Annotated in this window: 54 protein-coding genes, 1 tRNA gene, 1 pseudogene and 2 riboswitches (1 of these 58 cut by a window edge); of the genes and pseudogenes, 33 read left to right on the top strand and 23 right to left on the bottom strand. The window is 68.2% G+C overall.

Translation table 11 applies throughout. The features are described from left to right. From WG922_RS19890 to WG922_RS19920, 7 genes are all read left to right on the top strand, one after another. Window positions 1-260 (top strand): ComEC/Rec2 family competence protein (locus tag WG922_RS19890; protein ID WP_445322862.1); only part of this gene is annotated, 260 nt, incomplete at its 5' end. A 51-nt stretch (window positions 261-311) separates the two neighbouring features. After that, complete coding sequence (locus WG922_RS19895; protein ID WP_340284688.1) at window positions 312-1781, top strand: circularly permuted type 2 ATP-grasp protein; 1470 nt, start codon at window positions 312-314, stop codon at window positions 1779-1781. 17 nt (window positions 1782-1798) lie between these two features. After that, entirely contained in the window at window positions 1799-2758 is a 960-nt protein-coding gene (locus WG922_RS19900) for an alpha-E domain-containing protein (RefSeq protein ID WP_340284689.1), read from the top strand. Window positions 2759-2921: 163 nt separating this feature from the next. Further along, a complete protein-coding gene (locus WG922_RS19905; RefSeq protein ID WP_340284690.1) occupies window positions 2922-4979 on the top strand; it encodes a hybrid sensor histidine kinase/response regulator in 2058 nt (685 codons plus the stop codon). 12 nt (window positions 4980-4991) lie between these two features. Continuing rightward, complete coding sequence (locus tag WG922_RS19910) at window positions 4992-5447, top strand: tellurite resistance TerB family protein (RefSeq protein WP_340284693.1); 456 nt, start codon at window positions 4992-4994, stop codon at window positions 5445-5447. 90 nt (window positions 5448-5537) lie between these two features. After that, window positions 5538-6593: an SDR family oxidoreductase gene (locus WG922_RS19915; protein WP_340284695.1), complete on the top strand. Its 1056-nt coding sequence runs from the start codon at window positions 5538-5540 to the stop codon at window positions 6591-6593. A gap of 89 nt (window positions 6594-6682) precedes the next feature. Next, window positions 6683-7348, top strand: a complete 666-nt coding sequence (locus tag WG922_RS19920) for a DsbA family oxidoreductase (RefSeq protein ID WP_340284698.1) — start codon at window positions 6683-6685, stop codon at window positions 7346-7348. A gap of 97 nt (window positions 7349-7445) precedes the next feature. Here WG922_RS19920 and WG922_RS19925 read toward each other — a convergent pair whose 3' ends face one another. The 5 genes from WG922_RS19925 to WG922_RS19945 all read right to left on the bottom strand — a co-directional run bounded on the left by WG922_RS19925 (window position 7446) and on the right by WG922_RS19945 (window position 14666). Beyond that, window positions 7446-7868: a response regulator gene (locus WG922_RS19925; protein WP_340284699.1), complete on the bottom strand. Its 423-nt coding sequence runs from the start codon at window positions 7866-7868 to the stop codon at window positions 7446-7448. A gap of 218 nt (window positions 7869-8086) precedes the next feature. Then, a complete protein-coding gene (gene gcvP, locus WG922_RS19930) occupies window positions 8087-11014 on the bottom strand; it encodes an aminomethyl-transferring glycine dehydrogenase (RefSeq protein ID WP_340284700.1) in 2928 nt (975 codons plus the stop codon). A gap of 29 nt (window positions 11015-11043) precedes the next feature. Then, entirely contained in the window at window positions 11044-11421 is a 378-nt protein-coding gene (gcvH, locus tag WG922_RS19935; RefSeq protein WP_340284701.1) for a glycine cleavage system protein GcvH, read from the bottom strand. 46 nt (window positions 11422-11467) lie between these two features. Further along, entirely contained in the window at window positions 11468-12643 is a 1176-nt protein-coding gene (gene gcvT, locus WG922_RS19940; RefSeq protein ID WP_340284702.1) for a glycine cleavage system aminomethyltransferase GcvT, read from the bottom strand. A 45-nt stretch (window positions 12644-12688) separates the two neighbouring features. After that, window positions 12689-12803: riboswitch (glycine riboswitch) on the bottom strand. Between the two features lie 12 nt (window positions 12804-12815). Continuing rightward, window positions 12816-12906: riboswitch (glycine riboswitch) on the bottom strand. A gap of 68 nt (window positions 12907-12974) precedes the next feature. Further along, window positions 12975-14666: an electron transfer flavoprotein-ubiquinone oxidoreductase gene (locus tag WG922_RS19945; RefSeq protein WP_340284704.1), complete on the bottom strand. Its 1692-nt coding sequence runs from the start codon at window positions 14664-14666 to the stop codon at window positions 12975-12977. Window positions 14667-14797: 131 nt separating this feature from the next. On the opposite strand from WG922_RS19945, the gene WG922_RS19950 reads away from it, so the two are divergent. The 4 genes from WG922_RS19950 to WG922_RS19965 all read left to right on the top strand — a co-directional run bounded on the left by WG922_RS19950 (window position 14798) and on the right by WG922_RS19965 (window position 17392). After that, a complete protein-coding gene (locus tag WG922_RS19950) occupies window positions 14798-15580 on the top strand; it encodes an SDR family oxidoreductase (RefSeq protein WP_340284706.1) in 783 nt (260 codons plus the stop codon). Window positions 15581-15586: 6 nt separating this feature from the next. After that, window positions 15587-16504 (top strand): DMT family transporter, encoded by a 918-nt coding sequence (locus tag WG922_RS19955; RefSeq protein WP_340284708.1) that lies wholly within the window; start codon window positions 15587-15589, stop codon window positions 16502-16504. Beyond that, entirely contained in the window at window positions 16501-16920 is a 420-nt protein-coding gene (locus tag WG922_RS19960) for an acyl-CoA thioesterase (RefSeq protein ID WP_340284710.1), read from the top strand. The genes WG922_RS19955 and WG922_RS19960 overlap by 4 nt, the downstream gene beginning before the upstream one ends. A gap of 103 nt (window positions 16921-17023) precedes the next feature. Then, window positions 17024-17392 carry a hypothetical protein gene (locus WG922_RS19965; RefSeq protein ID WP_340284712.1) on the top strand — a complete coding sequence of 123 codons (369 nt, stop codon included), beginning with the start codon at window positions 17024-17026 and terminating at the stop codon, window positions 17390-17392. A 33-nt stretch (window positions 17393-17425) separates the two neighbouring features. Here the strand turns inward: WG922_RS19965 and WG922_RS19970 are convergent, their stop codons facing one another. The 3 genes from WG922_RS19970 to WG922_RS19980 form a co-directional block, all read right to left on the bottom strand. After that, the gene (locus tag WG922_RS19970) at window positions 17426-18013 is read right to left on the bottom strand and encodes a peroxidase-related enzyme (protein ID WP_340284714.1); all 588 of its coding nucleotides are present in this window, start codon (window positions 18011-18013) and stop codon (window positions 17426-17428) included. An 84-nt stretch (window positions 18014-18097) separates the two neighbouring features. Continuing rightward, window positions 18098-20338 (bottom strand): alpha,alpha-trehalose-phosphate synthase (UDP-forming), encoded by a 2241-nt coding sequence (locus WG922_RS19975; RefSeq protein WP_340284716.1) that lies wholly within the window; start codon window positions 20336-20338, stop codon window positions 18098-18100. 88 nt (window positions 20339-20426) lie between these two features. Further along, complete coding sequence (locus WG922_RS19980; protein ID WP_340284718.1) at window positions 20427-20972, bottom strand: PAS and helix-turn-helix domain-containing protein; 546 nt, start codon at window positions 20970-20972, stop codon at window positions 20427-20429. Window positions 20973-21077: 105 nt separating this feature from the next. On the opposite strand from WG922_RS19980, the gene WG922_RS19985 reads away from it, so the two are divergent. From WG922_RS19985 to WG922_RS19995, 3 genes are all read left to right on the top strand, one after another. Continuing rightward, window positions 21078-21779 (top strand): CoA transferase subunit A, encoded by a 702-nt coding sequence (locus WG922_RS19985; RefSeq protein ID WP_340284719.1) that lies wholly within the window; start codon window positions 21078-21080, stop codon window positions 21777-21779. 12 nt (window positions 21780-21791) lie between these two features. Further along, the gene (locus tag WG922_RS19990) at window positions 21792-22433 is read left to right on the top strand and encodes a CoA transferase subunit B (protein ID WP_340284721.1); all 642 of its coding nucleotides are present in this window, start codon (window positions 21792-21794) and stop codon (window positions 22431-22433) included. A gap of 90 nt (window positions 22434-22523) precedes the next feature. Then, window positions 22524-22901: a hypothetical protein gene (locus WG922_RS19995; RefSeq protein WP_340284723.1), complete on the top strand. Its 378-nt coding sequence runs from the start codon at window positions 22524-22526 to the stop codon at window positions 22899-22901. 82 nt (window positions 22902-22983) lie between these two features. On the opposite strand, the gene aroQ is transcribed toward WG922_RS19995, so the two are convergent. From aroQ to WG922_RS20030, 7 genes are all read right to left on the bottom strand, one after another. Next, window positions 22984-23427, bottom strand: coding sequence for a type II 3-dehydroquinate dehydratase (aroQ, locus tag WG922_RS20000; RefSeq protein WP_340284724.1), 444 nt, complete (start codon window positions 23425-23427; stop codon window positions 22984-22986). Between the two features lie 182 nt (window positions 23428-23609). Continuing rightward, window positions 23610-24212, bottom strand: coding sequence for a biliverdin-producing heme oxygenase (locus WG922_RS20005; protein WP_340284726.1), 603 nt, complete (start codon window positions 24210-24212; stop codon window positions 23610-23612). Between the two features lie 71 nt (window positions 24213-24283). Next, on the bottom strand, window positions 24284-24856 hold the full coding sequence (locus WG922_RS20010) for a hemerythrin domain-containing protein (protein WP_340284728.1): 573 nt from the start codon (window positions 24854-24856) through the stop codon (window positions 24284-24286). Between the two features lie 117 nt (window positions 24857-24973). Further along, on the bottom strand, window positions 24974-25516 hold the full coding sequence (gene gloA, locus WG922_RS20015; RefSeq protein WP_340284729.1) for a lactoylglutathione lyase: 543 nt from the start codon (window positions 25514-25516) through the stop codon (window positions 24974-24976). Between the two features lie 207 nt (window positions 25517-25723). Next, window positions 25724-26254: an Mpo1 family 2-hydroxy fatty acid dioxygenase gene (locus tag WG922_RS20020; RefSeq protein WP_340284731.1), complete on the bottom strand. Its 531-nt coding sequence runs from the start codon at window positions 26252-26254 to the stop codon at window positions 25724-25726. Between the two features lie 31 nt (window positions 26255-26285). Continuing rightward, window positions 26286-27152, bottom strand: a complete 867-nt coding sequence (locus WG922_RS20025; protein WP_340284734.1) for a ferritin-like domain-containing protein — start codon at window positions 27150-27152, stop codon at window positions 26286-26288. After that, a complete protein-coding gene (locus tag WG922_RS20030) occupies window positions 27152-28411 on the bottom strand; it encodes an EAL and HDOD domain-containing protein (RefSeq protein ID WP_340284735.1) in 1260 nt (419 codons plus the stop codon). The genes WG922_RS20025 and WG922_RS20030 overlap by 1 nt, the downstream gene beginning before the upstream one ends. Window positions 28412-28512: 101 nt before the next feature. Between WG922_RS20030 and WG922_RS20035 the strand changes: the two genes are divergently transcribed. Together WG922_RS20035 and hslO are read left to right on the top strand one after the other, a co-directional pair. Next, the gene (locus tag WG922_RS20035; protein WP_340284736.1) at window positions 28513-29037 is read left to right on the top strand and encodes a gamma carbonic anhydrase family protein; all 525 of its coding nucleotides are present in this window, start codon (window positions 28513-28515) and stop codon (window positions 29035-29037) included. A 9-nt stretch (window positions 29038-29046) separates the two neighbouring features. Then, complete coding sequence (gene hslO / locus WG922_RS20040) at window positions 29047-30024, top strand: Hsp33 family molecular chaperone HslO (protein WP_340284737.1); 978 nt, start codon at window positions 29047-29049, stop codon at window positions 30022-30024. Between the two features lie 81 nt (window positions 30025-30105). Here the strand turns inward: hslO and WG922_RS20045 are convergent, their stop codons facing one another. Continuing rightward, window positions 30106-30741: a GntR family transcriptional regulator gene (locus WG922_RS20045; protein ID WP_340284739.1), complete on the bottom strand. Its 636-nt coding sequence runs from the start codon at window positions 30739-30741 to the stop codon at window positions 30106-30108. Window positions 30742-30865: 124 nt separating this feature from the next. On the opposite strand from WG922_RS20045, the gene scpA reads away from it, so the two are divergent. The 7 genes and pseudogenes from scpA (at window position 30866) to WG922_RS20080 (ending at window position 39271) form a co-directional block, all read left to right on the top strand. Next, window positions 30866-33025 carry a methylmalonyl-CoA mutase gene (scpA, locus tag WG922_RS20050; RefSeq protein WP_340284741.1) on the top strand — a complete coding sequence of 720 codons (2160 nt, stop codon included), beginning with the start codon at window positions 30866-30868 and terminating at the stop codon, window positions 33023-33025. Window positions 33026-33119: 94 nt separating this feature from the next. Beyond that, window positions 33120-34085, top strand: coding sequence for a methylmalonyl Co-A mutase-associated GTPase MeaB (meaB, locus tag WG922_RS20055; protein ID WP_445322864.1), 966 nt, complete (start codon window positions 33120-33122; stop codon window positions 34083-34085). Window positions 34086-34103: 18 nt separating this feature from the next. Beyond that, on the top strand, window positions 34104-35636 hold the full coding sequence (locus WG922_RS20060; RefSeq protein ID WP_340284743.1) for an acyl-CoA carboxylase subunit beta: 1533 nt from the start codon (window positions 34104-34106) through the stop codon (window positions 35634-35636). A 17-nt stretch (window positions 35637-35653) separates the two neighbouring features. After that, window positions 35654-37702: an acetyl/propionyl/methylcrotonyl-CoA carboxylase subunit alpha gene (locus WG922_RS20065; RefSeq protein WP_340284746.1), complete on the top strand. Its 2049-nt coding sequence runs from the start codon at window positions 35654-35656 to the stop codon at window positions 37700-37702. An 11-nt stretch (window positions 37703-37713) separates the two neighbouring features. Next, a complete protein-coding gene (locus WG922_RS20070; RefSeq protein ID WP_340284748.1) occupies window positions 37714-37992 on the top strand; it encodes a cupin domain-containing protein in 279 nt (92 codons plus the stop codon). After that, window positions 37989-38453: pseudogene (locus WG922_RS20075) on the top strand (VOC family protein); the annotation flags it as partial. The gene WG922_RS20070 and the pseudogene WG922_RS20075, both read left to right, overlap by 4 nt. Before the next feature lie 518 nt (window positions 38454-38971). Further along, complete coding sequence (locus WG922_RS20080) at window positions 38972-39271, top strand: hypothetical protein (protein WP_340284751.1); 300 nt, start codon at window positions 38972-38974, stop codon at window positions 39269-39271. 162 nt (window positions 39272-39433) lie between these two features. Here the strand turns inward: WG922_RS20080 and rsxB are convergent, their stop codons facing one another. The 3 genes from rsxB to WG922_RS20095 form a co-directional block, all read right to left on the bottom strand. Continuing rightward, window positions 39434-40093 carry an electron transport complex subunit RsxB gene (gene rsxB, locus WG922_RS20085; RefSeq protein ID WP_340284753.1) on the bottom strand — a complete coding sequence of 220 codons (660 nt, stop codon included), beginning with the start codon at window positions 40091-40093 and terminating at the stop codon, window positions 39434-39436. Beyond that, complete coding sequence (locus tag WG922_RS20090) at window positions 40090-41406, bottom strand: polyhydroxyalkanoate depolymerase (protein ID WP_340284756.1); 1317 nt, start codon at window positions 41404-41406, stop codon at window positions 40090-40092. The genes rsxB and WG922_RS20090 overlap by 4 nt, the downstream gene beginning before the upstream one ends. Before the next feature lie 341 nt (window positions 41407-41747). Then, the gene (locus WG922_RS20095; RefSeq protein ID WP_340284757.1) at window positions 41748-42944 is read right to left on the bottom strand and encodes an amino acid aminotransferase; all 1197 of its coding nucleotides are present in this window, start codon (window positions 42942-42944) and stop codon (window positions 41748-41750) included. Between the two features lie 130 nt (window positions 42945-43074). Here WG922_RS20095 and uvrB point away from each other — a divergent pair, with 130 nt between their 5' ends. From uvrB to WG922_RS20145, 10 genes are all read left to right on the top strand, one after another. Beyond that, complete coding sequence (gene uvrB, locus WG922_RS20100) at window positions 43075-45180, top strand: excinuclease ABC subunit UvrB (protein WP_340284759.1); 2106 nt, start codon at window positions 43075-43077, stop codon at window positions 45178-45180. 404 nt (window positions 45181-45584) lie between these two features. After that, window positions 45585-46121, top strand: a complete 537-nt coding sequence (gene iscR, locus WG922_RS20105) for a Fe-S cluster assembly transcriptional regulator IscR (RefSeq protein ID WP_340284761.1) — start codon at window positions 45585-45587, stop codon at window positions 46119-46121. 65 nt (window positions 46122-46186) lie between these two features. Next, on the top strand, window positions 46187-47407 hold the full coding sequence (locus tag WG922_RS20110; protein ID WP_340284763.1) for an IscS subfamily cysteine desulfurase: 1221 nt from the start codon (window positions 46187-46189) through the stop codon (window positions 47405-47407). Between the two features lie 37 nt (window positions 47408-47444). Continuing rightward, window positions 47445-47840 (top strand): Fe-S cluster assembly scaffold IscU, encoded by a 396-nt coding sequence (gene iscU, locus WG922_RS20115; RefSeq protein WP_340284764.1) that lies wholly within the window; start codon window positions 47445-47447, stop codon window positions 47838-47840. Window positions 47841-47848: 8 nt separating this feature from the next. Beyond that, window positions 47849-48172 carry an iron-sulfur cluster assembly protein IscA gene (iscA, locus tag WG922_RS20120; protein WP_340284766.1) on the top strand — a complete coding sequence of 108 codons (324 nt, stop codon included), beginning with the start codon at window positions 47849-47851 and terminating at the stop codon, window positions 48170-48172. A 10-nt stretch (window positions 48173-48182) separates the two neighbouring features. Then, a complete protein-coding gene (hscB, locus tag WG922_RS20125) occupies window positions 48183-48701 on the top strand; it encodes a Fe-S protein assembly co-chaperone HscB (protein ID WP_340284768.1) in 519 nt (172 codons plus the stop codon). 4 nt (window positions 48702-48705) lie between these two features. Continuing rightward, on the top strand, window positions 48706-50565 hold the full coding sequence (gene hscA, locus WG922_RS20130; protein WP_340284770.1) for a Fe-S protein assembly chaperone HscA: 1860 nt from the start codon (window positions 48706-48708) through the stop codon (window positions 50563-50565). After that, entirely contained in the window at window positions 50565-50903 is a 339-nt protein-coding gene (gene fdx / locus WG922_RS20135; RefSeq protein ID WP_340284772.1) for an ISC system 2Fe-2S type ferredoxin, read from the top strand. Before hscA ends, fdx begins: the two co-directional genes overlap by 1 nt. Window positions 50904-50992: 89 nt before the next feature. Next, a complete protein-coding gene (gene dnaQ, locus WG922_RS20140) occupies window positions 50993-51724 on the top strand; it encodes a DNA polymerase III subunit epsilon (protein ID WP_340284775.1) in 732 nt (243 codons plus the stop codon). Window positions 51725-51750: 26 nt separating this feature from the next. Further along, a tRNA-Val gene (locus WG922_RS20145) sits at window positions 51751-51825 on the top strand. A gap of 210 nt (window positions 51826-52035) precedes the next feature. On the opposite strand, the gene WG922_RS20150 is transcribed toward WG922_RS20145, so the two are convergent. From WG922_RS20150 to WG922_RS20165, 4 genes are all read right to left on the bottom strand, one after another. Further along, window positions 52036-52404, bottom strand: coding sequence for a hypothetical protein (locus WG922_RS20150; protein WP_340284777.1), 369 nt, complete (start codon window positions 52402-52404; stop codon window positions 52036-52038). Next, on the bottom strand, window positions 52401-52613 hold the full coding sequence (locus tag WG922_RS20155; protein WP_340284778.1) for a hypothetical protein: 213 nt from the start codon (window positions 52611-52613) through the stop codon (window positions 52401-52403). Before WG922_RS20155 ends, WG922_RS20150 begins: the two co-directional genes overlap by 4 nt. 501 nt (window positions 52614-53114) lie before the next feature. After that, the gene (locus WG922_RS20160; RefSeq protein WP_340284780.1) at window positions 53115-54245 is read right to left on the bottom strand and encodes a low temperature requirement protein A; all 1131 of its coding nucleotides are present in this window, start codon (window positions 54243-54245) and stop codon (window positions 53115-53117) included. Window positions 54246-54665: 420 nt separating this feature from the next. Continuing rightward, window positions 54666-56545, bottom strand: partial view of an excinuclease ABC subunit UvrA gene (locus WG922_RS20165; RefSeq protein ID WP_340284782.1) — the 3' portion only. It continues 784 nt past the right edge of the window; 1880 of the gene's 2664 nt are visible here — the last part of the coding sequence; its start codon lies beyond the right edge, outside the window; its stop codon occupies window positions 54666-54668.

A 56545-nucleotide genomic window follows, 5' to 3' on the forward strand; every position in this document is an offset into this window, starting at 1 on the left:
TGCCGCACCACGGAAGCCGCACGTCCTCGAGCGCGGCGTTCCTCGACGCCGTCGGGCCGCGCACTGCACTGGTGCAGGCCGGCTGGCGCAACCGATTCGGTCATCCGGCGCCCGACGTGGTGGCGCGCTACGAGGAGCGGGGCATCCGGCTGCTGCTCACCGCGTCGTGCGGGGCCATGCACTGGAGTTCCGCGGCGCCGGACCAGGTCGCGTGCGAGCGCGAGCGCCGGCGTCGCTACTGGCATCACCTGCCCGACTGAGCTATCGGTTTGCGGCCTGCTTATTGCTATCCTGCCGCAGGAGATTTCCGCATGCAGACATACGACGAGATGCTCGTTCGCTGGCCGGAGTCGGGCGCGATGCCCTCGCAGCCCGGCCCGCAGGACCTGCGCTCCCACTACGAGACCTATGCGCGCTGGCTCGCGCGCCAGCCGGAAGACGTGATGCACTCGCGCCGGGCCGAGGCGGAAATGATCTTTCGCCGCGTGGGCATCACCTTCGCCGTCTACGGGGCCCAGGACGCGGACGGCCACGGCACCGAGCGGCTGATTCCCTTCGACCTGATTCCCCGGGTGATCCCGGCCCAGGAGTGGCGGGCCCTGGAGCAGGGCCTGATCCAGCGGGTGACCGCGCTCAATCGCTTCCTGCACGACGTCTACCACGAGCAGGAGATCCTGAAGGCGGGCGTGATCCCGGCCGAGCAGGTGCTGCGCAACGCGCAGTTCCGCAAGGAGATGATGGGCATCTACACGCCTCACCACGTCTACTCGCACATCGCCGGCATCGACATCGTCCGCGCCGCCGATGCGCAGGGCCAGGGCGAGTACTACGTGCTGGAGGACAACCTGCGGGTGCCCAGCGGCGTGAGCTACATGCTGGAGGACCGCCGCATGATGATGCGTCTGTTCCCGGACCTCTTCAGCCTGCATCGGGTCGCGCCGGTCATGCACTACCCCGATCTGCTGCTCGAGACGCTGCGCGCGTCGGCGCAGCCCGGCGCCCCCGACCCGACGGTGGTGGTGCTCACGCCCGGCATGTACAACAGCGCCTACTTCGAGCACGCCTTCCTCGCGCAGCAGATGGGCGTGGAGCTGGTCGAGGGGCAGGACCTGTTCGTCAAGGACCGCTTCGTCTACATGCGCACCACGCGCGGCCCGCGCCGGGTGGACGTGATCTACCGCCGCGTCGATGACGACTTCCTCGATCCGGACGTGTTCCGACCCGACTCCACCATCGGCTGCCGCGGCCTGCTGGATGCCTTCGCGGCGGGCAGCGTCACCATCTGCAATGCGGTCGGCACCGGCGTGGCCGACGACAAGTCGATCTACCCCTACGTGCCCCGCATGATCGAGTTCTACCTGGGCGAGCAGCCGATCCTGAAGAACGTCCCCACCTACCTCGGGCGCGACCCCGACGACCTCGCGTACATGCTGTCGCGGCTGCACGAGCTGGTGGTCAAGGAGGTGCACGGCGCCGGCGGCTACGGCATGCTGATCGGCCCGGCGGCCACGCGCGCCGAGATCGACGCGTTCCGCCGCGCAGTCGAGGCCAACCCCGCCGGCTACATCGCACAGCCGACGCTGAGCCTGTCGACCTGTCCGACCTATGTGGAGTCCGGCATCGCGCCGCGCCACATCGACCTGCGTCCCTTCGTCCTCTCGGGCAGCCAGGTGCAGTTGGTGCCTGGCGGCCTCACGCGCGTCGCACTCAAGGAGGGATCGCTGGTCGTCAACTCCTCGCAGGGTGGCGGGACCAAGGACACCTGGATCCTGGAAGCCTGAGAGGGAAACACCGCACCATGCTGTCCCGTACCGCCGACCACCTGTTCTGGATGGCCCGCTACACCGAGCGTGCGGAGAACACCGCGCGCATGCTCGACGTGAACTACCAGACTGCGCTGCTGCCGCAGTCCACCGCAGTGGCGCAGCTGGGCTGGCAGGGGCTGCTGTCCATCAGCGAACTGCTGCCGGCCTACACCGCGCGCCACGGCGCCGTGCAGGCGCAGTCGGTGATGGAGTTCATGGTCAAGGACCAGTCCAATCCATCGTCCATCGTCGCGTGCCTGCGGGCGGCCCGCGAGAACGCGCGGGCCGTGCGCGGCTCGCTCACGACCGAAGCCTGGGAAACACAGAACCAGACCTGGCTGGAGGTCAATCGCATGCTGGCCAGCGGCGCCTTCGAGCGCGACCCCGGCGTGTTCTTCGAGTGGGTCAAGTTCCGCTCGCACCTGTCGCGGGGGGTGACGGTAGGCACCATGCTGATGGACGAGGCGCTGCACTTCCTGCGTCTGGGCACCTTTCTGGAGCGCGCCGACAACACCGCGCGGCTGCTCGACGTGAAGTTCCACGCCGTGCAGAGCGACTTCTTCGGCGCCGCCACCGAGCAGGACCAGGAATACGACTTCTATCACTGGAGCGCCATCCTGCGCAGCGTCTCGGGTTTCGAGATCTACCGCAAGGTCTATCGGGACGTGATCAAGCCCGAGCGGGTCGCCGAGCTGCTCATCCTGCGCGCCGACATGCCGCGCTCGCTGCATGCCAGTCTGAACGAGGTGGTGGCCAACCTGGCCGCGGTGGCGAACGACCAGTCGGCCGAGACGCAGCGACGCGCCGGGCGGCTTCGTTCCGAATTGCAGTACGGTGCCATCGAGGAGATCCTCGCCACCGGACTGCACGCATTCCTCACGCAGTTCCTCGACCGGGTCAACGAGATCGGAGGACGCATCAGCCGCGACTTCCTCGTTCCGAGCGGAGGTTGAGCGGACGCACACGCCCGCATGAGTCGCGCCGGAGACGCGCCGTCAGTATTGTTTTTAGACCAAAGTAAACACGCGGTACCGGTCGGGCTCGTGCGGCGCGTGAAAGCGGCCCTCGCAGGGGCGAATTCCCGTTAGTCTGCGTTTCTCGGCATTAAGAGGCGCCATGCATCCGCCCTCGCACAGCTCCGCAACAGTCGATCCGGACGAGCCCTACCGTCGCATCGTCGATAGTGCGCTGGACTACGCCATCGTGAGCTGCGACGAAGCGGGGCGCGTCCTGATCTGGAGTGCGGGCGCGCAGCGCCTGTTCGGCTGGCACGAGGACGAGATGCTCGGCCAGTCCTTGCAGCGCCTCTTCACGCCCGAGGATGTCAGCGCCGGCGTGGTCGAGCAGGAGCGCGAGATTGCCCGGGAGCAAGGCCACGCCAACGACGAGCGTTGGCATGTGCGCAAGAACGGCGAGCGCTTCTGGGCCTCGGGCGAACTGATGCGGCTCGCGCCGGCGGACGGCCAGCCGCCCGGGTTCGTGAAGGTCGTGCGGGACCGCACGCGCCAGCGTCGCGAAGATGCCGCGCGCAGGCAGATGGCGGCCGACATGCAGTTCCTCGCCCGCGCCAGCGAGGAACTCGCGAATGTCTCGGACCTGCAGGGCACGCTGGACAAGATCGCCCGGCTGGCCGTGCCCGGCTTCGCGGACTGGTGCGCTGTGGACCTCGCCGGCCCCGGCAACGTGCTGCGCCGCGTCGCCATCGCCCACCACGACCCGCAGCGCCTCGCCCGCGCCCTCGAACTGCAGCAGCAGTTCCCGCAGGACCCGCAGGCGGCGGGCGGGGCCTGGGAGGTGTTGCGCACCGCGCGGCCGGTGCTGATCGAGGAGGTCACGCAGGAGGCGCTGGCCCGCTACACCGCGGATCGCGGGCGGCAGGCGGCGCTGCGGGAACTCGAGGTGCACTCGTACATCGCCGCCCCGCTGGTGGCGCAGGGCGAGCCCCATGGCGTGCTCACCTTCGCCACCGCCCAGTCGGGACGCGTCTACAACGAGGACGATCTCAATCTCGCGGTCGATCTGGCGCGCCGGGCGGCGGTTGCCGTCGAAAACGCCAAGCTGCTGCGGGCACTGCGCGAGGCCGACCGGGCCAAAGACGTGTTCATGGCCACGCTCGCGCACGAGTTGCGCAACCCGCTCGCGCCGATCTGGAACGGCCTGTCCATCATCAAGCGCGTCCCCGCGGACCGGGCGCGGGTCGAGCAGGTGGCCGCCATGATCGAGCGGCAGGTCGGGCAGATGACGCGGCTGGTGGACGACCTGCTGGACGTCTCGCGTGTGAGCGCCGGCAAGCTCGACCTGAAGAAGGAGCCGATCAGCCTGGTGCGCGTCGTGAACTCCGCGGTGGAGATCAGCCGGCCGCACATCGAGGCGGCGCACCACAAGCTGTCCTTGACCTTTCCGGACATGCCGGTCGAGCTGCACGGAGACGCCGGGCGGCTCGCGCAGGTGTTCTCCAATCTGCTCATCAACGCTGCCAAGTACACGCGGCGGGGCGGTCGCATCGATGTGGCGGTGGAGGCGGAGCCCAAGGAGCTGCTGGTGCGGGTGCGCGACAACGGCATCGGCATCGCGCCCGAGATGCTGTCCCGCGTCTTCAGCCTGTTCACCCAGGTCGAGCAGCCCGAAGAGCGTCGCCAGGGCGGGCTCGGCATCGGGCTGTCGCTGGTGGAGGGGCTGGTGCGGCTGCATGGCGGCAGCGTCGAGGCGCGTAGCGAGGGCATCGACAAGGGCAGCGAATTCATCGTGCGCCTGCCGCGGCTGCAGGAGCCGCAGCCCGCACGCGCGGCGGACGACCGCGCCGACAAGGCCGCGGCGAGCGCCCGGCGTATTCTCGTGGTGGACGACAACGTCGATGCGGCGAGCACGGTGGCCGACCTGCTGGCCCTGGCCGGCAACGAGGTGGAGGTGGCGCACGACGGGCGCGCCGCCGTCGAGCGCACGAGTACCTTCCGGCCCGACATCGTGCTGCTGGACATCGGGCTGCCCGACATCAGCGGCTACGAGGCGGCGCGCCAGATCCGCAAGCTCGAGGGCGTACGCCAGCCGACGCTGATCGCCCTGACCGGTTGGGGACAGCAGCAGGACATCGACGAGGCGGCGGACGCGGGATTCGACCAGCACTGGACCAAGCCGGTCGATCCGGCGCGCCTGCTGGCGCTGGGTTCACGCTAGCATGCGTCCATCATGCTGCGCACCTTGAAGGATCTGTTCGACGCGGTGGTGACACCGCAATCCGCCGCGCCCGAGCGCGAGCACTCGTTGCAACTCGCCACGGCCGTACTCCTGGTCGAGGTGATGCGCGCCGACGACGGCTTCGGCGAGGGCGAGCGCGACGCCGTGGTGCAGGCGCTGTGCCGCACCTTTCCCATGGCCGACGACGAGGTGGCGCGCCTCATCGAGCTGGCCCACGAGCACGCGCGCAACGCGTCCGATTTCCACCAGTTCACCTCGGTGCTCAATGACCGGCTGTCCACCGAAGAGAAGGTGCGTGTGGTCGAGTACATGTGGCAGGTCGCGTATGCCGACGGCCACCTCGGCGACCACGAGAACCACCTGATGGCGCGCATCGCGGGTCTGTTGAACGTCACGCACGGCCAGTACATCGCGGCCAAGATGCGGGCCAAGCCGCAGCCGGTGTAGGTCCCCTCCGACGTCCGCCCACGGGGCAATCGCACCGGGCGCGCGGTCGGCCGTTCGCAATAGTGATGGCTTCCCAGATCAGGAGGTTCCATGAGCGACAAGGCCGACAAGGGCGACAAAAGCGAAAAGAGCGGCAAGCCGTCCGCACGGGGCGCCGCGCGAAAGCCGGGCACCGAGCAGGCCGCCGAGCACCAGCGCGAGATCCAGCGCGAACAGGACCGCAAGGACGAGGTTGCGGAGGCTCGCCAGGGCAGCGGCCAGAAGCAGCAGGGCGCCGTGCAGGCCGGCACCCGTGCCCAGCCCGAGGAGATGCCGGCGCAGCACCTGCCCAAGCCCGGGCTGGAGGCCGACATGGAGCTCAAGCCGCGCTTCGAGGCACCCGACTACAAGGGCAGCGGCAAGCTGCAGGACATGGTGGCGATCGTCACCGGCGGGGATTCCGGGATCGGACGCGCTGTCGCGGTGCTGTTTGCGCGCGAGGGCGCGGACGTGGCCATCGTCTACCTCTCGGCCCATGAAGACGCGCAGGAAACGCAGCGCTGGGTGGAAAAGGAAGGCCGCAGGTGCCTTCTGATCCCCGGCGACGTCAAGGACTCGGCCTTCTGCCGCGACGCCGTGGAGCGCACCGTCAAGGAGTTCAGGCGCCTGGACATCCTGGTGAACAACGCGGCGTTCCAGGAGCACGCGCAGAGCCTGGAGGACATCACCGACGAGCGGCTGGAGGAAACCATGAAGACCAACGTCTTCGGGTATTTCCACATGGCGCGTGCGGCCCTGCCGCACCTGAAGTCGGGCGCGTCCATCATCAACACGGGTTCGGTCACCGGCCTGCGCGGCAGCAAGCACCTGCTCGACTACTCGGCGACCAAGGGAGCCATCCAGGCGTTCACCATGTCGCTGGCGAGCAACCTCGTCGAAAAGGGCATCCGGGTGAACTGCATCGCACCCGGGCCGGTGTGGACGCCGCTGAACCCGGCCGACCAGACCGCCGACAAGGTGGCGCAGTTCGGCAAGGGCACCGAGATGAAGCGGCCCGCCCAGCCCGAGGAGCTGTCGCCCGCCTATGTGTTCCTGGCGGCTCCAACGTGCGCGAGCTACATCACCGGCATCATCCTGCCGGTGACCGGCTCGGCCGGCGCCATCTGACCGCGCGGCGCACGCTTGCCGCCCATTGCCCGCGCGTGGCCAAGGCGACGGGCGCACGCCCCGGCGGCGCGAGCGCACTACGATGCACCATGGCACACACCACCCTTCGCATCGATTTCGTCTCCGATGTCTCCTGCCCCTGGTGCGCCGTCGGGCTGGGCGCTCTGCAGCAGGCCCTGCAGCGCCTGGACGGCGAACTGCAGGCCGATCTGCACTTCCAGCCCTTCGAGCTCAACCCCGACATGGGGCCGCAGGGGCAGGACATCACCGAACACCTTTCGCAGAAATACGGCTCGACCGCGCAGCAGCAGGCAGCTGCGTGGGAGGCGCTGCGCCAGCGCGCGGCGGCGGTGGGCTACGACTTTCGCGCCGAGGGCAGGGGTCGTGTGTGGAACACCTTCGACGCGCACCGGCTGCTTCACTGGGCGGGGCTGGAGGACGCCAGCCGCCAGCGCGCGCTGAAAGAGGCCTTGCTGCAGGCGTATTTCACGCGCGGCGAGAGCCCGGCCGACCGCGCGGTGCTGCTGGCGGCGGTGGAGCACGCCGGGCTCGATCCGGTGCGCGCCCGCGCCATCCTCGAGAGCGACGAGTACGCCGGCGAGGTGCGCGCCCGAGAGCGCTACTACGCGGCGCACGGCATCCAGGCGGTGCCCTCGGTGATCGTCAACGAGCGCCACCTGATCCAGGGCGGGCAGCCGCCCGAGGTGTTCGAGCAGGCGCTGCGCCAGATCGCAGCGGAGGCCGAGCCGGGCTGAGCGGCCGGGCGCCGCGGCGCGCAGGCGCAGGCGGCTTACAAGGAGCACAAGGGGCACAAGGACACACGGAGCGCGCCCCATCGGCGCACGCGTGCTCTCAGCCGGCCGAGGGTTTGGCTGCCTCGCCGGCTCTCCGTTCCCCGGCGGCATGCGCAAGCTGCAGGCACCAGGCAAGGAGGGCTTCGGACTCCATGGACTTGTCGAACACGGCATCGCAGCCGAGGGCCAGGCACTGCTCGCGCACGACCGGGCTGGCCGTTGCGGTGAGCACCACCACTTTCTGGTCCGGGCGCCGCTGGCGCGTGGCGCGCAGCACGCCCAGGCCGCTGCCCCAGCCTTCGAGCAGCAGATCGACGATGGCGAGGTTCCAGTCTCGGGTGGGCTGGGCGAGCCACGCGACGGCGTCGTGCTCACTGGCGGCAGTGCCCACCGTGCGGATGCCGGCGATCTCGGCGAGCGCTTCGACCAGGCTGTCCCGCAAGGGGGCGCTGTCTTCGACGATGAATGCGGTGATCGTCACGTCTGGAAAGGGTGGCGTTCGAGGGCGCCTTCATCATGCCGGCTGTCCGTGCTCGGCGGCAAGTGCCTCAGCGCAGTCTTGCGTGCCAGCAAGCCACGGACGCGGGCTGCGGTGGGCGCGGGGCCCGGCCGCCTGCCGGCGCGCCCCGTCCGGGCGGCCCCGGTAGCCGCGGGCGAGGCCGAGCCGCCGACCCGGAGCGAACCTTCTTCCTGGCGCGTTCAGTCGTAGGCAGACATCGGAACGCAGGAGCAGAACAGGTTGCGGTCGCCCCAGGCGTTGTCCACCCGACCCACCGGCGGCCAGTACTTGGCGTGCCGGCGCGCGTCCAGGATGGCGGCTCCCACCTCGCGCGAGTAGGCGCGGCCCCACTCGCCGGTGAGCAGGCTGCTTGCCGTGTGGGGGGCGTGCTTGAGGGGGTTGTCTTCCTGCGGCCACTCACCACGTTCGATGCGCCGGATCTCCTCGCGGATCGCGATCATCGCGGCGATGAAACGGTCCAGCTCGGCCAGCGTCTCGCTCTCGGTCGGCTCGACCATGAGCGTGCCGGGCACGGGAAAGCTCAGCGTCGGCGCGTGGAATCCGTAGTCGATCAGCCGCTTGGCCACGTCCTCGGCGCTGACGCCGCTGCTGTCCTTGAGGGGGCGCAGATCGAGGATGCATTCGTGGGCGACATGGCCGTTGGGGCTGGCGTACAGCGTCGGGTAGTGGTCCTTCAGGCGCGCGCTGATGTAGTTGGCCGAGAGGATGGCCGTCTCGGTGGCGAGCGTGAGGCCTTCGGCGCCCATCATCCGGCAGTACATCCAGCTGATCGGCAGCACCGCCGCGTTGCCCAGCGGAGCGGCCGACACGGCCCCCACGCGGGGCGCGGTGGACGCCGCGTCGGCGGCCGGAAGCGACCCCGGCTGCGACTCGGCCGTGGCATGTCCCGGCAGGAACGGCACCAGGTCTTCGACCACGCACACCGGACCGACGCCCGGTCCGCCGCCGCCGTGCGGAATGCAGAAGGTCTTGTGCAGGTTCAGGTGGCTCACGTCGCCGCCGAACTCGCCCGGTGCGGCCACGCCCACCAGGGCGTTCATGTTGGCACCGTCCACGTACACCCGCCCGCCGTGGCGGTGGACCATCGCGCACAGCTCCTTCACGCCGGTCTCGAACACGCCGTGCGTGCTGGGGTAGGTGATCATCACCGCGGCCAGCTTGTCGGCGTGCTGGCGGCACTTGGCCTCCAGGTCGGCCAGATCGACGTTGCCGCCCGCGTCGCAGGCCGTCACCACCACCTGCATGCCCACCATCTGCGCGCTGGCCGGGTTGGTGCCGTGCGCCGACGAGGGGATGAGGCAGACGTTGCGGTGGGCGTCGCCGCGGCTCTCGTGCCAGGCCTTGATGGCGAGCAGCCCGGCGTACTCGCCCTGCGATCCGGCGTTGGGCTGCAGGCTGATGCCGGCATACCCGGTGGCCTGGCACAGCCAGGCGCGCAGCTGCTCGTCCAGCTCGGCGTAGCCTTCGCGCTGCTCGCGCGGAGCGAAGGGATGGATGTGCGCGAATTCGGGCCAGGTGATGGGGATCATCTCGCTGGTGGCGTTCAGCTTCATGGTGCAGCTGCCCAGCGGGATCATGGTGCGGTCGAGGGCCAGGTCCTTGTCGGCGAGCGAGCGGATGTAGCGCAGCATGCCGGTTTCGCTGTGGTGCGTGTTGAAGACCGGATGCGTGAGGAAGTCGCTGGTGCGGCGCAGGCTCTCGGGGATCAGCGGCTCGATCCCCTTTTCCCACTGCGCGAAGGACGGCACGGCCTGGTCGCGCTCGGCGAAGGCCGACCACAGCAGCGCAATGTCCTCCCGGGTGGTGGTCTCGTCCAGCGCGATGCACAGCAGGTCGCGGGCGAGCACGCGCAGGTTGCAGCCGGCCGCCCGGGCACGCTCGACGATGCGCCGCGTGGCGTCGCCCGTGCGCACGCACAGGGTGTCGAATGCGCTGGCATGCGCCAGCTCGAAGCCCAGTTCCTCCAGACCCGCCGCGACCACCGCGGTGAAGGCCGCCACACGCTGGGCGATGCGCCGCAGCCCCTGCGGGCCGTGATAGACCGCGTACATGCTCGCCACCACCGCCGGCAGCACCTGCGCGGTGCAGATGTTGGAGGTCGCCTTCTCGCGGCGGATGTGCTGCTCGCGCGTCTGCAGCGCCAGTCGGTAGGCCGGGTTGCCGTGCGCGTCCACGCTCACGCCGACCAGGCGGCCGGGCAGCGAGCGCTTGTATTCGTCGCGGCAGGCCATGTAGGCGGCGTGCGGGCCGCCCGCACCCATGGGCATGCCGAAGCGCTGCGTGGTGCCGACCACGATGTCGGCACCCCATTCGCCGGGAGGCACGAGCAGGGTGAGTGCGAGCAGGTCGGCCGCCACGATGAAGGCGCCCTGGTGCAGGTGCGACTGCACGACGTCGGCGCGCAGGTCGTCCAGCCGCCCGTGCGTCGCCGGCACCTGCGCGAGCGCCGCGAAGTGCTCGGCGGCGAGTGCGGCCTTCCACGCGTCCTGCGACTGCGTCACGACGACTTCGATGCCCAGCGGACGCGCGCGCGTCTGGATCACCTCGATGGTCTGCGGATGGCAGTCGCCCGATACCACGAAGCGGTGGCTGCGGCTCTTGACGCTGCGCCGCGCCAGCGTCATGGCCTCGGCAGCGGCCGTGGCCTCGTCGAGCATGGAAGCATTGGCGATGGGCATGGCGGTGAGGTCGCACACCATGGTCTGGAAGTTCACCAGCGCTTCCATGCGGCCCTGGCTGATCTCGGCCTGGTACGGCGTATAGGCCGTGTACCAGGCCGGGTTCTCCAGCACGTTGCGCAGGATCACCGGCGGCGTGAAAGTGCCGTGGTAGCCCTGGCCGATGAAGCTGCGCATCACCTTGTTGCGCGCAGCGATGGCGCGCAGCTCGGCCAGCGCCGTTGCCTCGCTCGCCGGGGGCGGCAGCTTCATGGCGCTGGTGCGCGCGATGGCGCGCGGCACGATGCCGTCGATCAGGGCGCGGCGCGATGCTTCGCCGATCACCGACAGCATGTGCCGCTCGTCGGCTTCGTCGATGCCGATGTGGCGGGGGATGAATTCGGCAGGGTTCTCGAGCTCGCCGAGTGGGCGGGCGGTTTGCATCAGCATGGAAGGAGCTTCCTAGGGGCGCTTGAAGGTCAGGAGGCGTCGCGTGCGAACGCGCCGTAGGCGGTCTCGTCCATCAGTGGATCCAGCTGCGACGCGTCGGCGAGCTTCACCTTGAAGAACCAGCCCTGGCCCAGCGGGTCGGTGTTGGCGAGCGAAGGGTCGGCGCGCAGCGCCTCGTTGACTTCGGTGACCTCGCCCGTGACCGGCATGTACACGTCGGCTGCCGCCTTGACGGACTCGACCACACCCGCCACGTCACCCTGCTGGTAGCTGCGGCCGACCTCGGGCAGATCGACGAAGACCACGTCGCCGAGCGCGTCCTGCGCGTGCACCGTGATGCCGACGGTGGCCGGCGCACCCGCCTCGCTGCGGATCCACTCGTGGTCGGACGTGTACTTGACGGTCATGAACATTTCTCCTGGGTTGTCGTTGAAAGGTGGCGCGCTGTCGGGCTCAGCCGCGGTGGTAGCGCGGCGGCAGGAAAGGCAGGGGAGCGACTTCCATCGGCACCGGCTTGCCGCGCACCAGCGCCCGCAGCGGGGTGCCGGGCGTCGCCAGCTGCGTCTCGATGTAGGCCATGGCGACAGGCTTGTCCACGGTGGGGCCCAGCAGCCCGCTGGTGGTCTCGCCCACGCGCCGGCCCGAGACATCCTGCAGTTCGGTGTGCTCGCGCACGGGCACGCGCTCCAGGCCGACCAGACCGACGCGCTTGCGCTGGACGGGGATGTCGCCCTGCAGCTGGCCGAGGACGCGCTCGGCGCCCGGGAATCCTCCGGCGCGTGCGCCGCCGGGGCGCCGCACCTTCTGGATGGCCCAGGTGAGGGCCGCCTCGACGGGCGTGGTGCCGGTGTCGATGTCGCTTCCATAGAGGCACAGGCCGGCCTCCAGCCGCAGCGAATTGCGGGCGCCGAGGCCGACGGGCCGCACCTCCGGCTGGGCCAGCAGGGCGCGCGCCAGCGGCTCGGCCGCCGCCGTGGGCACCGAGATCTCGAAGCCGTCCTCGCCGGTGTAGCCGCTGCGCGTGATGAAAAGATCGGCGCCCTGCCAGTCGTACGCGGCGCCCGTCATGAACACGAGGCGCTCGACGCCGGGCACCAACCGCGCCAGGGCATGCACTGCCTGCGGACCCTGCAGCGCCAGCAGCGCGCGCTCGGGCATCGGGATGACGTCGCAGCGGCTGCCGATGCGCGCCTGGATGTGCGCGATGTCGCGCTGCTTGCAGGCGCCGTTGACCACCACGAACAGGTCCGGCCCGCGGTTCGCGAACATGAGGTCGTCCAGGATGCCGCCGTCGTCGCCCAGCAGCAGCCCGTAGCGCTGGCGGCCCGGTGCCAGGTCGATCACATCGACCGGCATCAGGGTCTCGAACGCCGCTGCGGCCTCGGTGCCCGCCAGCCGCAGCTGGCCCATGTGGGAGACGTCGAACAGGCCCGCGGCCTGTCGGGTGTGGCGGTGCTCGGCCATGAGGCCGGCGGGATATTGCACCGGCATGGAGTAGCCCGCGAAGGGCACCATGCGGGCGCCAAGCTCTACGTGCAGCGCGTGCAGCGGCGTGTGCTGGAGCGCGGCCGGCGGTGCAGCGGGCGCCTGTGCTGCTGCGTTCGGGGCGGACGGGGGGACGGCGGACATGCGGCACTCCAGGGCAAAGCTCTTGAACCATGGTAGCCACCATGGGTGAGCCCTGCTGTCCGCTTTACCTGAGAGATTCACCCCCAGCGGCGCGGCTGCTGCGGGGCTTGCTCCTTCGGTGGGCGCCACGAAACGCGCGCCTCTCTCCAGCAAGGAAACGCCGCGTTGCCGCGGCGTGTCGCCAGTCCTGGGTACCTGAGCGTTCGGCTTCGTGCCTGCGCCTTCGGCGGCCGCACGGGGCGGCGCTCTCCTGACAACGCGCGGATTGTAGCCCCGCGCCCCGGCGGCGTCGGGCCGTGGGCCAGCCCGACAGGCCCTTGTCGCCGGTGTCTCACATGTTGGTGTAGTTCGGCCCGCCGCCGCCTTCGGGTGCGATCCAGACGATGTTCTGCGTCGGGTCCTTGATGTCGCAGGTCTTGCAGTGCACGCAGTTCTGCGCGTTGATCTGCAGCCGCTCGCCGCCGCCCTCGTCGGCGACGAACTCGTAGACCCCGGCCGGGCAGTAGCGCTGCTCGGGCCCGGCATAGGTGCGCAGGTTCACCGCCACCGGCACGCTCGCATCCTTGAGGGTCAAGTGCGGCGGCTGCTCTTCGGAGTGGTTGGTGTTCGAGATGAACACCGAGGAGAGCTTGTCGAAGGTGAGCTTGCCGTCCGGCTTGGGATAGACGATGGGCTTGCACTTGTCCGCGGGCTTCAGGTAGAGGTGGTCCGGCTTCTCGCGGTGCAGCGTCCAGGGGATGCGGCCGTTCAGGAGGAACTGCTCGACGCCGGTCATCACCGTGGCGACCGACAGGCCCTTCTTGAACCACTGCTTGAAGTTGCGCGCCTTGTTCAGTTCGGCGTGCAGCCAGGAGCGCTCGAAGAGCTCGGGATATTCGGTCAGCTCATCGTGCTGCCGGTTCGCCCCGAGGGCCTTGAAAGCCGCCTCGGCGACCAGCATGCCGCTCTTGATGGCGGCGTGGCTGCCCTTGATGCGCGAAGCGTTCAGGTAGCCCGCGTCGCAGCCCACCAGCGCGCCGCCGGGGAAGACCGTCTTGGGCAGCGACAGCAGGCCGCCGACGGTCAGCGCGCGCGCGCCGTAGCCCACGCGCTTGGCCGCACGCCCGCCGGGCGGCGTCTCGAAATACCAGCGGATGTTCGGGTGCGTCTTGAAGCGCTGGAACTCGTCGTACGGCGACAGCCAGGGGTTGGCGTAGTCGAGGCCGATCACGAAGCCCACGGCCACCTGGTTGTCCTCCATGTGATAGAGGAAGGAGCCGCCGTAGGTGTCGTTTTCCAGGGGCCAGCCGGCGGTGTGCAGGGCCAGGCCGGGGGTGTGGCGCGACGGGTCGATCTCCCAGACTTCCTTGATGCCGATGCTGTAGCTTTGCGGATCGCGCCCGTCGTCGAGCTTGAAGCGCGAGATGAGCTGCTTGCCCAGGTGGCCGCGCGAGCCCTCGGCGAAGATGGTGTATTTCGCGTGCAGCTCCATGCCGAGCTGGAAGCCTTCGGTGGGCTGGCCGTCGCGGCCGATGCCGAGGTTGCCGGTGGCCACGCCGCGCACCGAGCCGTCCTCGTTGTACAGCACCTCGGTGGCGGCGAAGCCGGGGAAGATCTCCACACCCAGCGCTTCGGCCTGCTGCGCCAGCCATCGCGTGACGTTGGCCAGGCTCACGATGTAGTTGCCGTGGTTCTTGAAGTTGGTCGGCAGCAGGATGTCGGGCGTGCGCACCGCGCGGCGCTCGCTCATGAACAGGAAGATGTCGTCGGTGACCGGCTGGTGCAGCGGCGCGCCACGCGACTTCCAATCGGGGAACAGCTCGGTGATCGCGATGGGATCCATGATGGCGCCGGAGAGGATGTGGGCGCCGGGCTCCGAGCCTTTCTCGAGAACGACCACCGACACCTCGCGGCCCTCGTCGGCGGCGAGCTGCTTCAGGTGGATGGCGGTGGACAGGCCGGCCGGGCCGGCACCGACCACGACGACGTCGTACTCCATGGATTCGCGGGGACCGAACTGCGCCAGGATTTCGTCGTGTGTCATGGGCTCTCGCTGATAATGTTTTTTTCGATCCGCACGCCACGCACGTGCGCCGGGACAACGGCGAATTCTATGCCGGCACCCCGCCGCCGCAGGTGCGCCCGCGCCTTCCCCAGCCCTTCAGGAGCCAGCAGGTGAGCTACAGCATCGACCTATCCGGCCGCGTCGCATTCATCACCGGCGCCTCCAGCGGATTGGGCGCGCAGTTCGCACGCACCCTGGCCTGCGCCGGCGCGGCGGTGGTGCTGGCAGCGCGCCGCATCGACCAGCTCAAGGACCTGCGCGCGCGCATCGAGGGGGAGGGCGGAGACGCGCACGTGATCGGCCTCGATGTCACCGACCTCGCCAGCATCCGCGCCGCGGTGGCGCACGCCGAGACCGAGGTCGGCTCCATCGACATCCTGGTCAACAACGCCGGCGTGAGCACCACCCAGCGGCTGCAGGACGTGACGGAAGACGATTTCGACTACGTCTTCGCCACCAACGTGAAGGGTGCGTTCTTCGTGGCCCAGGAGGTTGCCAAGCGCATGCTCGCGCGGGCCAAGGGCGCGGCGCCGGGCACCTTCACCGGCGGGCGCATCATCAACATCGCCTCCATGGCGGGGCTCAAGGTGCTGGCCCAGATCGGGCCCTATGCCATGAGCAAGGCGGCGGTGGTGCAGATGACCAAGGCGATGGCGCTCGAGTGGGGCCGCTTCGAGATCAACGTGAACGCCATCTGCCCGGGCTACATCGACACCGAGATCAACCACCTGCACTGGCAGACGGAGCAGGGGCAGAAGCTGATCAACATGCTGCCGCGCAAGCGCGTGGGCAAGCCCGAAGACCTCGACGCGTTGCTGGTGCTGCTCGCGTCCAGCGAGAGCCACTTCATCAACGGCGCCGTGATCGCCGCGGACGACGGCTTCGGCGTTTGAACGGGCGTGTTGCGCGGCGTCCTCGCCGGCCTGGCCGCCGGCGCCCTGTGGGGACTGGTGTTCGTGGTGCCGCGCGTGCTCGCGCAGTTCTCGCCGGTGGACCTCGCCAGCGGCCGCCTTGCGGCCTACGGGTTCGTCGCCACCGCGGCGATGGTCCTGGGGCTGCGCGTCCAGCGCCTTCCCACGCCGGCACAGGCGCTGGCTGCGTTCGGTCTCAGCGTGCTGGGTTTCTGGGGCTACTACCTGCTGCTGGTGCTGGCGATCCGCGACGCGGGCGTGGAGGTGCCGACCTTGGTGATCGGCACCATTCCGCTGTGGGTGATGCTGCTGGGCAAGCCGGGCCACCTGCGATGGACCGCGCTGCTGCCCGGCCTGCTGCTCACCGCGCTCGGCCTGGCCCTCATGGTTCGGGCGCAGCACCCGGAGCTCGCGGCAACGGCTGAGGCTGGAGTGGGCGCTGCCGACGCCCCGCACTACGCACGCGGCCTGGCGCTCGCGGTGGCGGCGATGGCGTCGTGGACGGCCTTTGCGCTGCTCAACGCCGCCTGGCTCAAGCGGCACCCCGAGGTGAACGCGACCGAGTGGACCAACTGGCTGGGCGTGGCGACCGGCATCGGCGCCACCGGGCTGTGGCTGATCGCCGGATCCAGCGCGGCCGAGATCGCCGCGCAGCCGCAGCGCGGACTGTTCGTGACACTGTGCCTCGCCACCGGCTTCGGTTCCGCCTGGCTCGCGACCGTGCTCTGGACGGTGGCCAGCCGGCGCCTGTCGCCGAGTTTGTGCGGCCAGCTGATCGTGAGCGAAACCCTGTTCGCGCTGCTCTACTCCTATGCCTGGGACGCACGCTGGCCGACGGCGGCACAATCGGTCGCAGCCGTGCTTTTCACGCTCGGCATCCTTGCTTCCATCCGAGCCCACCGATGAAGATCGAACTGCCCGAAAAGAAAAAACTGGTTCACGAGATGACGCTTCCCATCCGCTGGGGCGACATGGACGCGATGGGCCACGTGAACAACACCGTCTACTTCCGCTACTTCGAAACCATCCGCATCGAGTGGCTGCAGTCGCTGGGCGGCGCACCGGATCCGCGTGGCGAGGGACCGGTGATCGTCAACGCCTTCTGCACTTTCCATCGCCAGCTCGAGTACCCGGGTGATCTGCGCGTGCGCATGTATGCGAGCGATCCGGGCCGCACCAGCTTCGAGACCTGGATGACGATCGAGCGCCTGGACGATCCGGGCACGGTGTACGCCAGCGGCGGCGCCACCACCGTCTGGGTCGATTTCCCGGCGGGCAAGTCGATGCCGCTGCCGGACTGGCTGCGCGCCCGCGTCGGCTGAGCGCCTTCGCTTTGCACCCGCGCGGGTGAAGCGTCCGCCGTCCTACAAACGGACGAGGCCGGCCGGTGCCAGAGTGTCCGCAACGCGCACAGGAGTTCCAGAAATGGCCGATGCACCTGACCCCGACGTGCCAGACGGCGAGCCGCCGCGGCAACGCTTTCGCCTCTATTGCACGGGAGAGCGCATCTACTGCGTCAACCCCGACCACAAGCTCGTCGATCTCGGCGGCTTGACGGCCCGCCAAGGCGCCGGCGTGCGCTGGGAGCTCGACGGCACGCACGCCACGGGGGATGCGGCGGACGCGGCCGAGGCCCTGCGGCAGATCGCACAGCGGCTGGAGTTTTTCTGGCTCGACGGCCAGTTCACCGCGCTGGCGGACCTGCGCGACGAGGTGAACCTGGAGGGAGCCGAGCAGCTCGACTTGGTCCTGCGCCTGCCGCAGCCAGGCGAGCATCCGTCCGCGCTGGGCTGAGGCAGCCCTGCGCTCGCGCGCAGGCGCGTTGCCTCAAGCCCCCTTCTTCTTCTCGCAGGGTACCCGACCGAGCAGGTAGAACTCCGGATTGGGCTGCATGTTCGAGAAGCTGGCCATGCGGTTCGACAGCCCGAAGAAGGCCGTGATGGCGGCGATGTCCCAGGCGTCTTCGTCGCTGAAGCCATGCGCGTGCAGCGCATCGAAGTCGGCGTCTTCGATTTCGTGCGAGCGCAGGCACACCTTCATCGCGAAGTCGAGCATGGCGCGCTGGCGCGGCGTGATGTCGGCCTTGCGGTAGTTCACGGCCACCTGGTCGGCCACCAGCGGCTTCTTCTCGTAGATGCGCAGGATGGCGCCGTGCGCCACCACGCAGTAGAGGCACTGGTTGGCCGCGCTGGTGGCGGTGACGATCATCTCGCGGTCGCCCTTGGTGAGGCTGCCGTCCTCCTTGAGCATGAGCGCATCGTGGTAGGCGAAGAAGGCGCGCCATTCGGCCGGGCGCCGCGCCAGGGCGAGGAACACCTGCGGCACGAAGCCGGATTTGTCCTGCACCTCCAGGATGCGCTCGCGCATGTCCTGAGGCAGGTCCGTCAGTTCGGGGGCGGGATAGCGGTGGGGCAAGGCGGTCTCCTGGGTGTGGCGGGTGCGTCGAGGTTAGCGCCACACGGGACTGCGGCGGCGGCTGCCGCCGGCGGCTCCCGCACGTCACACCTGGTGGCGCTCCACGCGCGCCTGGATGCGGTCGCGCAGGCGCAGCCGGGCGGCGTCGGTCAGCATGCGGCCGGCCCAGCGGTAGACGTTGAACTCCTGCACGGTGGTGCGCAGGCTGGCCATGCGCTCGCGCTGCTCCGGCTCGGGCATGGTGAGCGCCCGGTGCATGGCATCGGCGGTTTCCTCGACGTGGTAGGGGTTCACGACAAGCGCCTCGCGCAGCTCGCGGGCGGCGCCGGCGAAGCGGCTGAGGATCAGCACGCCGCGCTCGTCGTCGCGGGCCGCGACGAACTCCTTGCACACCAGGTTCATGCCGTCGTGCAGGCTGGTGACGGCGCAGAGGTCCGAGGCGCGGAACAGCTCGTTCACGGCGTCGTGCTCGTGGTGGCTGGCCAGCAGCATCACAGGCTCGTACCCCGGCTGGCCGAAGCGGCGGTTGATGCGCTGCGTAACGCGCTGGATGCGTTCCTGGAAGGACTGGTATTCCTCCAGGTCGCTGCGCGTGGGCGCGGCCACCTGCACGAACACGAACTTGCCGCGCCATTCTGGGTATTTCTCCAGCAGGCGCTCCACCGCATGGAATCGCTCCAGGATGCCCTTGGTGTAGTCGAAGCGGTCGATGCCCAGGCCGATGCGGGTGCCCGCGGGAAGATTCAGGCGGCGCATCACGTTCTCGCGGCACTGCGCCACCGGCGGCCACGCGGCCACGGTGCCTTCGGTGGGCCATTCGATGGAGATCGGGTAGTTCTCTACCAGCGACTCGATGCCGCCGAAGGTGATGGTGGAGTGTTCGGGCTCGATGCGCGCCTCGAGCAGGCGGTCCACCGTTTCCATGAAGTTCTTGCAGTGGAAGCGCGTGTGGAAGCCCAGGATGGTGCTGCCCAGCATGCCCTGCAGGATCTCGCGGCGCCACGGACAGATGCTGAAGGATTCCGGGTTGGGCCAGGGGATGTGCCAGAAGGTGAGGATGGTGGCGCGCGGCAGCCGCTCGCGGATCATGGCCGGCAGCAGCGCGAAGTGGTAGTCCTGCACCAGCACCACGGGATCTTCGCCGCGCGCCTCGGCCACCACGGCGTCGGCGAAGCGCTGGTTGACGGCCTTGTATTGCAGCCAGTCGGACTCGCGGAACACCGGCCGCACGTGCGCGACGTGGCACAGCGGCCAGAGCCCCTCGTTGGCGAAACCGTAGTAGTAGCCGCGCTCTTCTTCTTCGGTGAGCCAGATGCGGCGCAGCTGGTAGTCGGGGTTCTCGGGTGGCACGCCGACCCGGTCGTGGGCATCGACGGTGGCGCGGTCGGCCGAGCCGCCGCCGTGGGCGATCCAGGTGCCCGAGCAGGCCCGCATCACCGGCTCGACGGCCGTCACAAGCCCGCTCGCCGGGCGGCGGACCACGATGCCGGTGGGTGTCTCGTCGTGGATGTAGGGCTCGCGGTTGGACACCACGATCACCTGGTCGCCGCGAAGCTGCGTCTGCAGCAGGCTGCGCAGGCGCTCGGGGTTCCACAATGCGTCCTGTCCCTGGGCGCGCCGGAACTCGTCCTCCAGGTCGCGCAGGCGCGCGCGCAGGTCGCGCGCCAAGGGCTCCAGCTCGGGGGCCGGGAGGGGGCCCCCTGGCGGCAACACCAGCCCCTCGCCACGCAGCAGTGCGCGGGCACCGGTCATCCAGCCGCGCCAGCTCATCTGGGCTACCGCCACCGTGATCAGGGCGACGACCAGCCCCAGCACGCCCATGAAGCCGAGCAGGTAGCGCTGGGTGTCCTGGCTGCGCAGCTCGGCATAACTCACGTCGTGCATCAACGCGAGCGACACCCGCTGCCCGCTCTCGAGTGTGATCGGATGCATGCCGATGTGGACCGGCCCCCCCGCAACCTGTATGCGCGGGTCGGGCCGCGCGGCCACCTGCTCGGCGTCGCGGCAGTTGATGCTGGCCGGAAAACCGGAGCTGCGGCGCAGCGGCTCGCGGTCCTGGCCGCACAGCGCGATCGCCACCAGGCGCTCGTCCTTGGTGGCGCGCTCGAACAGCGCCTGCAGGCGCGCCGCGGGCCGGCGTTCGGTGAACGCGTCGTTGACGCTGTCGGTCAGTGCAGTGGCGATGGCCGCGCCACGCATGTTGAGGTCGCGCGTGAACCAGCGGGTCGTGAGCTGGTCGAGCAGGTTGGAGGCCAGGTAGGCGGCCCCCGCCAGCGCGAGGAGAAGGGGCAGGAGAAAGCGGAGCTGGAGCCGGAGGGTCTTCATCAAGAAGGCGCGTTCCCGGGAGGAAGCGCTGGGTTGCGGACTTTCGGGCGGCCGATTATGCGGGCGGCCGGGGAGGGCCGTGAAAAACTCACACTCCGGCCATGAGCTTGTGCACCAGGTCGGCCGTGGTGCTGGCCTTGTACTTGCGCATGAGCCGGGCGCGGTAGATCTCGACCGTGCGGTGGCTGATCGCGAGTGTCTTGCCGATCTCCTTGGAGGTCATGCCGTCGAGCAGGCGGGCCGCCACTTCGCGCTCGCGTGCCGTGAGCTCGGCCTTGACGGGTCGCTGCGCGCTCAGGTCCTCGAACGCCCAGATGCCGGCTTCGTGCGGCGCGGCGCGGTTGAGCGCGCGCCCCGTCACGTGGCACCAGAAGGTCTCGCCGGTGGAGCGCATCATGATGCGGTCGTCGGCGTAGTGCCCGCGGGCGTTCAGGATCGGAGCCATGCGCGCGCCCAGGCGCTCGTATTCGTCGGCGCTGGGGTAGAGCACCTGGAACGATTCGCCGATGAGCGCCTGTCGGGTGCTGGCGAACATCTCGCACAGCTGCTGGTTGCAATCGACGATGCGCCGGTTGCGCGACAGGCACAGCCCGACCGGCGCGAGATCGAAGGCGGTGCGGTAATCGACGTCCATGGGGCTGCTCTCTAGGGGATACTACGTAGCGGAATACGTAGTATCGTAGCGCCTCACTTCCCCGGCGCGCCGGCGCCAGCGGTTTTCCTTCAGGAGACATTGCTCGTGAACAAGATCTTCCCCAGTGCCGCGCAGGCGCTCGAAGGCATCGTGCGCGACGGCCAGCTGCTGGCCGTCGGCGGCTTCGGACTCTGCGGCATCCCCGAGGCGCTGATCGATGCCCTGCGCGACAGCGGCGTCAAGGACCTCACCGTCATCTCCAACAACGCCGGCGTCGATGACTTCGGGCTCGGCAAGCTTCTCACCACGCGCCAGATCCGCAAGATGATCTCCAGCTATGTCGGCGAGAACAAGGAGTTCGAGCGGCAATACCTGGCCGGCGAGCTCGAGCTCGAGTTCACGCCGCAGGGCACGCTTGCCGAGAAGCTGCGCGCCGGTGGCGCGGGCATCCCGGCGTTCTTCACCAAAACCGGCGTGGGCACCCTGGTCGCGCAGGGCAAGGAGCTGCGCGAATTCGACGGCGAGACCTACGTGATGGAGCGCTCGCTGGTGCCCGATGTGTCGCTGGTGAAGGCCCATGTGGCGGACCGCTCGGGCAACCTGCGCTTCAACCTCACCGCGCGCAATTTCAACCCCGCCGCGGCTACTGCGGGCAAGGTCTGCATCGTCGAGGTCGAGCGGATCGTCGAGACCGGTGAGATTGCTCCCGACGACGTGCACCTGCCGGGCATCTACGTCCACCGCATCGTGCACAACCCCCATCCCGAGAAGCGCATCGAGAAGCGCACCACCCGCCCCGGCAACTGAGGAGACCGACACATGCCCTGGACCCAAGACCAGATGGCCGCGCGCGCGGCGCAGGAACTCGAGGACGGCTTCTACGTGAACCTCGGCATCGGCATCCCGACCCTGGTGGCGAACCATGTGCCGTCGGACAAGGAGGTATGGCTGCAGTCGGAGAACGGGATGCTGGGCATCGGCCCCTTTCCTGCCGAGAACGAGATCGATCCCGACCTGATCAACGCGGGCAAGCAGACCGTCACCACCATCGTCGGATCGTCGATCTTCGGCAGCGACCAGTCCTTCGCCATGATCCGCGGCGGCAAGATCAACCTGTCGATCCTTGGCGCCATGCAGGTGAGCGAAAAGGGTGACCTCGCCAACTGGATGATTCCCGGCAAGATGGTCAAGGGGATGGGCGGCGCCATGGACCTGGTGGCCGGCGTCAAGCGCGTCATCGTGCTGATGGAGCACGTGGCGCGCAAGAAGGACGGCACCGAGGACCTCAAGATCCTGCCCGAGTGCACCCTCCCGCTGACCGGCGTCGGCGTGGTCGATCGGATCATCACGGACCTCGCCATCATGGATGTGACGCCCGAGGGGCTGAAGGTGGTCGAGCTGGCGCCCGACGTGAGCTTCGAGGCGCTGCAGGCCAAGACCGGGGTCACGCTGCGCCGCTGACCTTTGCTTGCACGACTCACCGGCCGCAACAAATGGCCGGTGCGTTTCATTCCAAGATGGGCTTGCCGCAATCTGTTCGGGAGGCCCCTCATGGTGTTCAAATCAGCCCTGCTGGCACTCGGCTGCCTGGCGTCGCTCCAGGCTGGCGCGCAGTGCTACACGGTGTACGACGATTCCAACCGCGTGCTCTATCACGCCCGCGAGTCGCCGGTCGATATGAGCAAGCCGCTGCACGAGACGGTGCCCGGCCTCTTCCCAGGCGGTCAGCTGGTTTTCGACAACTTCAGCTCCTGCGACAACCTGCGTCCGCTCACGCCGCCGGTGGCAGCCGCACCCGACACTGCCCGCATGGGCGGACCGCCGGCTGCCCGGCCCGAACGGGTGATCACCGAGATGCGCAATCCGCCACTGCGTGTGATTCGCGAAGGTGAGCGCCTGACCATCGAGCAGCTGGGCGCGGCGCACTGAGCGAGCTCACGCGGCGTCGCGAGTTGGACGTGTCCTTGCAGAGGCAGCGCGAGCTCCGGGCTGGCAGCGCTGCGGCAGGTGCTCAGAAACCAGTTAGCGCGGCCAGCGCGATCGCGTAGCCGCGCACGCCGAAGCCCGCCATCACGGCCCGTGCCACGGGCGAGATGTAGCTGTGGTGGCGAAAGCTCTCGCGCGCATGCACGTTGCTGATGTGCAGTTCGATCACCAGTGCGCCGGAGCCTTTTATGGCGTCGTGCAGAGCGATGCTGGTGTGGGTGTAGGCGCCTGCGTTCAGCACCACGCCGGCGCTGCGGCCCTCGGCCTGCGCGCGCCCTGCTTCATGCACCCAGGAGACGAGTTCGCCTTCGTGGTTGGTTTGGCGGAAATCCAGCGTCAGGCCGTGCTCCGCACACGCGGTGCGGCACAGCGCCTCCACATCGGCGAGCGTCTGCGCGCCGTACACCTGCGGCTCGCGGGTGCCGAGCAGGTTGAGATTGGGGCCGTTGAAGACGTAGGCGGTGTTCATGCAGTCTGGCGCTGGTGGAAATCGCCGCAAGCCTAGCAGAGCACGGCTGCCCCGCAGGGGGGCCGAAGCCGGGGCGCGGCGTGGCGTGGCGGCGCCCTGTAGATCCCGACATGAATAGCCTGATGCGATTGCCTGCGGCAGGCGAGAGAGGGGGCGAAGAGAACGCTTCGTGCAAGCGCCGTTCAGGCCAGTGCGTCCGCGCGTGCGCGGAACTGGCGTATCAGTGCGCCGAAGGTCTGGCGCGCGCCGCGGCAGGCTGCCTCCACCTCGGCGGGTTGCTGCACCTGCGCCTCGAACTGCTCGCAGAAAGCGCGCCAGAGTGGCCCGGTGCGGGCTCCGCGGCCAGCGAAGTAGCGCGCGCCCGTGGTTTCCGTGAGTTGCAGGTGGTCGCGCAGCGTGCGGGCGATCACCTGGCCGCCCAGCGCGGAGCCTTCCAGCACGTAGAGCGACCCGAGCGCCGCGGCCGGCGAATCGAGCTCGATCTCGGGCGACGCGGCCGGGGCGCAGCGGGCGGCGCCCAGAACCTGCAGGTCGTCGCGGGCCCAGGCGCCGCGCCGGTGGGCTTCGAACCAGGGCTGCATGGATGGCGGCAGGGCGGTGGACACCCGCGGCTCCCAGTCGGCGAGGAAGGCATCGAACACCTGCAGCACACCGCACACCCGTGGCAGGGTGGTGAGCAGGTCGAGGCGAAGCAGGGATTCGATGTCTGCGTGCAGGACGGCGGTGGCCTGCTTGAGGTGCCGGGTGGCCGCGAGCGGCACCCCCGGCTGGTCATGAGAACGCATAGGGGCGCGATTGTAGGCAGCGATCCGCGAGCCGGTCGCATGCCCACAGGGCAGGGCGCCGGCCGCCCGGTTCAGGGACGCACCGGCAGTACCCGGGAGAACTCGGCCACGTATCGCTGCGCCAGCCTTGCGTTTTCCTCGGGGCCCAGGCGCCGCTGCAGCTCCGGAAAGAGCCGCTGCTCCTCGTCCTGGCGCGTGTGCCGCTGCATCATCCCGCGCAGCCGCGTGGCGGGTTCTCGCCAGTTGGCGTTCTGCTGGTTCAGGCCCACGGCGAGTTCCACCTGCGCCTTCTGCATCTTCATGTGCGCTTCGTCCATGTAGAGCTTTTCGGCCTCCTGCATCATCCCTATGCGCGCGAGCGCGGGATAGATGAGGTTCTCCTCGGCCATCGAGTGGGCCGTCTGCAACTGGTCGAGGGTGCGCACGTGCAGCGCCACCTGCTCGAACGAGCGCTCGTTGGGCGAGAGCAGCTCCTCGAAGCTGCGGTCGATGAGGTCGTGGTGCTGGCGGATCTGCGCCAGCCAGTCGCGCGGAGCGAAGCCGGTGGTCTGGCCCCACGCGGCCTTCAGCGGCAACAGGGTGGACACGGAGGCAGCCAGCCCGATCGCGAGGCCGCGCCGCCGTGCGTAGTTCGGCAGGTTCATGTCGAAATGCTCCTGAGGTTTGGCTTCCAGCGTGCCTCCCGCGTCCTCGTGCGCATGTAGGTGCGTTCGCGTTTCGGTCGCAGGCACGCATCCTTGACCGACCGGGCGGTGCACCCCTCAGCGACGGCCCAGGTCGCCCAGCAGGTCCGCCTGCACGATCTCGATCCAGTAGCCGTCCGGGTCCTTGATGAAGGCGACGTCCTTGAGCTTGCCCTGGTCCGGGCGCTTGACGAACTCGACGCCCTGCTCGTCGAACCAGCGCACCGCGTCCTGCAGATGCGGAACCGAAAAGCAGATGTGGCCGAAGCCCTGCGGCTGCGCGTTGCCGTCGTGATAGCGGAGGTCGGGATCATCCTCGCTACCCCAGTTGTGCGTGAGCTCCAGGATGCCTTCCTGATGGAAGGTCCAGACCGTGCGCTCGCCCTCGTCCTGGGGCACCGCCGAGCTGCTGTCCTGCAGGCGCGCGAGGAAGTACAGCGAGAACTTCATCTCCGGAAAGTCGAGCTTTCGCAGCACGCGCATGCCGAGGACGTGCGTGTAGAACGCGAGCGAGGTGCTCGGGTTCTTCACCCGCAGCATCGTGTGGTTCAGGCGATAGCCCCGGGTCGCCTGCGGCACCTCGGCGCTGACGCCTGCGTGTTGTTCGGTGAACACTGCCATGTGGAAATCCGTTCGGTTGCGGGTGGTGTCTCAGCCGCGCCCGCGAGCCGCTGCGCCGGAAGCGCGGCGGGATGCGTCGGTGAACTGGCGCCCCGGAGGGACGCCCCCAAGATACGGACGCGACGCGGCGGCTTTATGTAGGCCGGCGGCTATTGCGCCTACCGCTGCCGCCTGACCCGCAGCTCGGGTCGACGCATCCGAAGAACTTCAGGCGCCCGTAGCCGCGCCGGGACGCCCGCCGCGGGTCGGACCCGCGCGCAGTTCGATGGCGACGCGCAGTTCGTCGCGCAGCCCCAGCAGAAACAGGATCTCTGCCGCGACGAACAGCGGACCGATCAGGAGCCCGGCCAAGTCGTCCACAAAGGCGGGCTTGCGGCCTTCCCAGGCATGGCCCACGAACTGGAACACCCAGCCCACGACAAAGCTGCCGGTGCCCAGCGTGAGCCAGGCGGCGGTGGACAGGGATGCCGCCCATGCCCCAATCCAGGTGATAAGCGCCAGAAAAGCGGCCATGAGCAGGCCAAGCCGCAGGTCGAGCAAGACGTAGAAGACGGCCGCCGCGGCCACCACCGCAAGCAGGGGGCTGGCCGACAAGCCCGCGAACTGCAGCGTCGGTCGCGACAGCAGCACGGCGATGCCCAGCATGATCAGCGGGATGCCGACGAAGTGGGTGGCGATGTTGCGGCGGTCGCGGTGGTAGGCCGCGTACTGGACCAGTTGGTCTTCGAGCGTTTTCATGGCGGTGGGCTCCGCGTGGCACACGCGGCGATCATCCACCCGCGAGCCTGCTTTTTCCAGCCCCGGCGGGCGCAGCCGTCTCGCCGAGCTCTCCGGCCAGCCATGCGAGCTCCTGCTCGGAGAAGCCGGCCCGCCGCCGCGCTGCGGTGTTGAACGGCGGATGCAGCCGCGGCGCGGCATGCCGCTCGACCAGCACGGGGTAGTGCGCAACCGGGTCCAGTCCTTCGCGCCGGCACAGCCAGCCATACCAGTGGTTGCCGATGGCCACGTGGCCCACCTCGTCGCGCAGGATGACCTCCAGGATGTCCACCGCGCGCAGGGCGTCCGGTGAGCCCACCTGGCGCAGCTTGTCCTGGATCTGCGGGGTGGCGTCCAGGCCGCGCGCCTCGAGCGTGCGCGGCACCAGCGCCATGCGCGCCACGATGTCTCCGGCGGTCTTCTCGCACATGGCCCACAGGCCGTCGTGGGCCGCGAAGTCGCCGTACGCGTGGCCCAGCGTCGCGAGGTGCGCCTGCAGCAAGCCGAAGTGCTGCGCCTCCTCGGCCGCGACCCGCAGCCAGTCCTCGTGGAAGGCGCGCGGCATGCCCTCGAAGCGCCAGGCCGCGTCGAGCGCCAGGTTGATGGCGTTGAATTCGATGTGCGCGATGGCGTGCAGCAGGGCCGCGAGCCCCTGCGGGCGGGCCGGCGAGCGGCGCGGCACCCTGGCCGGATGCACCAGCTCGGGCCGGGCCGGCCGGCCCGGCAGCGGGGCCGGCGGCACCGGCGCACGCGCGGCGATCGGCAGCGCGGCGGCACGCGCGTGCAGCGCGCTCGCCAGCGCCACCTTCTCGGCGGGATCGCACGCGAGCAGCGCCTGGAGCGCGCAGTGCCGCAGCTCGGAGGGCTCCGCCGCCGGCATCAAGCGAGCAGGTCCTCGGCCCAGGCGAGCGCCTGCAGGTGCGCCATGTTCACCTGGTGGTTCGACAACGAAAGGGCGTTTGCCGCCCGCGCGAAACCCTCTTCGTCGCCGACTTCGCAGGCCTCGGTGAGATCGAGGAAAGGCGCCAGCATGCCGCGCCGGTGCAGCAGCGCTTCGATGATTGCGTCCGGCAGCAGCAGCCCTTCGAGGGCGCGATCCAGCGCGACGCCGGTCATGGCGTCGAGCAGCGAGAACACGCCGGCGACGAACGCGTTGTCGCACTCGTCGCGCGGCAGCATCTCGGAGGCGAGCAACTCCATCAGCCGGCCCCGGATCACGGCGGTCTGGCCGACCGCCGGTGAGGCCCCGTCCCTGGCCGTCGCCATCAGCAGGCAGGCCCATCGCAGCAGCTTCTTCATGCCCAGCATCATCACGGCGTGCCGGAACGAGGTCACTTCGACCATCAGCCCCACGCCGGGCGAGTTGAGGTAGCGCAGCAGGTTGAACGACAGGGCGGGGTCGCGCTTGAGGACTCCCTCGATCTCGACGGGGCTGGCCTCCCGTCGCAGCAGCCCCACGAGTTCGAGCACGACGGCCTGGCTGGGGCGCACGCCATGGCTCCTGAGCGCGAGCGGCCGGCAATACCAGGACCCCTGGAACAGCTCCAGCCCGAGGTCTGCAGCGTAGCGCTGCTGTTGCAGCGTCTCGATGCCGCAGGCGATCAGGCGCAGGCCCGGGCGTGCGCGCGCGGTTTTCAGAAGCGCCGGCAACTGTGCGGCGGGCACCCTGGAAAAATCGATCTTGAGGAAGGACGCATGCTCGAGGCAGCCTTGCAGCGGCGAGGCGAGCGCCTCGGGCGAGAAGGCGATCCGGAAGCCGCGTTGGCGCAGCCCCCGCAGCGACTCGGCGGCTGCAGCGACGGCGGCGGCCGCGACCCCGGTGGGCAGCGTGATCTCGAGCACGACGCGCGCAGGATCGACCAGGTCGAGGTGGCCGCTGGACACGGTGGCGGGATGGCACGGCACCATGAGAGCGCGGCGTTCGGCGGTCGCGTGGTGGTCGGCCAGCGACAGGGCTTGCACCAGCATCTCGGCGTCACGCGCAGGCCCCGGGGCCATGCCGCTGCGATCGATCAGCTCGTAGCCGAAGATGGTCTTGCGACGGTCGAGGATGGGGGCCCGGGCTACGGCGACGCCGCCGGTCGGCTCGTCGGGGAAAACGGGGGGTTCGGGAGTGGGTCGTGCCTGGGAGGACTGCATGGATGCTCGCGCGTAAGCCGTGGATTCTAGGTACCCGGCGCCGTCCCCTCGAGCCAAACGACCTCCCTACAATGCCTCTTTTCGCCCCTTCGGAATCCGCCATGGCCCTCTATGAACTCGACGGCAAGTCCCCCCAACTCGGCACCGGCGCATGGGTGGCCGACAGTGCCGAGGTCATCGGCGATGTGGTGCTCGCGGAGCACGCCAACGTCTGGTTCGGGGCTGTCCTGCGCGGCGACACCGAGACCATCCGCGTGGGGCGCAACAGCAACGTGCAAGACCTTTCGGTGCTGCATGCGGACCACGGCAAGCCGCTGGTCATCGGCGACAACGTCACCATCGGGCACCAGGTGATGGTCCACGGCTGCACCATCGGCGACAACAGCCTCATCGGCATCGGCGCGGTGGTGCTCAATGGAGCCCGGATCGGCCGCAACTGCATCGTCGGCGCCGGCAGCGTCGTCACAGAAGGCAAGGAATTCCCCGACAACTCGCTCATCATCGGCAGCCCTGCCCGGGTGGTGCGCACGCTCGACGACGCGGCCGCACGCAAGCTGGCCGAAAGCGCAGAGCATTACGTAGCAAACGCCCGCCGGTTCGCGCGCGGCCTCAAGAAGATCGCCTGAGGTTCTCTCTTGAACGAGCTCCACAAGTTCCTGTTCGACGGCCTGCCGGTGCGCGGCATGATCGTGCGGCTGACCGACGCCTGGACGGAGGTGCTGCACCGCCGCGAGGCCAACACGGCCACCGGGCCCTGGGCTCCGCCGGTCGCCGAGCTGATCGGCGAGATGGCGGCGGCCGGGGCGCTGATGCAGTCCAACATCAAGTTCAACGGGGCGCTGGTCCTGCAGATCTTCGGCGACGGGCCGGTGAAGGTGGCCGTGGCCGAGGTGCAGCACGACCTGTCCTTCCGCGCCACCGCCAAGGTGGTCGGCGACGTGCCCGCCGACGCCCGCCTGTCCCATCTGGTCAACCAGCACAACCATGGACGCTGCGCCATCACGCTCGATCCACGCGACAAGTTCCCCGGCCAGCAGCCCTACCAGGGCGTGGTGCCGCTGCACGGAGACCGCCGCGAAAAGATCGAGCGGCTCTCGGACGTGCTGGAGCACTACATGCTCCAGTCCGAGCAGCTCGACACCCGGCTCGTACTGGCCGCCGACGCCAAGGTCGCCGCCGGCCTGCTGATCCAGCGCCTGCCGCTGGAGGGGGAGGGGAACCTCGCCGGCAGCCTGGTGAGCAAGGCGAACGAAGACGAGATCGGCTTGAACGAGCACTTCAACCGCATCGCCACCCTGGCTGCCAGCCTCACCCGGCAGGAACTGCTGGAGCTCGACGTCGAGACCATCCTGCGGCGCCTCTTCTGGGAGGAGCAGCTGCTGCGCTTTCCGCCGCAGACCCCGCGCTTCGATTGCACCTGCAGCCGCGAGCGCGTGGCCGGCATGATCCGCGGCCTGGGTCGTGCCGAGGCCGACAGCATCCTCGCCGAGCGCGGAGACATCGAGGTCGGCTGTGACTTCTGCGGCCGCCAGTACCGCTTCGACGCCGTCGATGCGGCCCAGCTGTTCGCGCCCCCGGGCGACCAGCCGCCGGTGACTTCGGTGGTGCAGTAGGCGGGCAGCTCGGCTACTTGCCGACCCGCGCCGCCGTCTCAGCGGCTGCGACCGAGCTCCCCGCGGTCCCTGGCAAACGGTTCAACCGGCCGCTTCCAGCCCGTTGCGGAAATGCTCCTGCATGCGCTGGGTCGCCGCCGCGGCGTCCCTGCGCACCAGGGCCTGCATCAGCCCCTCGTGTTCTGCCAGGGACTCTTCCACCCGGCCGCGCTTGAGCAGCGAGTTGTGGCGGTGCAGCTTCATGAGCTTGCGCAGGTCGGCCACCAACTGGTTGCGCCAGCGATTGCCCGCGATCTCCAGCAGGCGCATGTGGAAGCGCTCGTTGACGGCAAAGAAGCGCTCGCGCCGCTTGCTCGCCGCCGCCAGCTCGGCATGGATGACCTGCAGCTCGTGCAGCGCTTCGTCGCTCGCGTGCCGTGCGACGTCGCCGGCGGCGTCGCTTTCGAGTAGTGCGAGCAGGTGGTAGACCTCGGCCAGGTCGCGCTCGGACACCTCGGTGACATAGGCGCCGCGGCGCACCTTCATGGTCACCAGGCCCTCGGCGGCCAGCACCTTCAGCGCCTCGCGCAGGGGCGTGCGGCTGATGCCGTACTCCTGGGCAAGCTTGATCTCGTCGATCCAGCTGCCCGGCTCGAGCTCGCGCAGGAAGATGCGCTGGCGGATGCGCTCGGCCACCTCTTCGTAGAGGGCACGCGGAGCGAGTGGAACTGCGGACATGCGGGTTACCGGAGGTGGCCTGGAGTTGGGGGCGGAGCAGTCGGAGGCGGGTGACGAACAGCGGCTTCGCAGGGTTTCGTAATTATGAATGCAGTAGACTGCCACGATTCTTCCGAGACGCCCGATGAGCCACGATCCCGAATTCCGACCGGCCAGCCTCGACGACTGGGCACGCGCCGCCGCCAAGTCCGCCCCGGGCGGTGATCTCGCCGCCCTGGACTGGGTCACGCCCGACGGCATCACCGTCAAGCCGCTCTACACCGCCGCCGACCTGCAGGGCCTCGCACACACCGACACCCTGCCGGGCTTCGAGCCCTACCTGCGCGGCCCGCAGGCCACCATGTACGCGGTGCGGCCCTGGACGATCCGGCAGTACGCCGGCTTTTCCACCGCCGAGGAGAGCAACGCCTTCTACCGCCGGGCGCTCGCGGCGGGAGGGCAGGGGGTGTCGGTCGCCTTCGACCTCGCCACCCACCGCGGCTACGACAGCGACCATCCGCGCGTCACGGGTGACGTGGGCAAGGCCGGTGTCGCGATCGACAGCGTCGAGGACATGAAGATCCTGTTCGACGGCATCCCGCTGGACAAGGTGTCGGTGTCCATGACCATGAACGGCGCGGTGCTGCCCGTGCTGGCCGGCTACATCGTCGCGGCCGAGGAGCAGGGCATCGCGCAGGAGCAGCTGTCGGGGACCATCCAGAACGACATCCTCAAGGAGTTCATGGTCCGCAACACCTACATCTACCCGCCCGAGCCGAGCATGCGGATCATCGGCGACATCATCGAGTACACGGCGCAGCACATGCCGAAGTTCAACTCGATCTCGATTTCCGGCTACCACATGCAGGAAGCGGGCGCCAACCAGGCGCTGGAGCTCGCCTTCACCCTCGCCGACGGCAAGGAGTACGTCAAGACCGCGCTCGCCAAGGGGCTCGACGTGGACGGCTTCGCGGGGCGCCTGTCGTTCTTCTGGGCAGTGGGGATGAACTTCTACCTCGAGATTGCCAAGATGCGGGCGGCGCGGCTGCTGTGGTGCCGCATCATGAAAAGCTTCGGCGCGAAGAGCCCCAAGAGCCTGATGCTGCGCACGCACTCGCAGACCTCCGGCTGGTCCCTGACCGAGCAGGACCCGTACAACAACATCGTGCGCACCACCATCGAGGCCATGGCCGCGGTGTTCGGCGGCACGCAGTCGCTGCACACGAACAGCTTCGACGAAGCCATCGCGCTGCCGACCGAGTTCTCCTCGCGCATCGCCCGCAACACGCAGCTGATCATCCAGGAGGAGACCCACATCCCTGACGTGATCGACCCCTGGGCCGGCAGCTACATGATGGAGAAGCTCACCCAGGACATGGCCGATGCGGCCTGGGCGATCATCGAAGAGGTCGAGGCCATGGGCGGGATGACCCGGGCCGTCGATTCGGGCTGGGCCAAGCTCAAGATCGAAGCCGCCGCCGCCGAGAAGCAGGCCCGCATCGACGCCGGCCGCGACGTGATCGTCGGCGTCAACAAGTACCGCCTGGCCAAGGAAGATCCGGTGGACATCCTCGAGGTGGACAACGTGATGGTGCGCGAGCAGCAGGTCGCCCGGCTGCGCTCGGTGCGGGAGCGCCGCGACGCGGCCCGTGTGGATCGGGCGCTCGCCGCACTCACCGAGGCCGCTGCGCGCGGCGAAGGCAACCTGCTCGCCGCCAGCGTCGAGGCGATCCGCGCACGCGCAACGGTGGGCGAAGTCTCCGATGCGCTCGAAAAAGTATTCGGGCGCCACCGCGCCGATGCCCAGAAGGTGACCGGTGTGTACGCAGCCGCCTACGACAGTGCCGAAGGCTGGGGCAAGCTCCAGCAGGAAATTGCGCAGTTCGCGCAGGAGCAGGGCCGCCGGCCCCGCGTGATGATCGCCAAGCTCGGGCAGGACGGGCACGACCGGGGCGCCAAGGTCGTGGCGACCGCGTTCGCAGACCTGGGCTTCGACGTCGATATGGGACCGCTGTTCCAGACGCCCGAGGAGTGTGCCCGGCAGGCCATCGAGAACGACGTGCACGCCGTGGGTATCTCGACGCTCGCCGCCGGCCACAAGACGCTGGTGCCGGCCATCATCCAGGAGCTGCGGCGCCAGGGAGCCGACGACATCGTGGTGTTCGTGGGGGGCGTCATTCCGCGCCAGGACTACGACTTTCTCTACGAGGCGGGCGTCAAGGGCATCTACGGTCCGGGCACGCCGATTCCCGCCAGCGCCAAGGACGTGCTGGAGCAGATCCGCAAGGCGCATTCCCCCTCCTGAGCGCCGCCTGCCCGACGTCGTGAGCACTTCCGCCGCTTCCGCCACCCTGGAGCACGCCTTGCTGGACGCATCCGGCCCGGGGCAGCGCCGCGCCATGGCCAAGGCGATCACCCTGCTCGAATCCACGCGCGCGGACCACCGCGAGCGCGCCGACCAGCTGCTCACAGCGCTGCTGCCGCACACCGGGCGATCGTTTCGCCTTGGCATCAGCGGCGTGCCGGGCGTCGGCAAGAGCACCTTCATCGAGGCCCTGGGGCTGTACCTCATCGAACGCGGCCACCGCGTCGCGGTGCTGGCGGTGGACCCGTCCAGCAGCATCTCGGGCGGCTCCATCCTCGGTGACAAGACGCGCATGGAGCGCCTGTCGGTACACGAGCGCGCCTTCATCCGCCCCAGCCCCTCGGGCGGCACGCTCGGCGGGGTCGCCGAGAAGACGCGCGAGGCCATGCTGGTGTGCGAGGCGGCGGGGCACGACGTCGTGATCGTCGAGACGGTGGGCGTCGGCCAGAGCGAGACGGCCGTGGCTGGCATGACCGACCTGTTCGTGCTGATGCAACTGCCCAACGCGGGCGACGACCTGCAGGCCATCAAGAAGGGTGTGATGGAACTGGCCGACCTCGTGTTGATCAACAAGGCCGATCTCGACCCCGACGCCGCCACCCGCGCGCAGGCGCAGATCACCAGCGCCATGCGGCTGTTCACGCAGCACGGCCGCAGCGCCGATCCGCACACCGACGCACACGGCGGCGGCGGCGGTGCGCCGTTGGAGCGCGTGCTGCAGCTGAGCGCGCTGCGCTCCACCGGCATCGACGCGTTCTGGCAGGCGGTCAGCCGCCTGCGGCAGGCACGCGAGGCGTCCGGCGCGCTGCACGCCCGCCGCAGGCGGCAGGCATTGGCGTGGATGTGGGAGCGCATCGAAGCGGGCCTGCGCCAGGAGTTCCACCAGCACCCCGCGGTGAAGGGCCTGTTGCCCGCGCTCGCCGCGGATGTCGAAGCCGGCCGGGTGCCGGCCTCCACGGCCGCACGCCAGCTGCTCGGCGCCCGGCGCGAAACCCCCTAGGCACCACCACCAGGAACCATGCAAGACATCCTCGAACAACTGGAGAAGAAACGCGCCGCCGCCCGCCTGGGCGGTGGCGACAAGCGCATCGACGCGCAGCACCGCAAGGGCAAGCTCACGGCGCGCGAACGCCTGGAGCTGCTGCTGGACGAGGGCACGTTCGAGGAATGGGACATGTTCGTCGAGCACCGCTGCACCGACTTCGGCATGGCCGACCAGAAGGTGCCGGGCGACGGCGTGGTCACCGGCTATGGAATGATCAACGGCCGCCTGGTGTTCGTCTTCAGCCAGGACTTCACCGTCTTCGGCGGTGCCCTGAGCGAGGCGCATGCCGAGAAGATCTGCAAGGTGATGGATCAGGCGATGAAGGTCGGCGCGCCGGTGATTGGACTCAACGATTCGGGGGGCGCGCGCATCCAGGAAGGCGTGGCGTCGCTCGGCGGCTACGCCGACGTGTTCCAGCGCAACGTGCTGGCCTCGGGCGTGGTGCCGCAGATCAGCATGATCATGGGCCCCTGCGCCGGTGGCGCCGTGTACTCGCCCGCCATGACCGACTTCATCTTCATGGTGCGCGACAGCTCCTACATGTTCGTGACCGGGCCGGAGGTGGTGAAGACGGTCACCCACGAGGAAGTCACCGCCGAGGAGCTCGGTGGCGCGACCACCCACACCACCCGCAGCGGCGTGGCCGACCTGGCTTTCGACAACGACGTCGAGGCGCTGCTGATGCTGCGCCGCCTCTACAACTACCTGCCGCTGAACAACCGCGAGAAGCCGCCGATCCGCCCGAGCAACGATCCGGTCGATCGTCTCGACCATTCGCTCGACACGCTGGTGCCGGACAACCCCAACAAGCCCTACGACATGAAGGAGCTGATCGTCAAGACGGTGGACGACGGCGACTTCTTCGAGCTGCAACCCGACTTCGCCAAGAACATCGTCATCGGCTTCGCCCGGATGGAGGGCCAGACGGTGGGCATCGTGGCCAACCAGCCGCTGGTGCTGGCGGGCTGCCTGGACATCAAGAGCAGCACCAAGGCGGCGCGCTTCGTGCGCTTCTGCGACGCGTTCAACATCCCGGTGCTGACCTTCGTCGATGTGCCTGGCTTCATGCCGGGCACCAGCCAGGAATACGGCGGCATCATCAAGCACGGCGCCAAGCTGCTCTACGCGTATGCCGAGTGCACGGTGCCCAAGATCACGGTGATCACGCGCAAGGCCTATGGCGGAGCCTACGACGTGATGAGCTCCAAGCACCTGCGCGGCGACGTGAACTTCGCGTGGCCCAACGCCGAGATCGCGGTGATGGGCGCCAAGGGCGCCGTGGAGATCATCTTCCGCGAGGACAAGGGCGACCCCGCGAAGATCGCCGCCCGCGAGGCCGAATACAAGGCGCGCTTCGCCAACCCGTTCGTGGCGGGCGCGCGCGGCTTCATCGACGACGTGATCCTGCCGCACGAGACGCGCAAGCGCATCTGCCGCTCGCTGGTGATGCTGCGCGACAAGAAGCTCGAGAACCCGTGGCGCAAGCACGGCAACATCCCGTTGTGAGCGCGAGGAGCCAAGCAATGTTCGACAAGATCCTGATCGCCAACCGCGGCGAGATCGCCTGCCGCGTGATCAAGACCGCGCGCAAGATGGGCATCAAGACGGTGGCCGTGTACTCCGACGCAGACCGCGACGCGCGCCATGTGCGGCTCGCCGACGAGGCCGTTCACATCGGCCCCGCGCCCAGCCGCGAGAGCTACCTGCGCGGCGACCGCATCATCGCCGCGTGCAAGCAGACCGGCGCCCAGGCGGTGCACCCCGGCTACGGCTTTCTTTCGGAGAACGAGGATTTCGCCCGCCGGGTCGAGGAGGAGGGCATCGTCTTCATCGGCCCCAAGCACCACTCGATCGCGGCCATGGGCGACAAGATCGCCTCCAAGAAGCTGGCCACCGAAGCCGGCGTGAACACCATCCCGGGCTGGAACGACGCGATCGAGTCCGCCACGCGCGCGGTCGAGATCGCCCGGGACATCGGCTACCCCGTGATGATCAAGGCCAGCGCCGGCGGCGGCGGCAAGGGCCTGCGCGTCGCGTGGAACGACAAGGAGGCGCTCGAAGGGTTCGAGTCCTGCCGCAACGAGGCGCGCAACAGCTTCGGCGACGACCGCGTCTTCATCGAGAAGTTCGTCGAGGAGCCGCGCCACATCGAAATCCAGGTGCTGGGCGACGCCCACGGCAACGTGATCTTCCTGCACGAGCGCGAGTGCTCGATCCAGCGGCGCCACCAGAAGGTGATCGAGGAGGCGCCGTCGCCCTTCATCAGCGAAGCGACGCGCAAGGCGATGGGCGAGCAGGCCGTCGCCCTGGCCCGCGCCGTGCAGTACCAGAGCGCGGGCACGGTGGAGTTCGTGGTCGGCAAGGACCAGGGCTTCTACTTCCTGGAGATGAACACGCGCCTGCAGGTGGAGCACCCGGTGACGGAGTGCATCACGGGGCTGGACCTGGTGGAGCTGATGATCCGTGTGGCCGCGGGGGAGAAGCTGCCGCTCGGGCAAGGCGACGTGCGGCGCGAGGGCTGGGCGATCGAATGCCGCATCAACGCCGAGGACCCGTTTCGCAGCTTCCTGCCGTCCACCGGCCGGCTGGTGAAGTTCCAGACGCCCAGGGAAACCATGTGGGCGGGCGACACGGCCCAGCGATTCGGCGTGCGGGTCGATACCGGCGTGGCCGAGGGCGGCGAGATCCCGATGTTCTACGACTCGATGATCGCCAAGCTGATCGTGCACGGCGCGGACCGCGACGACGCCATCGCGAAGATGCGCGAGGCGCTCAACGGGTTCGTGATACGCGGCATCTCGAGCAACGTTCCGTTCCAGGCGGCGCTGCTGGCGCACCCACGCTTCCAGGCGGGGCAGTTCAACACCGGGTTTATCGCCGAGCACTACGGGCAGGGCTTCCGCGCCGAGGATGTGAGCCATGCAGACCCTGACTTCCTGCTGGCCCTGGCCGCCTACGTGAATCGTCGGGCGCTGCAGCGTTCGGCGGGTATCACCGGGCAGTTGCGGGGCCACGAGTTCCGGGTGGCCGAGGAGTACGTCGTCGTCGAACTCGGCCGCGACGGCGCACACCGGCGCCACGCGGCGCGCGTCACCGACTTCCAGGCGCTCTCGGGCTCGAGCGTGGTCACCGTCGGCGAGCGTCGCTTCGAGATCTGCTCGCAGTGGCACCTGGGCGCCGCCCGGATCCGCGGCACGGTGGACGGCAGGCCGTTCACTGCGCAGGTCGAACGGGGTCTGCCGCGCAACCCGCTCGGCATCGCCGTCAGCCACGACGGCACGCGGCTGGAGGCCATGGTGCTGACGCCGCGCACGGCGCAGCTGCACGCGCTCATGCCCTACAAGGCGCCACCGGACATGAGCCGCTTCCTGCTGTCGCCCATGCCGGGCCTGCTGGTCGATGTGGCCGTGCAGCCCGGCCAAAGGGTGCAGGCCGGTGAGCGGCTCGCGGTAATCGAAGCCATGAAGATGGAGAACGTGCTGTTCGCCGTGGCCGATGGCGTGGTCGGCAAGCTGCTCGCCACCAAGGGCGAGTCGCTGGCGGTGGACCAGCCGATCCTTGAGTTCGAATGAAGAGGCCTGCCATGAGCCCTGAAGACTTCTGCGCACAGTTGCAGGCGCAACAGTTCGCTGCCCCCGTGCCCATCGAACGTGCCGCGGGGTATCGCCTGGACGAGCACACCCACCCCTTCGATGCCTTCGCGCTGGTGACGGACGGCGAGATCACCATCGAGGTGGCGGGGCAGCAGGCCCGCTACGGCTGCGGCGACACCTTCCGTCTCGCGGCCGGCACGCCGCACCGCGAGTGGGCCGGTGCGCAAGGCGTGCGCTACCTCGCCGGTCGCCGGGAGCCGGGCCGATGAGCCGTCCTTTCCGCGTCCTGGGCCTGCAGCAGATCGCCATCGGCGGCCCCCGCAAGGAGCCCTTGCGCCGCCTCTGGATCGATCTGCTCGGGCTGGAGCCCACGGGCACCTTCCGCAGCGAACGCGAGAACGTCGATGAGGACATCTGCGCGCTCGGCGCAGGCCCCTTCAAGGTGGAGGTCGATCTGATGGAGCCGATCGACGCCGACAAGAAGCCGGCCGTGCATGCCACGCCGCTGAACCACGTCGGGCTCTGGATAGATGACCTCCCAGCGGCCGTCGAATGGTTGTCGGCGCAGGGCGTGCGCTTCGCACCGGGAGGCATCCGGCGGGGGGCGGCTGGGTTCGACATCACTTTCATCCATCCCCGTGGCAGCGCCGACGCTCCGCTGTGCGGGGAAGGCGTCCTGATCGAACTCGTGCAGGCGCCGCCGGAGGTCGTGCGCGCCTTCACCGCGCTGGGGCAAGGCGGCGGCGCGGGGCCCGAGGGCGCCCCAGGCGCTGCTCATGAGCCTCAGGAGACAGGCGCCGCGGGCGGCAGGGCCTCCCTTATCGACGGACGATGAGACTGATCGGCGCGAGCGGCAGGAACGAAACAGCCGGCATCTGACGGGCCGGTGATCGAACGGCCGGGGCGGAACGGGCCCGCGGAGAACGGGGCGACGATCGACGGCGGGGCGAAGCGGCACGTGGACCACCGGCCCAAGCTGGTGTTCTTCAGCGGCCACATCGCCCGCCGCGACGGGAAGCCCTGACGCGGCCAACTGGGGCGCGACACCTCGGGACGCGCGTGCTGCGCTCGGGCGCCGGCGAAGCAGCCGCCGCCTACGCCCGTGGTCCTGCGCGAGACAGGAGCGCCCGATGGAGTCTGGCGTGCCGGTGCGCCGATTGGCGGGTGCGAGGGTCGGATTTTCCTTGCATGCCGCGCCGGGTGAGGCTTCCTATGCTGGCGCCAACGACTTCGCAAGGAGCCCCCCTCATGGCGCATCTACGACACCTCGCGACCCAGCCGCCCACCGTGCGCCCGCTGCCGGCCTCTCTTACCCGCCTGGGGTGCAGGCACGACAGCTGGAGCCAGGATGTGCTGGGCGACTTCAGCCTGCGCATGGCCAACCACGGCCTCAGCGTGAGCAGCAGCATGATGGGGCGCGACCCCGGCTATGCCCTCGAACAGTTGCGCCACGCACGCGGCCTCGAAGACGATGGACTGCGCCAGCTGGCCGAGGCGATGGTCCGGGATTTCGCGCGCCGTCAGACGGGGGTGAAGGCACTCGGCTGAGCATCGTGCCAAGGCAGGACGCCGGGATGCGGCGCAGGCCGGCGGGCGACCGTGCGTCGGGGGCGCGCCCGCATCCTGTAGGGCGCACACCGAAGTGGAACCTCAAGCGCGCGTCGCGGATGTTCGTCCGTCGCGTCTTCCTGACCGAGCGGCTTCGTCTTTTCAGCCTCGCGCTTCGCGCCGGGCCCGTGCGCGCGCCAGGGCAGCTTCGATGACGGCCCGCTTGCGGTCGGCTTCCGCGCCTTCAGCACCGTGGGTCGCCGTGGGGAGGTCGGCCAGCTTGGCGCGGGCCTTGTCCTCCAGGCGCTCTTCGTGCTCGCGCGCTGTCCGCGCCAGCCGCTGCTGCCGCGCCGAGTAGCGCCGCAGAGCGGTGTCGGCCTGCTCGGGCGTCCATGCGTTCCAGCCGGTGCGTGCGCCGCTGGCGTTCACGAGTTCGATGCAATCGACGGGGCACACCGGCACGCAGAGCTCGCATCCCGTGCACCACGGCTCGATCACGGTGTGCATGTGCTTGTTGCCGCCGAGGATGGCGTCCGTGGGGCAGGCTTTGAGGCACAGCGTGCAGCCGATGCACCAGGCTTCGTCGATGACGGCCACGGTACGCGGTGCTTCGGTGCCGCGCTGCGTGTCCAGCGGCAGAGCGGGTCGGCCGGTGATGCACGCAAGGCGTTCGATGCCTTCGGCACCGCCGGGCGGACACTGGTTGATATCCGCTTCGCCACGCACGATGGCCTCGGCATAGCCGGCGCAATCCGGCCAGCCGCAGCGCGTGCACTGCGTCTGCGGCAGCGTGGCGTGGATGCGCCGGGCCAGCGGGCTCACGCCGCCTGGGTCTGGCCGCGGCCCTCGCGGGCGCGGCCGTCGGCCGGTTGTTCGTTGAACTGCAGGATGAATTCACGCACCTGCGGATACACGACATCGCGCCAGCGCCGGCCGCTGAAGATGCCGTAGTGGCCGGCACCCTTGACCTCGATGTGCTTCTGGCGCGCCTTCGGAACGTTCAGGCACAGCGCGTGCGCAGCCTCGGTCTGGCCGGCGCCGGAGATGTCGTCCAGTTCGCCTTCGACCGTGAGGTGGGCCGTGGTCGTGATGTCCTGCGGCCGCACGCGTTCGAGCTTGCCCTCGGGGCTGCGCACGTCCCAGGTACCGTGGACCAGCCGGAACTCCTGGAACACCACGCGGATGGTCTCGAGGTAGTAGTCGGCGTCCATGTCGAGGACGGCGTTGTACTCGTCGTAGAACTTGCGGTGGGCCTCGGCGCTGGCGTCGTCACCGGCGATCAGGTGCTCGAAGTAGTCGTAGTGGCTGGAGAGGTGGCGGTCGGGGTTCATCGCCACGAAGCCGGTGTGCTGCAGGAAGCCGGGATACACGCGCCGGCCGGAGCCCGGGAAGTTCTGCGGCACGCGATAGATCACGTTGTTCTCGAACCACTCGTAGCTCTTGTTCATCGCGAGGTTGTTCACCGCGGTGGGCGACTTGCGCGCATCGATGGGCCCGCCCATCATGGTCATCGTCAGCGGCGTGGTCTCGCCGCGCGAGGCCATCAGCGACACCGCCGCCAGCACCGGCACCGTGGGCTGGCAGACGCTCACGACGTGGCAGTTGCCATACTGCGCCTGCAGGTGGCGGATGAACTCCTGAACGTAGTTGACATAGTCGTCCAGGTGGAACTCGCCTTGCTCCAGGGGAACGGTGCGCGCGTTCTTCCAGTCGGTGATGTAGACCTTGTGGTCCTGCAGCATGGTGCGGACCGTGTCGCGCAGCAAAGTGGCGTAGTGACCCGACAGCGGCGCCACGACAAGCACCACCGGCTGCTTCTTCATCTCTTCGAGCTTGATCGGGTCGTCCGTGAAGCGCTTGAATCGGCGCAGCTCACAAAAGGGCTTGTCGATGGCGATGGATTCGTGGATCACCACATCCCCGGCGCCGATATTGACCGTCTTGATGCCGAACTCGGGCTTTTCGTAGTCCTTCCAGAGGCGGTACATCAGCTCGTAGCCAGCCGACACACGCTGCGCGAGCGGGTTGGTGCCGAAGGGCGTGAGCGGGTTGCTGTAGAGCTTGGCAGCGGCCTGAGCGAAATCCGCGAACGGTTCCATCAGCGAACGCTGTGCTTCATAAATCTGGTAGAGCATGGTCAGGGTCCGGTTGTGCAGTGCAATATAGCAGCCGCAGCTACTGACGAGCACCCAACTGCAGAGCTTACGCGAGCGACCGTGCTTCAGGTGAAGTACGTCACGGAATCTGACGGTTGGAGTTCAGCCGCCTGCGGAAATTCCGTTGGCGACCGGCATGGGGTGCGCGCGGCGTCGCAGGCGCTGGGACAGCCAGGCTGCCCGCCGCGGGCGGGGCAGGGCAGGTGCGCCTGCGCGGCGCACTGCAGGACGTTGAACGGAGGAGCGGCGCCAGGGCCGGGCGCCAGCCATGGCGGCCGGGGTCGCGTGGGCCCCGGGGTGCGGTGTGCCCGATCAGGCGGTCAGAGCACCTTGGCGATGGATTCGCATACGTAGTCGATGTTGTGCGAGTTGAGCGCCGCCACGCACATGCGCCCGCTGTCGGTGCCGTAGACGCTGAATTCGTCGCGCAGCCGCACCATCTGCTCCTTGTTCAGGCCGGAATAGCTGAACATTCCGATCTGATCGGTGATGAAGCCCATGTCCTGCTTGACCCCGGCCGCCTTGAGCTTCTCGACGAGCGCCAGACGCATCTGCTTGATGCGCAGGCGCATGTCGCCGAGTTCGCGCTCCCACAGGGCGCGCAGCTCGGGCGTGTTCAGCACCATCGCCACCACGGTGGCGCCGTGGATCGGCGGGTTGCTGTAGTTGGTTCGGATCATGATCTTCAGCTGCGACAGCACGCGCGATGCCTCGGCCTTGTCCTGGCACAGCACCGACAGCGCGCCGACGCGCTCCCCATAGAGGCTGAAGCTCTTCGAGAACGAGGTGGAAACGAGGAAGGTGAGGCCGGCGGCGACGAACTTGCCGACGACCGCGCCGTCTTCCTCGATGCCGTGGCCGAAGCCCTGGTAGGCCATGTCGAGGAACGGCGTCAGCCGGGCCTGGCGGCAGGCCTCGACCACCTCGTCCCACTGTTCGGGCGAGATGTCGTAGCCGGTGGGGTTGTGGCAGCAGGCGTGCAGCACCACGACCGTGCCAGCCGGAGCGCCGCGCAGGCTTGCCAGCATGCCCTCGAAGTTGATGCCGCGGGAGCGGGCGTCGTAGTAGGGATAAGTCTCGACCGTGAAGCCGGCCTGGCTGAACAGCGCGCGGTGGTTTTCCCAGCTCGGGTCGCTGATCAGTACCTTCGCGTCGCGGTCGAGCTTGCGCAGGAAGTCGGCGCCGACCTTGAGCCCGCCCGTGCCGCCGAGGGTCTGCACCGTGGCCGCCCGGCCGCTCTTGACGGGCTCGCTGTCGGCACCGAATACGAGGGTCTGCACGGCCTTGTCGTAGGCGGCGATACCGTCGATGGGGAGGTAGCCGCGCGGCTTGGGGCTTTCCATCATCTGCTGCTCGGCCTGGAGCACGCAGTGCAGCAGGGGCAGCTTGCCCTGGTCGTCGTAGTAGACGCCGACGCCCAGGTTGACCTTGTGGGGGTTCGGGTCGGCGTTGAACTGCTCGTTCAGACCGAGGATGGGGTCGCGCGGGGCCAGTTCGACGGCGGAAAACAGAGACATGGAAATCCTTTGAATGTGCCTGATGCCCGGGCTCGGTCCGGGTAAAGCCGGGTTGTTGTACGCTGCCCGGCCGCCCGCGATTTTATGCCGCCCGTCTGCGGCGCTTTCCTGTTGAAAGACCGCCTGCTCCATGCCTGAAGTCCTTGAAGTTCCCGCCGCCGATTCCGAACGAAAAGGCGAGTTCGTCCGCTATCCCGGCTCGCCATTCGAGCTGTTCCAGCCGTACCCACCGGCCGGGGACCAGCCCCAGGCGATCGACAAGCTGGTCGAGGGCGTGCAGGACGGGGAGGTCTTCCAGACGCTGCTGGGGGTGACCGGCTCGGGCAAGACCTTCACGATGGCCAATGTGATCGCGCGGCTGGGGCGCCCGGCGATCGTCTTCGCGCCCAACAAGACGCTGGCGGCGCAGCTGTACAGCGAGTTTCGCGAGTTCTTCCCGCACAACGCGGTGGAGTACTTCGTCAGCTACTACGACTACTACCAGCCCGAAGCCTACGTGCCGCAGCGCGACCTGTTCATCGAGAAGGACAGCTCGATCAACGAGCACATCGAGCAGATGCGGCTGTCTGCCACCAAGAGCGTGCTGGAGCGGCGCGACACCGTGATCGTGGCCACGGTGAGTGCCATCTACGGCATCGGCGCGCCGGAAGACTACACGCAGATGCGTTTCATCACGCGCGTGGGCGACCGCATCGGCCAGCGAGACGTGATCGCCCAGCTCATTCGCATGCAGTACACGCGCAACGAGCACGATTTCTCGCGCGGCACCTTCCGCGTGCGCGGCGACACCATCGACGTGTTCCCCGCCGAGCACAGCGAGCTGGCCGTTCGCCTGGAGCTGTTCGACGACGAGATCGAGTCGCTGCAGCTGTTCGACCCGCTCACCGGGCGCATCCGCCAGAAGGTGCCGCGCTTCACCATCTATCCGTCGAGCCACTACGTCACGCCACGCGAGAAGGTGCTCTCGGCGGTCGATTCGATCAAGCAGGAACTGAGCTCACGTCTCAAGGAGCTGGTGGACGCGGGCAAGCTGGTGGAGGCACAGCGCCTGGAGCAGCGCACCCGGTTCGACCTTGAAATGCTCAGCGAGGTGGGCCACTGCAAGGGCATCGAGAACTACACGCGACACCTCAGCGGCGCGCCGCCGGGGGCGCCGCCTTCCACGCTGACCGACTACCTGCCCAAGGACGCGATCATGTTCCTGGACGAAAGCCACCAGATGATCGGACAGCTGGGCGCCATGTACAACGGCGACCGCGCCCGCAAGCTCACGCTGGTCGAGTACGGCTTTCGCCTGCCCTCGGCGATGGACAACCGGCCGCTGAAGTTCGAGGAGTTCGAAGCGCGCATGCGCCAGGTCATCTTCGTATCGGCCACCCCCGCCGACTACGAGAACACCCACTCCGGCCAGGTGGTGGAGCAGCTCGTGCGCCCCACGGGCCTGGTCGATCCGGTGGTGGAGGTGCGCCCGGCCACACACCAGGTCGATGACGCTCTGCAGGAGATCCGCATTCGCGTCGAGAAGAACGAGCGCGTGCTGATCACCACGCTCACCAAGCGGATGGCCGAGCAGCTCACCGACTACCTCAGCGACAACGGCGTGAAGGTGCGCTACCTGCACAGCGACGTCGATACCGTCGAGCGTGTCGAGATCATCCGCGACCTGCGGCTCGGAACCTTCGACGTGCTGGTGGGCATCAACCTGCTGCGCGAGGGCCTGGACATTCCGGAGGTGTCGCTGGTCGCCATCCTCGACGCCGACAAGGAGGGCTTCCTGCGCGCGGAGCGTTCCTTGATCCAGACGATCGGACGCGCGGCGCGCAACCTCAACGGAAAGGCGATTCTCTACGCTGACCGCATCACGGCCTCCATGCGCAAGGCCATCGACGAGACCGAGCGCCGCCGCGCCCGGCAGATGGCGCACAACGAGGCGCACGGCATCACGGCGCGCAGCATCGTCAAGCAGGTGCGGGACCTGATCGACGGCGTCTACAGCGAGAAGGCGAGCAAGGAAGCCGAGCAGCAGGAGCTGCAACGTGCGCTGGCCCAGGACCTCTCCGAGAAGGACGTCGCCAAGGAGATCAAGCGCCTGGAAAAGCAGATGCTCGAGCACGCGCGCAACCTCGAGTTCGAGAAGGCGGCGCGGGTGCGCGACCAGCTCGCCGGGCTGCGCGAGCGCGCTTTCGGGGCGCCGGGACGCGACAACATCGTCGCGCTGCAGCCGGGGGGCCGCTGAGCCTGGAGCCAGCGCGCGCCGAACTCCCTGCCGCATTCGGGGTCGAAACTGGAGGACTCCGGTTTCAGGCTCTCCACCGCTGGACGAAATCAGACGGTTCAGCACGAGTTCGCGCGGTCCGGGAACCATCGATCCGCACTGAAGCACACCGTTGCGCACCGCCGGGCTTGTGATCCGGCAAGGGGTCGCCACCTGGGTGTCCAACGAGTCTCTTACCTGACAAAGGCGGTCGGACATCCGTTATACTTGACGGAAATTGTCAAGAACACACGGTGGGGCTGCCCGAGCACGGTGCCAGAGCCTGTGTGAGGGGCGGCCGATGCGCCGCAAGCAGGGTGGAGACGGGCCTCGACGGCAGTGGTCGCGGGGAGATCAGAAGTTTGGCAAAGCAGAAGGAGCTTGCGATGCGTCTCACAACCAAAGGCCGCTTTGCGGTCACCGCGATGATCGATCTGGCCCTGCGCCAGAACAACGGACCCGTCACCCTGGCGGCGATCAGCCAGCGCCAGCAGATTTCCCTTTCCTACCTCGAGCAGCTGTTCGGCAAGCTGCGCCGGCACGAACTGGTCGAGTCCACCCGCGGCCCCGGCGGCGGCTATACCCTCGGCCGCAAGGCCGCTGAAATCACCGTGGCCGACATCATCGTTTCGGTCGATGAACCGCTGGACGCGACCCAGTGTGGTGGCAAGGAAAACTGCACGGGCGACGGTGGCCGCTGCATGACCCACGAGCTGTGGTCGCAACTGAACCAGCGCATGGTCGAGTTCCTCGACTCGGTGACGCTGCAGAAGCTGGTCGATGACCAACTCGCCAAAGGCGTGCAGGTCGAGGACAAGCCGGCCGTCAAGCGCGCCATCTCCAGCGCCCCGGTGGTCAAACCCATCCGGGTGAACGCACCGAACTCGGTATTTGCGCTGGGCAACGCCCTCGCAAAGAACTGAGGCGCAACAAGACCTCCGCCAGAGAGCCACAGCCAGCCTTGAACGCAGTACCCAAGCCTCCAGCCATGGACACGACTCCCCATTTCCCGATCTACCTGGACTACGGCGCAACGACGCCCGTCGATCCGCGCGTCGTTGACGCCATGATTCCCTGGCTGCGCGAGCATTTCGGCAATCCGGCTTCGCGCAGTCACGCATGGGGCTGGGAGGCCGAGGCGGCCGTGGAGAAGGCGCGCGAAGAAGTGGCTGCCCTGATCGGGGCCGACCCGCGCGAGATCGTGTGGACCTCCGGCGCGACCGAGTCCGACAACCTGGCGCTCAAGGGTGCGGCGCATTTCTACAAGACGCGCGGCAAGCACCTGGTGACCGTCAAGACCGAGCACAAGGCGGTGCTCGACACCATGCGAGAGCTCGAGCGCCAGGGCTTCGAGGTGACCTACCTCGACGTGCAGGAAGACGGCATGCTCGATCTCGAGGCGTTCAAGGCGGCCCTGCGTCCGGACACCATCCTGGCCAGCGTGATGTTCGTGAACAACGAGATCGGCGTCATCCAGGACATCGCGACGCTCGGCGCGCTGTGCCGCGAGCGCGGCATCGTCTTCCACGTCGATGCGGCGCAGGCCACCGGCAAGGTGGAGATCGACCTGAAGACACTGCCGGTCGATTTGATGAGCCTGGCCTCGCACAAGACCTATGGACCCAAGGGTATTGGCGCGCTCTATGTCCGTCGCAAGCCGCGGGTGCGCCTGGAGGCGCAGATGCACGGCGGCGGTCACGAGCGTGGCATGCGCTCCGGCACGCTCCCCACGCACCAGATCGTCGGCATGGGCGAGGCTTTCCGCATCGCGCGGGAAGAGATGGCGCAAGACCGGGCCAAAGCCCGGTCGCTGCAGCAGCGGCTGCTTGAAGGCCTCAAGGACGTCGAGCAGGTCTTCGTCAACGGCAGCCTCGAGCACCGCGTGCCGCACAACCTCAACATGAGCTTCAACTTCGTCGAGGGCGAGTCGCTGATCATGGGGATCAAGGGCTTGGCGGTTTCGTCGGGCTCGGCCTGCACCTCGGCTTCGCTCGAACCCAGCTATGTGCTGCGGGCGCTGGGCCGCAGCGACGAGCTGGCCCACAGCAGCCTGCGCATGACCATCGGCCGTTTCACGACGGAGGCCGAGATCGACTATGCGGTCGAGTCGATCCGCAAGAACGTGCAGAAGCTGCGCGAGCTGAGCCCGTTGTGGGAGATGTACCAGGACGGCGTCGATCTCAGCACCATCCAGTGGGCCGCGCACTGAGCGCGCGCCCGCCGCACGTCATACAGGAGTAGAAAACATGGCTTATTCGGACAAGGTCGTTGACCACTACGAGAACCCCCGCAACGTCGGCTCGTTCGACAAGGGCGACGAAAGCGTCGGCACCGGCATGGTGGGCGCACCGGCATGCGGTGACGTGATGAAGCTGCAGATCCGCGTGAACCCGTCCACCGGTGTCATCGAGGATGCGCGCTTCAAGACCTACGGCTGCGGCTCGGCGATCGCGTCCAGCTCGCTCGTGACCGAGTGGGTCAAGGGCAAGACGTTGGACCAGGCCGCCTCACTCAAGAACAGTGAGATCGCCCAGGAGCTGGCGCTGCCGCCGGTGAAGATCCACTGCTCGATCCTGGCCGAGGACGCCATCAAGGCGGCGGTCGAGGACTACAAGAAGAAGCACGCAGCGCTCGGAGCGTGAAAGCAGAAATGGCTATTTCGCTGACTGAAGCCGCCGCGCGCCATGTCAACCGCTACCTCACCAAGCGCGGCAAGGGCGTGGGCGTGCGCCTGGGCGTCAAGACCACCGGCTGCTCGGGGCTGGCCTACAAGCTCGAGTACGTGGATGAGATCGCTCCCGAGGACGTGGTCTTCGAGGACCACGGGGTCAAGGTGCTGATCGATCCCAAGAGCCTCGCGTATATCGACGGCACGCAGCTCGACTTCGTGCGAGAAGGCCTGAACGAGGGTTTCAGGTTCAACAATCCCAACGAGCGCGACCGCTGCGGCTGCGGTGAGTCGTTCCGGGTCTGATCCATCGCGCGTGAAGCTCTCCGACAGCGATTTCGCCCTGTTCGGGCTGCCCGAGCGCTTCCACCAGGACCGCGCCGCCATCGATTCGCGCTGGAAGGAACTGCAGCGCGAGGCGCACCCCGACCGTTTCGCGGCGCAGGGCGCATCGGCGCAACGCGTGGCCATGCAGTGGTCTGTGCGTATCAACGAAGCCTACCGGCGTCTGAAGGATCCGCTGCGGCGCGCGTCGTACCTTTGCGAGTTGCGCGGCGCACCCATCGAGGCCGAGAGCAACACCGCCATGCCCTCGCAGTTCCTGCTGCAGCAGATGGCGTGGCGCGAGGCGCTTGACGAAGCGGGCAGCGAGGCCGAACTCGATGCGCTGGTGCACACGCTGGAGGATGCGCGTGTCGAAACGCTGCGCGTGATCGAGCAGGAACTCGACACCAACGGCGACGCCACGGCAGCGGCCCGGCAGGTGAGGGCGCTGATGTTCATCGAGCGCTTTGCCCACGACGTCGAGGCGCGATTCGACCAACTGGGACAATAGCGCCATGGCGCTCCTGCAGATTTCAGAACCCGGGCAAGCCCCCGATCCCCACCAGCGGCGCATCGCCGTCGGCATCGACCTGGGTACCACCCACTCGCTTGTGGCAGCGGTGCGCAATGGCGTGGCCGAATGCCTGCCCGATGCCCAGGGCCGCGTGATCCTTCCGTCCGTGGTGCGCTACCTCGAAGGTGGGGCGCGCGAGATCGGATATGCCGCGCTCGCCGCACAGGCCGAGGACGCGCAAGACACCATCGCTTCCGTCAAGCGCTTCATGGGTCGCGGCCTCGAAGACATCGCCGCGCGCGAGAAGCTGCCTTACCGCTTTGCCGACCAGCCGGGCATGGTCGCCCTGCAGACGCGCGCCGGCGTCAAGAGCCCGGTGGAGATCAGCGCGGAGATCCTGGCGACGCTGCGCTTTCGGGCCGAGGACACGTTCGACGATGACCTGTACGGCGCCGTGATCACCGTACCGGCCTACTTCGACGACGCGCAGCGCCAGGCCACCAAGGACGCCGCCCAGCTGGCGGGGCTGCAGGTGCTGCGCCTGATCAACGAACCCACCGCCGCCGCCATCGCCTACGGGCTGGACAACGGCAGCGAGGGCGTCTACGCCGTCTATGACCTGGGCGGCGGCACCTTCGACATCTCCATCCTGCGCCTCTCGCGCGGTGTGTTCGAAGTGATGGCCACCGGCGGCGACTCTGCCCTCGGAGGCGACGACTATGACCGGGCCCTGGCCGATCTGATGCTCGCGCGCCTGGGCATCGAGGCCGCTTCCGCGGGCGACAAGGCCGGCGTTCGCATGGCGGCGCGCGCCGCCAAGGAGGCGCTGACCGATGCGCAGCAGACCACGGCGCACGTGCGCCTGGGCGGGCGGGAGCTGCAGGTCGATGTGAGCCGGACCGACTTCGAGGCCGTCACGGCCGAACTCACCGCACGCACGATGTCCGTGGTGCGCAAGGTGCTGCGCGACGCTCGCCTGCGGCCGAGCGAGGTGCAGGGCGTGGTGCTGGTGGGCGGCTCGACCCGCATGCCGCAGGTGCGCGAAGCCGTAGGCTCTTTTTTCGCCCGCGAGCCGTTGATCAACCTCAATCCCGACGAGGTCGTCGCGCTCGGTGCGGCGATCCAGGCCAACCAGCTCGCCGGCAACGACGCGAGCGGCGACCTGCTGCTGCTGGATGTCATTCCGCTGTCGCTCGGGATCGAGACCATGGGGGGTCTCGTCGAGCGCATCGTCCCCCGCAACGAAACCATTCCCACCGCCAAGGCGCAGGACTTCACCACCTACCAGGACGGCCAGACCGCCATGGCCCTGCACGTCGTGCAAGGCGAGCGCGACCTCGTCCAGGACTGCCGCAGCCTCGCGCGCTTCGAGCTGCGTGGCATTCCGCCGATGGCCGCCGGTGCGGCCCGCATCCGCGTCACCTTCACCGTCGATGCAGACGGGCTCCTGAGCGTGAGTGCCCGGGAGCAGGCCAGCGGCGTCGAGGCCCGCATCGACGTCAAGCCCTCCTATGGCCTGAGCGACGAGCAGGTGGCCCGCATGCTGCAGGAGAGCTTCTCCACGGCCGAACAGGACATCAAGGCGCGCGCGCTCGCCGAAGCGCGCGTCGATGCCGAGCGCCTGCTGCTGGCCACGCGCAGTGCACTCGCTGTGGACGGCCACCTGCTGGAGGCCGACGAGCGCGCCGGCATCGAGGACGCCATGGCAAGCCTCACGCGTGTCGCCGAGCAAGCGGCCGAAGCCGCCGACATCGAGGCCGCGACCGAGGCCCTGGCGAAAGCGACCGAGTCCTTTGCCGCACAACGCATGAACCACAGCATCCAGAAGGCGCTTGCCGGCCGCAACGTGGAGAGCCTCTGATGGCCGTCATCAAGATCCTGCCCCATCCCGAGTACTGCCCGCGGGGCGCCGAGATCACCGCCTCGGCCGGCACCAGCGTGTGCGAAGCCTTGCTGGAGCACGACATTCCCATCGAGCACGCCTGCGACATGAGCTGCGCCTGCACGACCTGCCACGTCATCGTGCGCGAGGGCTTCGATTCGCTCGGCGAAATGGACGAATCCGAGGAAGACCTGCTGGATCGCGCCTGGGGGCTGGAGCCGAATTCGCGGCTGTCCTGCCAGGCCATCGTCGCCCAGAAAGACCTGGTGGTGGAGATTCCGAAGTACTCCATCAACCACGCCAAGGAAAAGCACTGAGACAGAGGTTTCGCGGGCCCCGGCACCGCGCACGACGGTGACAATTTAGAGGGTGGTTGGCTCAGCGGGAGCCCCTAGAATTGCGCTCCATGCGCCAGATCGTCCTCGACACCGAAACCACCGGCCTGTCCGCCGAAACCGGCGACCGCATCATCGAGATCGGCTGCGTGGAACTGGTGGGGCGCAAGCTCACCGGCAACAACAAGCACTTCTACCTGAACCCGGGGCGCGAGAGCCACGAAGACGCGCTGAAGGTGCACGGCATCAGCAACGAGTTCCTGCGTGACAAGCCGAAGTTCGGCCAGATTGCCGAGGAACTGCTGGACTACCTGCACGGCGCCGAGATCATCATCCACAACGCCGCATTCGACGTCGGGTTCCTGAACAAGGAACTCGAGCTGATCGGCAAGGCGCCCTTGCGCAGCTTCATCGGCAGCGTCACCGACACGCTGGTCATGGCCAAGGAGATGTTCCCCGGCAAGCGAAACAGCCTCGACGCGCTGTGCGACCGCCTTGGCGTCGACAACTCCAGCCGCACCCTGCACGGCGCGCTGCTCGACGCCGAGCTGCTGGCCGACGTCTACATCAACCTCACGCGCGGCCAGGACGCCCTCCTGATCGACCTTACACCGGCCGACACCGGCGTGCAGGGCATCGTCACGCAGATCGATCTCACCCGCTTCACGCTGCCCGTGCTGCTGGCCAGCGAACAGGAAACCGCTGCCCACGAAGACCTGCTCAAGCAGCTCGACAAAGCGAGCGGAGGCAAAACACTTTGGCGGCTCATCGGCGCCCAGAACGCTGCTGAACCTATGGCATAATCGCGGGCTTCCGTCGCACACGGAACGGGTGATTAGCTCAGCGGTAGAGCACTGCCTTCACACGGCAGGGGTCGCAGGTTCAAACCCTGCATCACCCACCATATAAACAAAGACTTACGGCACCTTCGGGTGCCGTTTTCGTTGGCGGTATGGAAAGAGTATGGAAAAGCGGCTGAAGAGTCCGCCGCCGGGCGAGAAGACGGCCAGCAGCTTCAAGGCCATGAGCCAGAAGATGCAGACGAATGCGAGGAAGGACGTGGCGACGCTGATGACGAAGGTTACAGCCCAAGTCTTCTTGAACCGGGCGTCATTCAGCAGAGGCTTGCCCGCCGTGCGCGGTGGCTGTTGAGCATGACGATGATCTCCCAGACGATGAACACGAGCAGAGAGGTGCCCACGAACAGCGCGGCAAGCGCGTGGAGCTTCGGACTGCCGCCGCTGCCGACTTGATTCCAGAGCGCGAAGAAGCCGGCATAGCCGATGCCCATGATGACGCTGGTGTACTTTGAGTGCTGTTCATACGGATTCTGGTTCATCCCGAACACCTGCTGATTGAGTCGGTTGATGTGCTGCCGGTGGCGTTCCGTCGCTCGCGCGGTTTCCTGAAGCCCTGCGCTCAGATCTCTGAACGCGCGGTCCACCGCCGCGGCATTCAGTTGCTGTCCGCGGGTCGAATTCATGGTTTGCACGCCCCCAGCGCGCTGCACTCTTTCACCAAGTTTTCGCGGCGGTCCTTCAGTTCGCGCTGCTTGGTGTCGCACCTGGCCGCGATGGCGGACATCTCGTTGGAGAGCGCCACCTCCCAAGTCGCACCAGCGAGGTTGTTGTTAGCCGAGAGCTTGCGCTGCTGAATTGCTGCGATCATCAAATGCGCAATCTGGCGCTCCATCGCTTGGATCTGCCCTCGCGAGAGATTGACTTCGTCACGCGCTCGATCACGAAAATCCCGCGGCATAGGTGGGGAAGGTGACGCCGAAGTCCACCTTGCCGAGGTAACTCAGCGCGACCCGGACTGGGTAGGCGCGGCCAAGGGCGCGCTCGTTGTAGTTCTTCACGCGCCCCGTGCGGGTGGGTGCCCGAGATAGCGGCCCAGCAGTTCGCCCAACTACGCTTCTGCACACCATCTGCACGCTGCAAAACACGCTGGCCGAAGGCCGCTCCCTCCGACGCTTCCACCAGTTTTCAGACTTGGCTGATGTACTGCAGGGCAGCGGCGACGGATTCGATCAGGCCGGCGGACTTGATTGTGCTCGGCATGGTTTTGGAAAGGTGACGGAAGGACCTGGGCGGATTGTCCCAAAACGCTGTTGAGGTGCCTTCCGCGAAACGGCCGCCCCGCCGCTTGTCCTGGCCAAGCGCAGCATCCTGGAGGTGCTGCGCATGAAGCGGCTCAGGTCGGCACTTCCTCGCCGCCCAACAGGTGGCGGTAGCGCAGGTTGAGCAGCACGTAGCAGATCATCGTGGCCGTCATCCCCACCAGAATGGCCTCGGGCTCGAGCGGCAACATCAGCACGAGTGTTGTCAGGGCAAAAACGGCGGCGGTATTGGTCACCAGGTACGTCCGCAGCTCCGGGACCTCCATGTAGTAGCCGTACTGCTTGCCCAGGAAGAACAGCACTGTGCCGATGGCGGCAAGTTGACGGAAGTCGTCCTGGTCGAGGTCGCCCAGGATCGCATGCCGGATCAGCGAGGCGAGGATCGCCAGGCCGATCAACACGAAAAAGTGCGAGTAGAGGATCGAATGCCCGGTGGTGAGCTTGCGCTGTTCCAGCAGGTGGAAGCTGTCGAAGTAGATCCACCAGATGGCCGACACCATGACGAATCCGCTGACGGCGGCGACGATGTTGGACGGGTCCCAGGTGATGCCCGCAAGTGCCGCGGTAATGCTGATCACGGACTCGCCCAGCATGATGATGGTCAGCAGGCCGATTCTCTCGATCAGGTGCGGCGTGTGCGCCGGCACGACCTGCAACCGCTGGTTCAGCAGCACCAGGGCCGCCATGTCGAACACGATCCCCCCATGGAAGACCAGGTAGCTCCAAGGCGGCTCCAGAAGGACGGATGAAAGGCTGATCGCGGCGCCAACGGCGAACACGGCGCTCACCGTCGTCGTGATGCCCCCCCGGTCGTGGTGCTTGCGCTTGGAAACGAGATACATGAGGGCGATGATCAGCCGCGCCCCGCAGTAGCACGCCACGGTCAGCGCGTAGTGGTCCTGCGCGCCGGTCGAGATCTGCGCCGAGATCACGATCAGCAGGAACATGATCAGCAGGGTCGACAGGCGGTGCTGGCGGCTGTCGGTGTCGAAGCGATTGGCGTAGATCGTGTGGCCCGCCCAGATCCACCACAGCGGCAGGAACACCAGCACGAAGTGCAGGAACTGCTCCGCCCCGACGTGGCCGTCGTGCGCGTCGCTCAGGATCTCGCCGGCGCGGCTCACGGCGACGACGAAAATCAGGTCAAAGAACTTCTCCAGCCAGGTTGCTTGCCTGTGCCGATCGAAATATCTCAGGTCCTTCACGGGCCGATCGTAGGCTTTTAAAGGCTGGTCGTGCGCTTGTCGAGGCCTTGCCATGCCCTTTGACCATCCTCCGCGGCCCAAGTTCGCCGCAAGCGCTTACCAAGAGAAGCAAGAGCTCGCAATGCCTCCGCGACGGCCTGCTGCCAGCAGGCAGGTGCGCTTTGCACCAAACGGCAACGCTGGCGCGCATGCTCGCCAGAAGCCGCAACACGACCTTACGGGCGTATCCCAGCCCGTTGCAGAGCATCCCCGCTGCGCCGGATACCCTACGGCCGAGGTGTTCTGGGCCGCGCCCGCGGGTGCGGTTTGCTGATCAAGTACGCGCAGCAAGCAGCAGCGCCGATTCCAGGTGCCCTCCGCAGCCGTGGACAGGTGAGGACCGGCGCTTCCAGCGACCTCGCGACGCTGCTGCGCTCGCGTTCAGACGCGCTGGGCCCATGCCTCCCTCAGGTACGGCGCAGTGCGACTGAGCTTGTTCGCCACGACCGTCTCGACGGTGCCACTCGCGACGATGCGGCCTCCCTCGGCGCCCGCCCCAGGTCCGAGGTCGATGATCCAGTCGCTTTGCGCCATCACGCGGACATCGTGTTCGACCAGCACCACGGTGTTGCGTGCATCGACCAAGGCATGAAGTTGCCGCATGAGGCGGTCCACGTCGGCCGGATGCAGGCCGGTCGTCGGCTCGTCCAGGACGTACAGCGTCGAGCCGCGCTGGGAACGTTGCAGTTCGGTGCCCAGTTTGATGCGCTGGGCCTCGCCGCCCGAGAGCTCGGTGGCAGGCTGTCCCAGGCGCAGGTAGCCCAGCCCGATGTCTTCGAGTACCGACAGGCTTCGCGCAATCGACGGCTGGTCTGCAAAGAACGCCCTGGCAGCCTCGACCGTCAAGCCGAGCACGTCGGCGATCGACTTGCCATTCCACAGGATGCGCAGCGTGGCCTCGTTGTACCGGGCGCCATGGCACTTCGGGCAGGGTGCATAGACGCTGGGCATGAACAGCATCTCCACGCTCACGAAGCCCTCGCCCTCGCAGGTGTCGCAGCGGCCCTTGGCGACGTTGAACGAGAAGCGGCCCGCGTCGTACCTGCGTGCCCTGGCAGCGCGTGTCGATGCGAACAGCTTGCGCACGTCGTCGAACAATCCCGTGTAGGTCGCGAGGTTCGAGCGGGGCGTGCGGCCGATCGGCTTCTGGTCGACCACGACGAGGCGTCGGATGGCGTCCTGGCCGCCCGCCAGGCGACCCGCTGCCAGCATGGGCGAAACCGGGCCTTCGCCCTCGCCATCGCCCTGTTCCTCACGCGCCACTTCCTGGCCGAGATGGGCCGACACCAGGTCGACCAGGGCATGGCTCACCAGGCTCGACTTGCCCGATCCGGACACGCCCGTCACCGTCGTCAAGGCACCGATGGGGAAGGCGGCGTCGACGCCGTGGAGGTTGTTGTGCCGGATCCCCTCCAGCCGGAGGTAGTCCCGGGCCACGCGGGCCTGCGCGCGCGCGTCGCGCGCGGCAGGCGCCGCGCCGAACAGGTAGCGCGCCGTGTGGGAAGCGGTCACGTCCTGCAGGCCTTCCGGCGGGCCGCTGTAGAGGATGCGGCCGCCTTTTTCGCCGGCGTCGGGGCCGACGTCCACCAGCCAGTCCGCGCGCCGGATCAAATGCAGGTCGTGCTCGACGACGAACAACGTGTTCCCGGCCTGCTTCAGGGCGTCGAAGGCTGCGTAGAGCGACTCGGCATCGGCGGGGTGGAGGCCTGCGGACGGCTCGTCCAGCACGTACACCACGCCGAACAGGTTCGACCTGATCTGGGTGGCCAGGCGCAGGCGCTGAAGCTCGCCCGGCGACAAGGTCGGCGTACTGCGGTCGAGGGACAGGTACCCGAGTCCGAGGCCGACCAATGTCTCGACGCGCTGCGAGACCGCCGATGCGATGCGCTGCGCCGCGATGCGTTTTTCTTCGGAGAGGTTGGGCGTGCGCCGGACGTCAGGCGACGCGTCATGGGCGGCACCTCCTGCCGAGAGGCGGCGTGCGCGCTCGGCGGCGGCCGAGGCCTTCCTGGCAGCGGCATCGATGGGTGCAGGAAGCCGCTCTTCGTCCATCCTCGCATCCACCGCTGGCCGCAGGATCTCGACAAGCCGCTGCAAAGGCAGGGCGGACATCTCGGCCAGGTCCAGGTCGGCAAACTTCACGGACAGGGATTCGCGCTTGAGCCGCTTGCCCTTGCACTGCGGGCACAGGCTCGGGCGCATGAAGCGCGAGACGCGCCTTTTCATCTGTGCGCTTTGCGTGGTCGCGAACGTGTGCAGGA

This window comes from Ramlibacter sp. AN1015 (assembly GCF_037726105.1).
GTDB lineage: Bacteria > Pseudomonadota > Gammaproteobacteria > Burkholderiales > Burkholderiaceae_C > Ramlibacter.

Coding starts and splice junctions, on each gene's coding strand:
- uvrB (WP_340284759.1), top strand. CDS start 43,075: ATGCCTGAAGTCCTTGAAGTTCCCGCCGCCGATTCCGAACGAAAAGGC.
- WG922_RS19900 (WP_340284689.1), top strand. CDS start 1,799: ATGCTGTCCCGTACCGCCGACCACCTGTTCTGGATGGCCCGCTACACC.
- WG922_RS20045 (WP_340284739.1), bottom strand. CDS start 30,741: ATGTCCGCAGTTCCACTCGCTCCGCGTGCCCTCTACGAAGAGGTGGCC.
- dnaQ (WP_340284775.1), top strand. CDS start 50,993: ATGCGCCAGATCGTCCTCGACACCGAAACCACCGGCCTGTCCGCCGAA.
- WG922_RS19975 (WP_340284716.1), bottom strand. CDS start 20,338: ATGAAGACCCTCCGGCTCCAGCTCCGCTTTCTCCTGCCCCTTCTCCTC.
- WG922_RS20065 (WP_340284746.1), top strand. CDS start 35,654: ATGTTCGACAAGATCCTGATCGCCAACCGCGGCGAGATCGCCTGCCGC.
- scpA (WP_340284741.1), top strand. CDS start 30,866: ATGAGCCACGATCCCGAATTCCGACCGGCCAGCCTCGACGACTGGGCA.
- WG922_RS20070 (WP_340284748.1), top strand. CDS start 37,714: ATGAGCCCTGAAGACTTCTGCGCACAGTTGCAGGCGCAACAGTTCGCT.
- iscA (WP_340284766.1), top strand. CDS start 47,849: ATGGCTATTTCGCTGACTGAAGCCGCCGCGCGCCATGTCAACCGCTAC.
- WG922_RS20150 (WP_340284777.1), bottom strand. CDS start 52,404: ATGAATTCGACCCGCGGACAGCAACTGAATGCCGCGGCGGTGGACCGC.
- gcvH (WP_340284701.1), bottom strand. CDS start 11,421: ATGACCGTCAAGTACACGTCCGACCACGAGTGGATCCGCAGCGAGGCG.
- WG922_RS19960 (WP_340284710.1), top strand. CDS start 16,501: ATGAAGATCGAACTGCCCGAAAAGAAAAAACTGGTTCACGAGATGACG.
- WG922_RS19895 (WP_340284688.1), top strand. CDS start 312: ATGCAGACATACGACGAGATGCTCGTTCGCTGGCCGGAGTCGGGCGCG.
- WG922_RS20110 (WP_340284763.1), top strand. CDS start 46,187: ATGGACACGACTCCCCATTTCCCGATCTACCTGGACTACGGCGCAACG.
- iscR (WP_340284761.1), top strand. CDS start 45,585: ATGCGTCTCACAACCAAAGGCCGCTTTGCGGTCACCGCGATGATCGAT.
- gcvT (WP_340284702.1), bottom strand. CDS start 12,643: ATGTCCGCCGTCCCCCCGTCCGCCCCGAACGCAGCAGCACAGGCGCCC.
- gcvP (WP_340284700.1), bottom strand. CDS start 11,014: ATGCTGATGCAAACCGCCCGCCCACTCGGCGAGCTCGAGAACCCTGCC.
- WG922_RS20010 (WP_340284728.1), bottom strand. CDS start 24,856: ATGAACCTGCCGAACTACGCACGGCGGCGCGGCCTCGCGATCGGGCTG.
- WG922_RS19965 (WP_340284712.1), top strand. CDS start 17,024: ATGGCCGATGCACCTGACCCCGACGTGCCAGACGGCGAGCCGCCGCGG.
- WG922_RS20060 (WP_340284743.1), top strand. CDS start 34,104: ATGCAAGACATCCTCGAACAACTGGAGAAGAAACGCGCCGCCGCCCGC.
- WG922_RS19920 (WP_340284698.1), top strand. CDS start 6,683: ATGGCACACACCACCCTTCGCATCGATTTCGTCTCCGATGTCTCCTGC.
- WG922_RS20035 (WP_340284736.1), top strand. CDS start 28,513: ATGGCCCTCTATGAACTCGACGGCAAGTCCCCCCAACTCGGCACCGGC.
- WG922_RS19990 (WP_340284721.1), top strand. CDS start 21,792: ATGCCCTGGACCCAAGACCAGATGGCCGCGCGCGCGGCGCAGGAACTC.
- WG922_RS20155 (WP_340284778.1), bottom strand. CDS start 52,613: ATGGAGCGCCAGATTGCGCATTTGATGATCGCAGCAATTCAGCAGCGC.
- hscA (WP_340284770.1), top strand. CDS start 48,706: ATGGCGCTCCTGCAGATTTCAGAACCCGGGCAAGCCCCCGATCCCCAC.
- WG922_RS20030 (WP_340284735.1), bottom strand. CDS start 28,411: ATGCAGTCCTCCCAGGCACGACCCACTCCCGAACCCCCCGTTTTCCCC.
- WG922_RS19915 (WP_340284695.1), top strand. CDS start 5,538: ATGAGCGACAAGGCCGACAAGGGCGACAAAAGCGAAAAGAGCGGCAAG.
- aroQ (WP_340284724.1), bottom strand. CDS start 23,427: ATGAACACCGCCTACGTCTTCAACGGCCCCAATCTCAACCTGCTCGGC.
- gloA (WP_340284729.1), bottom strand. CDS start 25,516: ATGGCAGTGTTCACCGAACAACACGCAGGCGTCAGCGCCGAGGTGCCG.
- WG922_RS20025 (WP_340284734.1), bottom strand. CDS start 27,152: ATGCCGGCGGCGGAGCCCTCCGAGCTGCGGCACTGCGCGCTCCAGGCG.
- meaB (WP_445322864.1), top strand. CDS start 33,120: ATGGCCAAGGCGATCACCCTGCTCGAATCCACGCGCGCGGACCACCGC.
- WG922_RS20080 (WP_340284751.1), top strand. CDS start 38,972: ATGGCGCATCTACGACACCTCGCGACCCAGCCGCCCACCGTGCGCCCG.
- WG922_RS20005 (WP_340284726.1), bottom strand. CDS start 24,212: ATGCGTTCTCATGACCAGCCGGGGGTGCCGCTCGCGGCCACCCGGCAC.
- WG922_RS20020 (WP_340284731.1), bottom strand. CDS start 26,254: ATGAAAACGCTCGAAGACCAACTGGTCCAGTACGCGGCCTACCACCGC.
- WG922_RS19945 (WP_340284704.1), bottom strand. CDS start 14,666: ATGACACACGACGAAATCCTGGCGCAGTTCGGTCCCCGCGAATCCATG.
- WG922_RS19980 (WP_340284718.1), bottom strand. CDS start 20,972: ATGGACGTCGATTACCGCACCGCCTTCGATCTCGCGCCGGTCGGGCTG.
- WG922_RS19995 (WP_340284723.1), top strand. CDS start 22,524: ATGGTGTTCAAATCAGCCCTGCTGGCACTCGGCTGCCTGGCGTCGCTC.
- fdx (WP_340284772.1), top strand. CDS start 50,565: ATGGCCGTCATCAAGATCCTGCCCCATCCCGAGTACTGCCCGCGGGGC.
- WG922_RS19905 (WP_340284690.1), top strand. CDS start 2,922: ATGCATCCGCCCTCGCACAGCTCCGCAACAGTCGATCCGGACGAGCCC.
- WG922_RS19910 (WP_340284693.1), top strand. CDS start 4,992: ATGCTGCGCACCTTGAAGGATCTGTTCGACGCGGTGGTGACACCGCAA.
- WG922_RS20095 (WP_340284757.1), bottom strand. CDS start 42,944: ATGTCTCTGTTTTCCGCCGTCGAACTGGCCCCGCGCGACCCCATCCTC.
- iscU (WP_340284764.1), top strand. CDS start 47,445: ATGGCTTATTCGGACAAGGTCGTTGACCACTACGAGAACCCCCGCAAC.
- WG922_RS20090 (WP_340284756.1), bottom strand. CDS start 41,406: ATGCTCTACCAGATTTATGAAGCACAGCGTTCGCTGATGGAACCGTTC.